This is a genomic window from Chloroflexota bacterium (assembly GCA_023475225.1).
Taxonomy (GTDB): Bacteria; Chloroflexota; UBA6077; order FW602-bin22; family JAMCVK01; genus JAMCVK01.
On sequence record JAMCVK010000038.1, the window covers coordinates 1 to 57671 of the forward strand.

Annotated in this window: 56 protein-coding genes (1 of these 56 running past the window's edge); 25 read left to right on the top strand and 31 right to left on the bottom strand. The window is 56.9% G+C overall.

What is annotated here, in order from left to right:
• Positions 1-202: 202 nt before the first annotated feature.
• The 7 genes from M1136_09750 (at position 203) to M1136_09780 (ending at position 6998) form a co-directional block, all read left to right on the top strand.
• Positions 203-1429, top strand: coding sequence for an acetylornithine transaminase (locus tag M1136_09750; GenBank protein ID MCL5075912.1), 1227 nt, complete (start codon positions 203-205; stop codon positions 1427-1429).
• A complete protein-coding gene (locus tag M1136_09755) occupies positions 1395-1892 on the top strand; it encodes an arginine repressor (protein MCL5075913.1) in 498 nt (165 codons plus the stop codon). Before M1136_09750 ends, M1136_09755 begins: the two co-directional genes overlap by 35 nt.
• Before the next feature lies 1 nt (position 1893).
• Positions 1894-2589, top strand: a complete 696-nt coding sequence (gene nfi, locus M1136_09760) for a deoxyribonuclease V (protein MCL5075914.1) — start codon at positions 1894-1896, stop codon at positions 2587-2589.
• Between the two features lie 39 nt (positions 2590-2628).
• Positions 2629-3126, top strand: coding sequence for a DUF402 domain-containing protein (locus M1136_09765; GenBank protein MCL5075915.1), 498 nt, complete (start codon positions 2629-2631; stop codon positions 3124-3126).
• A complete protein-coding gene (locus tag M1136_09770) occupies positions 3123-4229 on the top strand; it encodes an acetoin utilization protein AcuC (GenBank protein MCL5075916.1) in 1107 nt (368 codons plus the stop codon). The genes M1136_09765 and M1136_09770 overlap by 4 nt, the downstream gene beginning before the upstream one ends.
• A 409-nt stretch (positions 4230-4638) precedes the next feature.
• Positions 4639-5746 (top strand): peptide chain release factor 2 gene (prfB, locus tag M1136_09775; GenBank protein ID MCL5075917.1). Its coding sequence is split into 2 segments (ribosomal slippage): positions 4639-4704 and positions 4706-5746, totalling 1107 coding nucleotides; the frame shifts between segments, so codons are not numbered across the junction.
• A 1-nt stretch (position 5747) separates the two neighbouring features.
• Complete coding sequence (locus tag M1136_09780) at positions 5748-6998, top strand: peptidase MA family metallohydrolase (GenBank protein MCL5075918.1); 1251 nt, start codon at positions 5748-5750, stop codon at positions 6996-6998.
• A gap of 15 nt (positions 6999-7013) precedes the next feature.
• Here the strand turns inward: M1136_09780 and M1136_09785 are convergent, their stop codons facing one another.
• From M1136_09785 to M1136_09890, 22 genes are all read right to left on the bottom strand, one after another.
• The gene (locus tag M1136_09785; protein ID MCL5075919.1) at positions 7014-7580 is read right to left on the bottom strand and encodes a flavin reductase family protein; all 567 of its coding nucleotides are present in this window, start codon (positions 7578-7580) and stop codon (positions 7014-7016) included.
• Positions 7577-9340 carry an ATP-dependent DNA ligase gene (locus tag M1136_09790; protein MCL5075920.1) on the bottom strand — a complete coding sequence of 588 codons (1764 nt, stop codon included), beginning with the start codon at positions 9338-9340 and terminating at the stop codon, positions 7577-7579. The genes M1136_09785 and M1136_09790 overlap by 4 nt, the downstream gene beginning before the upstream one ends.
• Positions 9341-9653: 313 nt before the next feature.
• Positions 9654-11735, bottom strand: coding sequence for an immune inhibitor A (locus tag M1136_09795; protein ID MCL5075921.1), 2082 nt, complete (start codon positions 11733-11735; stop codon positions 9654-9656).
• A 131-nt stretch (positions 11736-11866) separates the two neighbouring features.
• Positions 11867-12592, bottom strand: coding sequence for a GntR family transcriptional regulator (locus tag M1136_09800; protein MCL5075922.1), 726 nt, complete (start codon positions 12590-12592; stop codon positions 11867-11869).
• 249 nt (positions 12593-12841) lie between these two features.
• Positions 12842-13813 carry an aldo/keto reductase gene (locus tag M1136_09805; protein MCL5075923.1) on the bottom strand — a complete coding sequence of 324 codons (972 nt, stop codon included), beginning with the start codon at positions 13811-13813 and terminating at the stop codon, positions 12842-12844.
• A gap of 68 nt (positions 13814-13881) precedes the next feature.
• On the bottom strand, positions 13882-15327 hold the full coding sequence (locus M1136_09810) for a trimethylamine methyltransferase family protein (protein MCL5075924.1): 1446 nt from the start codon (positions 15325-15327) through the stop codon (positions 13882-13884).
• Between the two features lie 9 nt (positions 15328-15336).
• Positions 15337-15981 carry a cobalamin-dependent protein gene (locus M1136_09815; protein MCL5075925.1) on the bottom strand — a complete coding sequence of 215 codons (645 nt, stop codon included), beginning with the start codon at positions 15979-15981 and terminating at the stop codon, positions 15337-15339.
• A 47-nt stretch (positions 15982-16028) separates the two neighbouring features.
• On the bottom strand, positions 16029-16910 hold the full coding sequence (locus M1136_09820) for a hypothetical protein (GenBank protein ID MCL5075926.1): 882 nt from the start codon (positions 16908-16910) through the stop codon (positions 16029-16031).
• A gap of 54 nt (positions 16911-16964) precedes the next feature.
• On the bottom strand, positions 16965-17984 hold the full coding sequence (locus M1136_09825) for an alcohol dehydrogenase catalytic domain-containing protein (GenBank protein ID MCL5075927.1): 1020 nt from the start codon (positions 17982-17984) through the stop codon (positions 16965-16967).
• A gap of 72 nt (positions 17985-18056) precedes the next feature.
• Positions 18057-19517 (bottom strand): amidohydrolase, encoded by a 1461-nt coding sequence (locus M1136_09830; GenBank protein MCL5075928.1) that lies wholly within the window; start codon positions 19515-19517, stop codon positions 18057-18059.
• Positions 19514-20641 (bottom strand): (Fe-S)-binding protein, encoded by a 1128-nt coding sequence (locus M1136_09835; GenBank protein MCL5075929.1) that lies wholly within the window; start codon positions 20639-20641, stop codon positions 19514-19516. The genes M1136_09830 and M1136_09835 overlap by 4 nt, the downstream gene beginning before the upstream one ends.
• A gap of 28 nt (positions 20642-20669) precedes the next feature.
• Positions 20670-22010 carry an FAD-binding oxidoreductase gene (locus M1136_09840; GenBank protein ID MCL5075930.1) on the bottom strand — a complete coding sequence of 447 codons (1341 nt, stop codon included), beginning with the start codon at positions 22008-22010 and terminating at the stop codon, positions 20670-20672.
• Between the two features lie 38 nt (positions 22011-22048).
• Positions 22049-22801 carry a fructose-bisphosphate aldolase gene (locus M1136_09845; protein ID MCL5075931.1) on the bottom strand — a complete coding sequence of 251 codons (753 nt, stop codon included), beginning with the start codon at positions 22799-22801 and terminating at the stop codon, positions 22049-22051.
• A gap of 12 nt (positions 22802-22813) precedes the next feature.
• Positions 22814-24295, bottom strand: a complete 1482-nt coding sequence (locus M1136_09850; protein ID MCL5075932.1) for an FGGY family carbohydrate kinase — start codon at positions 24293-24295, stop codon at positions 22814-22816.
• A gap of 121 nt (positions 24296-24416) precedes the next feature.
• Complete coding sequence (locus M1136_09855) at positions 24417-25805, bottom strand: monomethylamine:corrinoid methyltransferase (GenBank protein MCL5075933.1); 1389 nt, start codon at positions 25803-25805, stop codon at positions 24417-24419.
• A 19-nt stretch (positions 25806-25824) separates the two neighbouring features.
• Positions 25825-26508, bottom strand: a complete 684-nt coding sequence (locus tag M1136_09860; GenBank protein MCL5075934.1) for a cobalamin-dependent protein — start codon at positions 26506-26508, stop codon at positions 25825-25827.
• Positions 26509-26598: 90 nt separating this feature from the next.
• Positions 26599-27507, bottom strand: coding sequence for a dihydropteroate synthase (locus M1136_09865; protein MCL5075935.1), 909 nt, complete (start codon positions 27505-27507; stop codon positions 26599-26601).
• 23 nt (positions 27508-27530) lie between these two features.
• Positions 27531-28616, bottom strand: coding sequence for an ABC transporter ATP-binding protein (locus M1136_09870; protein ID MCL5075936.1), 1086 nt, complete (start codon positions 28614-28616; stop codon positions 27531-27533).
• 19 nt (positions 28617-28635) lie between these two features.
• Positions 28636-29568 carry a carbohydrate ABC transporter permease gene (locus tag M1136_09875; GenBank protein MCL5075937.1) on the bottom strand — a complete coding sequence of 311 codons (933 nt, stop codon included), beginning with the start codon at positions 29566-29568 and terminating at the stop codon, positions 28636-28638.
• Positions 29565-30461 (bottom strand): sugar ABC transporter permease, encoded by an 897-nt coding sequence (locus tag M1136_09880; protein MCL5075938.1) that lies wholly within the window; start codon positions 30459-30461, stop codon positions 29565-29567. The genes M1136_09875 and M1136_09880 overlap by 4 nt, the downstream gene beginning before the upstream one ends.
• 126 nt (positions 30462-30587) lie before the next feature.
• Positions 30588-31976 carry an ABC transporter substrate-binding protein gene (locus M1136_09885; protein MCL5075939.1) on the bottom strand — a complete coding sequence of 463 codons (1389 nt, stop codon included), beginning with the start codon at positions 31974-31976 and terminating at the stop codon, positions 30588-30590.
• Between the two features lie 110 nt (positions 31977-32086).
• Positions 32087-32284, bottom strand: coding sequence for a hypothetical protein (locus M1136_09890; GenBank protein MCL5075940.1), 198 nt, complete (start codon positions 32282-32284; stop codon positions 32087-32089).
• A gap of 206 nt (positions 32285-32490) precedes the next feature.
• On the opposite strand from M1136_09890, the gene M1136_09895 reads away from it, so the two are divergent.
• Positions 32491-33417, top strand: a complete 927-nt coding sequence (locus M1136_09895) for a branched-chain amino acid transaminase (GenBank protein ID MCL5075941.1) — start codon at positions 32491-32493, stop codon at positions 33415-33417.
• A gap of 19 nt (positions 33418-33436) precedes the next feature.
• The gene (locus M1136_09900) at positions 33437-34411 is read left to right on the top strand and encodes a PH domain-containing protein (GenBank protein MCL5075942.1); all 975 of its coding nucleotides are present in this window, start codon (positions 33437-33439) and stop codon (positions 34409-34411) included.
• Between the two features lie 11 nt (positions 34412-34422).
• Here the strand turns inward: M1136_09900 and M1136_09905 are convergent, their stop codons facing one another.
• Positions 34423-34998, bottom strand: a complete 576-nt coding sequence (locus M1136_09905; GenBank protein MCL5075943.1) for a flavodoxin family protein — start codon at positions 34996-34998, stop codon at positions 34423-34425.
• A gap of 258 nt (positions 34999-35256) precedes the next feature.
• Between M1136_09905 and M1136_09910 the strand changes: the two genes are divergently transcribed.
• From M1136_09910 to M1136_09940, 7 genes are all read left to right on the top strand, one after another.
• Complete coding sequence (locus M1136_09910) at positions 35257-35655, top strand: secondary thiamine-phosphate synthase enzyme YjbQ (protein ID MCL5075944.1); 399 nt, start codon at positions 35257-35259, stop codon at positions 35653-35655.
• A 102-nt stretch (positions 35656-35757) separates the two neighbouring features.
• On the top strand, positions 35758-36678 hold the full coding sequence (gene trxB, locus M1136_09915; protein MCL5075945.1) for a thioredoxin-disulfide reductase: 921 nt from the start codon (positions 35758-35760) through the stop codon (positions 36676-36678).
• A gap of 379 nt (positions 36679-37057) precedes the next feature.
• The gene (locus M1136_09920) at positions 37058-37975 is read left to right on the top strand and encodes a transketolase (protein MCL5075946.1); all 918 of its coding nucleotides are present in this window, start codon (positions 37058-37060) and stop codon (positions 37973-37975) included.
• 35 nt (positions 37976-38010) lie between these two features.
• A complete protein-coding gene (locus M1136_09925) occupies positions 38011-39018 on the top strand; it encodes a transketolase (protein MCL5075947.1) in 1008 nt (335 codons plus the stop codon).
• Entirely contained in the window at positions 39018-40160 is a 1143-nt protein-coding gene (locus tag M1136_09930; protein MCL5075948.1) for a RuBisCO large subunit C-terminal-like domain-containing protein, read from the top strand. Before M1136_09925 ends, M1136_09930 begins: the two co-directional genes overlap by 1 nt.
• Before the next feature lie 47 nt (positions 40161-40207).
• Positions 40208-40732 (top strand): type 1 glutamine amidotransferase, encoded by a 525-nt coding sequence (locus M1136_09935; GenBank protein ID MCL5075949.1) that lies wholly within the window; start codon positions 40208-40210, stop codon positions 40730-40732.
• A gap of 342 nt (positions 40733-41074) precedes the next feature.
• Positions 41075-41299, top strand: coding sequence for a hypothetical protein (locus M1136_09940; protein MCL5075950.1), 225 nt, complete (start codon positions 41075-41077; stop codon positions 41297-41299).
• Positions 41300-41388: 89 nt separating this feature from the next.
• Here the strand turns inward: M1136_09940 and M1136_09945 are convergent, their stop codons facing one another.
• The 5 genes from M1136_09945 to M1136_09965 all read right to left on the bottom strand — a co-directional run bounded on the left by M1136_09945 (position 41389) and on the right by M1136_09965 (position 46103).
• The gene (locus M1136_09945; GenBank protein MCL5075951.1) at positions 41389-41841 is read right to left on the bottom strand and encodes an Hsp20/alpha crystallin family protein; all 453 of its coding nucleotides are present in this window, start codon (positions 41839-41841) and stop codon (positions 41389-41391) included.
• 543 nt (positions 41842-42384) lie between these two features.
• A complete protein-coding gene (locus tag M1136_09950) occupies positions 42385-43110 on the bottom strand; it encodes a DUF72 domain-containing protein (protein ID MCL5075952.1) in 726 nt (241 codons plus the stop codon).
• A gap of 141 nt (positions 43111-43251) precedes the next feature.
• Positions 43252-44385, bottom strand: coding sequence for a DNA polymerase III subunit beta (gene dnaN / locus M1136_09955; protein ID MCL5075953.1), 1134 nt, complete (start codon positions 44383-44385; stop codon positions 43252-43254).
• Between the two features lie 51 nt (positions 44386-44436).
• A complete protein-coding gene (locus tag M1136_09960; GenBank protein ID MCL5075954.1) occupies positions 44437-44949 on the bottom strand; it encodes a hypothetical protein in 513 nt (170 codons plus the stop codon).
• Positions 44950-45059: 110 nt separating this feature from the next.
• A complete protein-coding gene (locus M1136_09965) occupies positions 45060-46103 on the bottom strand; it encodes an NAD-dependent epimerase/dehydratase family protein (GenBank protein MCL5075955.1) in 1044 nt (347 codons plus the stop codon).
• Between the two features lie 848 nt (positions 46104-46951).
• Between M1136_09965 and pdxS the strand changes: the two genes are divergently transcribed.
• The 6 genes from pdxS (at position 46952) to M1136_09995 (ending at position 52173) form a co-directional block, all read left to right on the top strand.
• Positions 46952-47833 carry a pyridoxal 5'-phosphate synthase lyase subunit PdxS gene (gene pdxS, locus M1136_09970; GenBank protein ID MCL5075956.1) on the top strand — a complete coding sequence of 294 codons (882 nt, stop codon included), beginning with the start codon at positions 46952-46954 and terminating at the stop codon, positions 47831-47833.
• A gap of 3 nt (positions 47834-47836) precedes the next feature.
• Positions 47837-48541: a pyridoxal 5'-phosphate synthase glutaminase subunit PdxT gene (pdxT, locus tag M1136_09975; GenBank protein MCL5075957.1), complete on the top strand. Its 705-nt coding sequence runs from the start codon at positions 47837-47839 to the stop codon at positions 48539-48541.
• 18 nt (positions 48542-48559) lie between these two features.
• Positions 48560-49498 (top strand): hypothetical protein, encoded by a 939-nt coding sequence (locus M1136_09980; GenBank protein ID MCL5075958.1) that lies wholly within the window; start codon positions 48560-48562, stop codon positions 49496-49498.
• A gap of 98 nt (positions 49499-49596) precedes the next feature.
• The gene (locus M1136_09985; protein MCL5075959.1) at positions 49597-51129 is read left to right on the top strand and encodes an AAA family ATPase; all 1533 of its coding nucleotides are present in this window, start codon (positions 49597-49599) and stop codon (positions 51127-51129) included.
• Between the two features lie 7 nt (positions 51130-51136).
• Complete coding sequence (gene tmk, locus M1136_09990) at positions 51137-51847, top strand: dTMP kinase (GenBank protein ID MCL5075960.1); 711 nt, start codon at positions 51137-51139, stop codon at positions 51845-51847.
• On the top strand, positions 51844-52173 hold the full coding sequence (locus M1136_09995) for a cyclic-di-AMP receptor (GenBank protein ID MCL5075961.1): 330 nt from the start codon (positions 51844-51846) through the stop codon (positions 52171-52173). Before tmk ends, M1136_09995 begins: the two co-directional genes overlap by 4 nt.
• A gap of 2 nt (positions 52174-52175) precedes the next feature.
• Here M1136_09995 and M1136_10000 read toward each other — a convergent pair whose 3' ends face one another.
• The 3 genes from M1136_10000 to cas6 all read right to left on the bottom strand — a co-directional run bounded on the left by M1136_10000 (position 52176) and on the right by cas6 (position 54169).
• Complete coding sequence (locus tag M1136_10000) at positions 52176-52454, bottom strand: hypothetical protein (GenBank protein MCL5075962.1); 279 nt, start codon at positions 52452-52454, stop codon at positions 52176-52178.
• Positions 52455-52530: 76 nt separating this feature from the next.
• Complete coding sequence (locus M1136_10005) at positions 52531-52851, bottom strand: zinc-ribbon domain containing protein (protein ID MCL5075963.1); 321 nt, start codon at positions 52849-52851, stop codon at positions 52531-52533.
• A gap of 319 nt (positions 52852-53170) precedes the next feature.
• Positions 53171-54169 carry a CRISPR system precrRNA processing endoribonuclease RAMP protein Cas6 gene (gene cas6 / locus M1136_10010; protein MCL5075964.1) on the bottom strand — a complete coding sequence of 333 codons (999 nt, stop codon included), beginning with the start codon at positions 54167-54169 and terminating at the stop codon, positions 53171-53173.
• Positions 54170-54295: 126 nt separating this feature from the next.
• On the opposite strand from cas6, the gene M1136_10015 reads away from it, so the two are divergent.
• The 3 genes in view from M1136_10015 to M1136_10025 are tightly spaced (at most 36 nt apart) and all read left to right on the top strand, a layout consistent with a single transcriptional unit that may run on beyond the window.
• The gene (locus tag M1136_10015; protein ID MCL5075965.1) at positions 54296-55294 is read left to right on the top strand and encodes a LacI family transcriptional regulator; all 999 of its coding nucleotides are present in this window, start codon (positions 54296-54298) and stop codon (positions 55292-55294) included.
• Between the two features lie 36 nt (positions 55295-55330).
• A complete protein-coding gene (locus tag M1136_10020) occupies positions 55331-56602 on the top strand; it encodes a glycine/sarcosine/betaine reductase component B subunit (protein ID MCL5075966.1) in 1272 nt (423 codons plus the stop codon).
• 28 nt (positions 56603-56630) lie between these two features.
• Positions 56631-57671, top strand: the 5' portion of a protein-coding gene (locus tag M1136_10025) for a glycine/betaine/sarcosine/D-proline family reductase selenoprotein B (GenBank protein MCL5075967.1). It continues 288 nt past the right edge of the window; only the first 1041 of its 1329 coding nucleotides appear in the window; the start codon lies at positions 56631-56633; its stop codon lies beyond the right edge, outside the window.

A 57671-nucleotide genomic window follows, 5' to 3' on the forward strand; every position in this document is an offset into this window, starting at 1 on the left:
TATTGCCTGCCCTAGTCATCATTTCCCCACTTCTCTCAAGGGGGTAGTCCAGAAGGGGTCAGCCCCCTTCTGGGAGTCCTTCGAAGAAGGATAGGGCTCCGCCTCGAAGAGTCTTTGACCTAGTCCTTATCCCCCCTTCTCCCGTGGGAGAAGGGGGGATAAGGGGGGATGAGGGCTCAGATACCATAATGAGGTGAAAGATATGGCTGATTGGATGGCATTGGAAAAGAAATATTATATGGGCACTTTTGTCCGATTGCCGGTGGTTCTCGTACGGGGACAGGGTACCAGGGTCTGGGATGAACAGGGCAGGCAATATCTGGATATGGTCGCCGGCATCGCCGTGAATCTCCTTGGTCATTGCCACCCAGCCATCGTGGAGGCTGTGCAGAAGCAGGTGCAGCAGCTTATACATACGTCCAATCTATATTACACCATCCCTCAATTAGAGTTGGCCGCCTGCCTGGTGGAACACTCCTGCGGCGATAAGGTGTTCTTCGCCAACAGCGGGGCAGAGGCCAACGAGGGGGCGATTAAGCTGGCCCGCAAGTATGGCAAGTTACATCGGAACGGTGCCTATGAGATCATCAGCGCTACCAACTCCTTTCACGGACGCACTCTGGCTACCATCGCTGCCACCGGGCAGCCTAAATTCCAAACCCCCTTCACTCCGCTGCCCAGCGGTTTCAAGATCGTGCCCTATAACGATCTCGGCGCCCTTCGTGAGGCAACAACGGCGCAGACCTGCGCCATATTGTTGGAGGTCGTGCAGGGGGAGAGTGGTGTCCACCTGGCCGATGGTGACTACCTGCGGGGCGTTCGGGCCTGGTGTGATGAAAATGGCTTGCTATTGATGCTGGACGAAATCCAGACCGGACTGGGCCGCACGGGTAGGTTTCTGGCCTACGAACATTATGGGATTGAGCCGGATGTCTTCACATTGGCCAAGGGACTGGCTGGCGGCGTCCCCATCGGCTCTGTGGTGGCCAAGGAAGCGGCCGCTTGCTTCACCCCATCAGATCACGGTTCTACCTTTGGGGGTAATCCCCTGGCCTGTGCTGCCGGCCTGGCCACAATCAATACCATTCTGAAAGAGGGCTTGACCGCGCGAGCAGTGCCTCTTGGGGATCATCTGCTGTCAGGGTTACAAAGGCTCCAGGAGCGTTTTCCCCGCATCTCGGCTGTGCGCGGACTTGGGTTGATGGCTGCCTTTGACCTCGAGCAGGACCTGGCCGAAAGGGTGGTTAGAGAAGCCCTGGAGAGAGGGCTTATCCTCAACGCTACCGGACCTCGTACTATTCGTTTGGTTCCGCCCCTGATTGTTACGGAGGCTGAAATAAACGAGGCCTTGCAGATTCTGATGGATGTTCTCCACTCTTTGGAGGAACACTCCGATGAGCACCGTAGAAGAGAAGATGTCACGGCCTGAACTGAAGAGACAGAGACAGGCGGCCATTTTGGATATCGTCGGCGGCGATCGCATTCAGACACAGGTAGAGGTGGTGCACCATCTTGCTGAACGAGGTATCAGAGTCACGCAGGCTACGGTCTCACGCGATATGGTCGAGTTGGGATTGCTTAAGGGGCGCGATGGCTGGTACATTCGCCCGAGCACTCTTAATCCCATCCCGTTTCCCGGCGATGAGCGTCGTTTGCAGCGTCTGGCCGCTGACCTGCCCCTTCAGATCGATGAGGCGGCCCAGCTGATTGTGTTACGTACTCTTCCTGGCTATGCCCATAGTCTGGCTGTAGCTCTGGATGCTTGCTGTTGGGAGGAGGTAGTGGGGACAGTGGCCGGTGATGATACCGTCCTGGTGGCCCTGAAAAACACCGAAGCACGGGAGAGATTTCGAGACAAGATCTTAGCCTTACGAATGAGAGTTCAGGACTAAATTGCACATCAGGCAACTACACAGATGGGACGTGACCCCGGCCGAGGCTATCGCCATTCAGCAAGGGCTGAGGGGGAAGGTGCTGTTACAGACCGCCTTCGGCACGGTGCATTACGTGGCTGGTGTGGATATCGGATTCGGAGGGGAGAAGACAAGAGCCGCTGTCGTTGTCCTAAAGTATCCGCTGCTGGAAGTAGCGGACACAAGCCTAGTTGAGGAGGAGGTGCGCTTCCCTTATATCCCTGGCCTCCTCTCCTTTCGTGAGACCCCACCTATCCTGTCTGCCTTCGAGGGTTTGGCCACGGAGCCGGATCTGATCCTTGTCGATGGACAGGGCATTGCTCACCCCCGCCGTTTCGGCATCGCCTCCCACTTGGGGCTTATTCTGGATAAGCCGACGATCGGCTGTGCCAAGTCATTGCTGTGTGGACAGCATGGCCCGTTGGCCGACGAGCCTGGCTCTCTTTCGTTTATTTACGATGAGGACGAGGTCATCGGGGCCGCCGTACGCACTAAGTCCAGCACGAAAGCGGTTTATGTCTCCGTGGGGCACAAGATCGATCTGTCCACCGCCATAGAATATGTTCTATCCTGCACGCGGGAATACCGTCTGCCGGAGCCAACCCGACTGGCCCATCTCCTAGCAGGAGGTTCCCCACTGCGTGTCGATACGGCTTTCCAGCCACCACTTTTATAAGGGAAACGACAGACGAGCGAGATAGATAGGGGTAGGACGGTGACCATCGTCTCCCTCAAATATGATGGGCGTATTAACTACTCCTGGTCGGGAACGGTGTGCTATGTGGGGAGTGACCTCGTAGTTGTGCGGGGGCTTTTCGACCGGAAAGTACGATCTGCCCTTCTCACCTTCGAACCTGGCTCTCTTACCCTTGAATATTACTGGTTTGATAAGTGGTACAATGTGATCAGCGACTTCGGCCAAAAAGGGTATCTTCAGGCTCACTACTGTAACATCGCCCTTCCGGCGCGGTTTGAAGAGGAGCAGATAACCTTCATCGATCTAGATATTGATATCCTTGTTCGACCGGACTTGTCCTATCTTATTCTGGACGAGGAGGAGTTCGAGCGTCACGCCGCGCAGTTCAATTATCCCCTGGAAATACGCCAGGGTGTCCAGATGGCCATCGCTGAGCTGCTGGAGAGGATAGGTCGTAAAGAGAGTCCTTTCCAGGACAGGGAGATTTCAGTGGCAGAAAAAAGGCTTCGCCTATGAGTAAGATGGTTATCATCTATGGGGATAAATTTCTGGATTACCAGCTGGGGGGTAATCATCCTCTCAACCCGCTTCGGCTCAAACTGGCCTGCTCTTTGATGAGGCATCTAGGATTATTGCAGTCGCCGGGCGTGAGCGTCGCTGAGCCGGTTGTGGCCAGCGAGAAAGAGGTTCTTCTTTTTCATAGCCAGAGATACTACGACTACGTTGTCGCTGCCTGCGGACGGGGCTGGGGCTGGTTGGATATTGGAGATACACCAGCCTTCAAGGGTGGGGTTGAGGCCTCACTCCTGGTCGTGGGCGCTTCCCTTCAGGCTGCCTCCATGGTCTGGCAGGGCGGTGTGGATCACGCCTTCAATCTGGGGGGAGGGTTACACCATGCTTATCCAGAGCGAGCCTCCGGCTTCTGTATCTTCAATGACCCGGCCATTGCCATCGCCTGGTTGAAACAGAGGGGGGCTAAACGCATCGTTTATATCGACATCGATGCCCATCACGGCGATGGCGTAATGTACGGCTTCTATGCCGATGCGGGGCTTTTGGATATAGATTTCCATGAGGATGGCCGTTATCTCTTTCCTGGTAGTGGGGATGCGGACGAGCTAGGGGAGGGAGAGGCGAAGGGCTGTAAAGTGAATGTCCCTCTACCACCCTATTGTGGCGATGAGTCCTTCTTGTATGCCTTTCGAGAGCTTGTGCCACCCTTGCTCAAGCGTTACCAACCAGAGATAATCCTGGTGCAGTGCGGCGCCGATGGACATGCTGGTGATCCCCTTACGCATATGCGCTTGACGAACAATAGCTACCGCGAGGCGGCCAGGATCGTCCACCAATTGGCGCACGAGCTCTGCGGGGGCAGGCTCGTACTTTTTGGCGGTGGGGGGTATAATTATGGGAGTGTGGCCGTTTGTTGGACCACGATAGCCAGCGTCGTAGCCGAAACAGCTGTGCCAGAGCAGATACCCCAGGCCTGGCGAAGGGAGTTTGAAAAGACGCTCAGGCAAAGCGCTCCTTCAACCATGGCCGGGGAGCCCGGTGGAGAAGAAGGATTGGCTGGGGTAAGGGAGACCGTTTCCTGGTTCAAGGAACAGATCCTAAAGTAGGAGAGTATCGAACAACGGGGGATTCCAAAGGAGCGCAGCCCCACTGCTGGGATGGACTGGGGGACACAGCCTATATGCAATTCCCCCTTTCTCCCACCGGGGCAAAGGGGGGAGGTCAAGGAGGGGGGCGCAGCCCCACTACTTGGAGTGAATCGGGATACAACCTAGATCCAATCCCCTTCTCTCGATGGGGTAGTCTAGAAGGGGGATCGCCCCCTTCTGGGAGGGTCCTAGGGCTCCGCCCTAGTCCAGATGCCCCCCTTCTCCCGCAAAGCGGGAGAAGGGGGGCAGGGGGGATGAGGGTATCAACCAACAAAAAGCCCGTAGGGCTACCTTGAACCCCCAGCGGGGGTTTGGGGGAGCTGTTCAACACTCTAAAAGTAGATTGATTGACAAAGGAGAGCTCATTATGGAAGAACAACTAGAGCGCTTGCTTGGATTGCAACGACGCCTCCAGCACATAAAGGAGCGTCTTTGACTTAGCGGCTAAGGAGAAGGAGGTTGATCACCTGGAGAAGGAGAGCGCCCAACCCGGCTTTTGGGAAGACCAGGAGCGAGCCCAAACAACTATGCGCCACCTTAGTTCTTTGAAGGAACAGGTAGCCTTGTGGACTGGGCTGGAGGGGCAGGTCGCTGAGCTGCTCGCTCTTTTGGAGATGGCTATGGCCGAGAATGACCAGGCGATGGCCGAAGAGGTCAGCCAGGAGATGACCCGCGTGACGGCGGAACTAGACAGACAGGAATTTCGCCTCCTGCTCGGCGATATGTATGATGATCGTAACGCTATCCTGGCCATCCACGCCGGGGCTGGCGGGACAGAATCGCAGGATTGGGCGGAAATGCTGCTGCGCATGTACCTGCGTTGGGTGGGGCGACGCGGCTATAAAGGGCAAATCCTGGAGAGCACGCCGGGTGAGGAAGCGGGCATCAAGAGCGTTACCATCGAGGTCGAAGGACCCTATATCTATGGCTACCTCAAGGCCGAGCGTGGTGTCCATCGCCTGGTGCGACTCTCGCCCTTCGATGCTGCCCATCGCCGCCATACCTCCTTCGCCCTGGTAGAGGTTATGCCGGAGATCGAAGATGCCGGCGAGATCACCATCGATCCGGATGACCTGCGCATCGATGTCTTTCGTGCCTCCGGCGCTGGGGGTCAAAACGTGCAAAAGACCAGCACGGCCGTGCGCATTACCCATTTGCCTACCGGCATCGTCGTCTCGTGCCAGGACCAACGCTCTCAGCTCCAAAACCGGGAGATGGCGATGAAGATCCTGCGCGCCAGGCTGGCTGAACTGGAGCAGGAACGGCGGGAGCAGGAGCAGGCCCGCCTGAAAGGCGAACACGTCGCCGCCGGCTGGGGGAACCAGATCCGTTCCTATATTCTCCATCCCTATAACCTGGTCAAGGACCACCGCAGCGGTTACGAGACCGGCGATACAGCTTCTGTTCTCGATGGCGACCTAGACCCGTTCATTGAGGCTTATCTCAAAGGAAAGTTGGGAGAGGAGGCAAAATAGGATGGGCCGCGCTGCTTTGGCGCTGGGTCTGTGCCTATTGTTAATAGGCTTGTTGTTCTCGTCTCTGACCCCCTCGGCGGTGGCTGCGGGAAGCATCACTGTCGTCACCAACACCTACCAGAACAACTTTCCCACACGCATCACCTTTAACCTCGAGGCTCGCAGCGACACGGAGATCAACCAGGTGATCCTTTTCTATGGCCTTGGTGATGATCCCGTCATCACCCGTGTCTACCCAGAGTTCACCCCCGGACGGCAGGTGAAGGTGGAACACGTTTGGAACACGCAGAGACAGTACATACCTCCAGAACTGACCGTCCGCTACTATTGGGTCATCGAGAATAGTGGTGGCGACCGTCTCAAGACTGCTCCTCTCGTCTTCGTCAACCGCGATACCCGTTTCCCATGGCAGAGGTTGCATGAGGGGCAGATTGAGCTCCTTTGGTACAAGGGGGAGCAAGGGTTCGCTCAGCAACTGTTAGATGCGGCTACGGCGGCCGCAGCTCGGCTCGAACAAGAGGTGGGGGTGAAGATAGAGAAGCCAATCAAGATTCTGATCTACAAGGATCAGACAGACCTGCTGGGAGTCTTAGAGCCCAAGGCCCATGAGTGGACTGGGGGGCGGGCCTTTCCTGAGCAGGGCATAATCGTCATCGCTGCCTCCCCCTCGGCGGAGGGCTTGGACTACGGCCGGCGAACGGTGGCGCATGAGCTCAGCCATATCGTCATTTATCAGGCTACGGCCAATCCCTATGGTGACATCCCAAACTGGCTCGATGAGGGCCTGGCGATGTACAATGAGGGTGGGGTGGAGCCATCATATAGCCGGACCTTGAGGAAGGGTGTAGAGGAAAACAAGTTAATCTCGGTTAAGTCTCTCTCCGGCGGTTTCCCGGATGCCCCTGAGCAGGCGCTGCTGGCTTATGCGGAGAGCTACAGCTTGGTCAGGTTCATCCTCGAGCGCTATGGCTCAGAAAAGATGGCCAGGCTACTGCACATCTTTCGGGAGGGAGCGACTTACGACGAGGCCCTCCAGAGGGCGCTTGGAGTGGATAGCGTCGGATTGGATGCCCAATGGCGAGAGTCGCTGGGTCTCCCAGCCACCCCGCCGACCCCCGTTCCCCCTGCGGCGGCGCCGTCATCTCCGCTGAGCTCGCTCCCCCTTATGCCGATCATCCTCCTTGTCCTGCTCCTGGGTTTCGTCCTCACTCTTGTACGGGTAATGCGCCGGTCGGCGTCCTCGCGGCATTGAAGCGATGATTGGCTGTTAAGGGGCAACCTCGGGCGGTTCGACCTCGAAGGCACTCTCTAGCACACTGTATGACCTCGCCCCCAGGTAGTGCAAGGGCTTGGTCTCCTTCTCCTGCAATAGCCATACTTCAGCGAAGGTCCCCTTCTCCACCCAGGCCACCAGCACCTCGCCCACGAAGAGGGTATGGTCGCCCAGGGTCATGGCCTCAATAAGCCCACATTCCAGGTGCCCCAGGCATTCCTCTATCAAGGGTGCACTCACCACTTTTGGATTGGCCTGTTTCAGCCCCGTAACGGCAAACTTATCCACGTCGTAACCAGAGACGCTGCCGCAGTGATGCACCTGCCTGGCTATCTCCGCACCGGCGATGTTCAAGACGAATTCCTGGCTCTTGGAGATCAACTCATGTGTCAGTGAGGCTGGAGAGAGGGCTATAGCGACGAGTAGTGGGCGGAAACTGACCGGTGTTGACCAGCAGATGGTGGTCACGTTGATCCGCCCCTTGTAGGCTGCGGTTACCAACAGCGCTGGGCCAGGATTCAACAGACGGCATGCCCGGGTCAGCGGGATCTCCTCTTTCATGCCTCCTCCTGTGCTTCGGTGGGCTGTTCGGCACTGACGGTGCGCCGCCCTTGGGCCCGGTACATCTCCAGGATCTCGTTGAGGGTGGTCGCATCCTCCGCTCGTCTATCCTCCCGAATGAAGCGTACCATCCTGGGGAAGCGGAGGGCATAACCGAGTTCACCCTCGTCTCGGCCGACGGTGTGGGTCGGGCTCCGGGTGATCTCATCAGCCTGAATCTCAATGACCAGTTTCGGTTCCACCCAGACATCAGGGGTGATCAAAGCCTTCACCCTTGGTGGCTTTTCCGGCACAGCCAGACGATCTAGTGCCTCCTTCATTTGGAGCCATTCCTCTTCGGTAAGACCAGTCCCCAGCTTGGCGATGGTATAGAACTTGTCAGTGGCCTCGTCGTATACAGCAGTGAGGAGCGAGCCGATGCCGAATTGAGCGCGCATCCCACGCCCCTGCCAATAGCCGATGATCACGCAGTCGATCGTATCGGCCAGCTGTCCCTGGTAGCTGCGCTTCAGTTTGATCCAGTTGAAGTTGCGCACTCCGGCTTGATAGGTGGCCTCCAGGCGCTTAGCTACGATACCCTCCAGCCCCCGTTGCACCTTGTCAGCGAAGAAGGCGTCCAGTTCGGCCGCTCGGTCTGTGAGGAGAGCCTCGGTAATCATGAGCACATCATCGGCTTCGATAACTTCCTCAAGCATAGCGCGTCGTTTCAAATAAGGCTTATCAGTGTAGTCTTGTCCATCGATGTAAAGCAGGTCGAAGGTGACCATCTTCAGAGGCAATTTCTCTTGCATGGCTGAGACGTCGTACTTACGTTTACGCTGCACCGTGACCTGGAAGGGAAGGAATTCCCCGGTGGCCGTGTCATAGGCGATGGCCTCCCCCTCATAGATAATCTGGCGCGGCCGTACCTGCTCGCGGGTGGCCTGGATGATCTCCGGAAACATATCCGAAAAGTCCTCCAGGTTGCGCGAGAAGACCTTCACGGTTTGGCCATCCTTGTGTACCTGGCAGCGGAAACCATCATACTTCGGTTCGACAGCACAGCGTCCCAGGCGACGGATGATATCCTCGCCACTGGTGGCACGCTCACAAAGAGCCGGTCGTACCGGGGTGCCAATCTGGACTGATATACCAGTCAACCCGGTCTCTCCTTTTCCCCAGAAGGCTTCGGCCACATAGCCGAGGTCAGAGCGGATGTTATAGGCCCGCTCCAGCTGAGGGCGCAGACTCTTATCTCCTATCTTCGCCTGTGAAAGGGCATCCAGGATCGTGGGGTCCCCTATGCCCAGGCGCAGCCGTCCCAAGACGATCCGTAGTAAGTACTTACCCTCCTCACCACTGAGGTCGCCTAAGAGGGCGGCTAGGAGGTCTGTCTTCTGAGCAACTGAACCTCCTCCGGCCGTCGTCGCCACGCCCAGCAGGCGATCGTAGACTTCACTGATAGTCAAGCCTCTCCCCTGGCTGGGGAGCGTCAATGTAGCCACTAGGCCGTAGTCCCCCTTCTGGCGGTAGAGGGCGACAACCTTTGACTTGGGCATATTGGCTGCTTTAGCTAGCGCCTCGGCGGCCAGGCTTTCACCGATCCCAAACTCAAGTTTCTCGTAGGCGGGAACGAGGCGTCCCTGGCAAAGATAGATGATCTTACCCATCTCCTTCGCCTCGGCCTCCTTGAGCAACGCGGCCAAAATGCCCACCATCTTATTACGGCTGGTGGTCTCTTCCAGCTGTCCGAAGTAGTGTACAAGACAGGCGAAGTTCATCAGAGCGCCTCCATATTAGTCTTGTAGCTATAGTATAACACCTTCCGGGGGGCATTGCAGGTGGGGTTATGCTCTTAATCTACGCGACTGGGTTGGAGGGGCGACCGGCTGGTCGCCCCTCCAACCTATAGGGAGAAGGGGGAAAGGGGGATGAGGGAAATCCCCACAAATTAAGGGGGTGTGCAGAGGGGAAACCCCTCTGTTGGGGTTTGGGGTATCCCCAAACCTATATTCCCCCTTCTCCTATAGGAGAAGGGGGAAAGGGGGATGAGGGAAATCCCCCTTCATAAGGCAAGGGCAGCGGCGATGGGTTTCAGGGCGCAGCCGTTACGGCGTATTCATAATGGGCTACCTCTGTGGTGGCCGGAGCAGTGGCAGCGATGACTAAGACAACCCTCTTGGCCTCACCACTTGGGTTCCTCAGGATCAACCACCCTCTTTGCTCCTCATCCAACGAGAGGCGCTCAACTTTAGGCTCCCGCCCGAGGTCGATCACCTGAACGAGCCACGACTGGGGAATAATGTTGCCAGAGCGAAGGAACCCGGCCGCTTGCCAGCTATCATCTGTTTCGGCACCATCGAAGTAACCCAACTCAGGGATGCTGAAGTCGTCAAGACAGAGCCCTGGACCGCTGTAGGCATCATCGGTGACGTATTCGAAGCGCAGTAGCACCTTGTGACCGACATAGGAGGTTAGGTCGATCTCCTCCTTGACCCACTGCGGCTTATCGCCACCGCCACTTTTGCCGGTGTAACCGTGTCCGAAGTTGCTGCCATTGGGGTTGGTATCCGTTGTCCATCGTCCGGGCAGGGTCTGCCAAACGCGCCCACCATCGGTGGAGACCTCTACGTAAGCATAGTCGAAGTCCTTCTCGATGTCATACCAGAGCCAAAATTGAAGCGTGGCCCGTCCTAAGCCAGTGAGATCAAAGGCACGGGTCAAGGTCGTATCGATCACGTCACCACGATTACTCCACCACTCAAATCGTCCGCTGTGAGGAGCGTTATCAACGAGGTTGACCTCCCTTGTCCCGGTAAAGACGATGGACAGGTCAGCGCGGACATCGTTCAATTCGATGTAATCGGTCGCATACTGATGGACAGCGCCTCTGCCCGTCACCGGATAGGGTTGCCGTTCTGCGGCCACACGGATGGACAGGTCATCATAGCCATAACGGCCATTCGCCAACCGGGGGTCATCCAGGTAGTTAGCGATCACCCAATCAGCGAAGGCCTCAGCGAAGTTGGTCTTATAGCCGTGCCTCTCCAGGTAGTTCTGGAACAGTTGTATCCCCCGTCCCTTCTCAGCGATGAGCTCATTCAATCTCTCATAGCCTCCGTAGTGTCGAGCGAAGTAGCTCAGGAAGTAGTAGGCGGCCCCGTAGTGAGGGAGAGCTCGAGAGGGATCGTCGGCCCAGTCGTTCAGCTGGGTATCCGGTTGCGAGCGAAAGGCCGCTGCGGGCAGGCCGACAGCGAAACCGGCCAGGCGCATTGCCAGCTCGGACATCCCCTCATTGATCCAGGTTTCCTGCCCTGGGTGCACGTTCCAGTGAATCACATGCTGAAACTCATGAGCCAGCGTGGCGTTGTAGAGTGGTGAGCCTGGAGGTGCACTCTCGATGTTCATATAGAGCATCTCCCGTTCGTTGCTGTAGGGGTTTATTGCCTTTGGGTATTCGTTGGCTGTGCTGAAATAGCCGCCCACGCCGGGGATGCGGGCGTTCAGGATGGTGATATGGGGGTCGTTATCGATACCTGGGGTCCATTCGCTGCCGAAGTAACGCCGCATGGTGGGGTAAATCAGGTTTTCGAATGTCTCCGCGGCCTGTTTCAGGTTCTCCAGAGAGACCTCCCGACCGTTTTCAACGTACATATAGGCGTGGGGCGTAACATAGCGGATGGTGGCCTTGATTTGGAAATAGATCTTTTTCTCTTGATCAGCCACCCAAAACGTATCCTCATGGCCAACCTGATAGTTAGGTGAGGTGGTATTCACTACGCGCTTGACCGCTCTACCTGATAATTTCAAGCGTTCTGCCAGGTCATATAGATCACGGTCTGGTGGTACGGTCTGTCTGAGTGTATCTAAGGTCTGTTGCGGGGTGAGTGGTATTCTGACCGTTGGAGTGGGTGTAGCCGGGACCACAGTCACTTTTGCGGTCGGAGTGGGTATGGCTGGGGTCGCGGTCACTCTGGCTGTTGCTGTGGGTGAGGGCGAGGGTATGCTTGGGCTGGGCGTGCTTGTTGGATGGGGCAGTGTCGGCGCAGTTACTATTACGGGCGTGGGGGGTGTCGTCGCTATAGCGGTGGGCGTAGTGGGAGAAGGTGGCTCAAAACAGGCTGGCCAGGCCAGAAGGAGAATGATGCCCAGAACGAACAGTTTAAGACCTTTCATCACACAGTTTGATAAGCGGGTGCTTATTAAACCAATCCCAAATCTGTGGGCTTTCCTTAACACCTCTTTCACTTGCTTAGGTTATAAGATTGAAGTTTCAGAACCCGCGGAAGGGTCAGACAAAGGAGCATTCAGCGCACAACATGGAGGTAGTATTTATAGCGATCGGCGCGGCCGATGATCTGGTGAAACTCAATCGGTGTCCCATCCACGCCATAGACCACGCCTTCCACTAGCAGGAGCGGGTCCTTCCTTCCTACCCCTAACAGTTTGGCCGCCCACTCATCGGCCACAATCGCCTCTATGGTCTTGTCCCCCTCGGCCATGGTGATCCCCTTCCGCATCAAAAGGGTCCAAAGAGAGACTTCACTCTCCAATTCTGATTCTGTTAAGGTGACACCCTGTGGAAGTCGCAAATAGGAGAGGTTAAGCGCGACGGGCTCAGCATCGGCCAGACGAAGCCGCTCCACAAACCAAATCAACTCTCCCGCTTCAACCTGCAGTTCGCGCGCCACCCTATCCGTAGCCGGCTCGCGCCGCAGGGCCAGCAGGCGAGACCCAGGCTTCATGCCGCGCGCGAGGATCTCCTCCGAAAAACTTATCAACCGTGCTACATCGCGCTGGATTCTAGGAGAAGCCACAAATGTGCCCCTCCCCTTCTCGCGCCGGATGTACCCTCTTTTCACTAGTTCCTCAACGGCAGTCCGCACGGTCACGCGGCTGACACCATATATCTCAATGAGTTCCCGCTCTGTGGGGATGGTGTTCCCTGGTTTAAGGCTTCCCCCGGTGATCTGATTCAGCAGAATCTCGCTTAGTTGATAGTAGAGCGGTACCGGCGAGTTGCGATCCAGCATAGCGCCCCCTGCCCCCAAGATTTCGGATGGTCCATGTTCTCATTCACCAAACCCGACCAGCGCATTACGAGCAATCTGGACGTGAGGATAGGATGTCATTATGTCATCGTCAGTTATATACCCTAAACTGGGTTTTTCGTCAAGTATGGGACACTTGCTTCTTCTAGGAAAAGAACCACCTTACCACAAGGGACAAAGAGGCAAGAGAAGGATTCAAGGTCAGGCTTATCTGCCTCTTTGCGGTGCCCGCTATTCCCAGAAGTTATGCGGCCAGGCGTGATCCTTGAGCCGGGCCAGATCCGCAGGCGGCAGCGGCCCCTTGTCTGACGCACGGACGTTGGCCAGAATGTGCTCCAGTTTGCGCATGCCGACCACGACCGTTGAAACTGCCTTGTGGCTCAGGCAGAAGCGCAGCGCCGCCTCAGCCAGCGACCCCACGTCGCCGTGAACCAGCCACTGAAGCGCTTGGGCGTGCTCGTACACCTCCCGCTTGCGCTCGCCTCTAAAGTACGATGCCCTCCAGTCGCCTTCGGGAAACTCCGTATCCGGCGTGATCCTGCCGGTCAGCGCACCTTCGTCCAGCGGGCATCGGGTGATGATGCCAATGTTTCTCTCCAGTGCCAGGGGGAACAGGCCCTCTCCAGGAACCTGCTCGTAGATGTTATAGACCACCATGCACGTATCAATCAGCCCTGTCTGGATGGCCAGCGCCCCATAGCCAGGCGCCAACGGGAAGTTCAGCGACAGGCCCACTGCGGCAATCTTCCCCTGCTCTTTCAGCCTCGTGACGGCCTCCTTCCACTCTTCGTTGTCAGCCCACTCGTCCAGCCAGACATGAAACTGTTGCAGATCAATCCGTTCCAGGTTCAGGTTCTTAAGACTATCCTCGGTGCACTTAATAATCCATTCTTCGGGAAAGGCCTCCTTCAGGGGTGTTCCCGGCTTGGCTGGAAAGCCGTAATTCTTGGGTGGCATCTTGGTGGCAACGTAGACCCGCTCCGAGCGGCCCCGCACCACCTGGCTCACCAGATGCTCGCTGTGGCCATCCCCATAGCCCAGGGCTGTATCAATGAAGTTCACGCCGTGATCAAGGGCAAGATTCAGCGCGCAGACCGCTTCCTCATCGGTGGAACCCTTCCACCAGTCGCCAGCGATGCCCCAGGCACCGTAGCCGATTTCCGAAACCTTGAACCCGGTTTTGCCTAGCATGCGGTAGCGCATGTCGTCCCCCCGAAAAAATGTCATGCCGGTCTCAGCGATCGCCCGCTAGATTTTTCACCACCCAGGTACTAGCGGCCTGCCTTGCTATGGAACTCTCTCGCCTCTTTCAGTATCCTTTCCAGGTCTTCCTCCTGGTTTGGTGTTAAAGGACTCGGCTTATGTACAGATAGTATTTTCTCCAACCTCTCCTTTGCGTAATCCAAGGCACCCTTCTTGCCCTTCTGGAGCCATTCGGGGTAAGTCAGCCTGTCGGCAGATTTGGGCACGTACTGTTCCCTCTGCCACCACTTTCGTGTATGAGCCTTGTTCAGATAATGCCCTGGGATCGGGCCCACCTCCTCTATCAGTTCCAGAGCAATGGTCCCCTCATTAACCTCTTCTCCCTCTATGAAACGCCCGATCATTCCCGCCACGTCATCATCCAATATGGCCTGCACAGGATGCGCTGAGATCTCGCTGGACACACCCAGATGAAGCAGTATAAAATGCGCCCCAGACAACGCGGAAAGAATCCCGGCAATACCCTTCTCGTATCCTCCCTGATAATCCAGCGTCTTCGCCTCCGCATAGCCTGGGCTGCCATTTGACAAGGGTACCCCATAATGCCGCCACATCTGGTTGAAGATTGCATTGCTAATGGAGGAATCTATCTGGCCAAATGCAGGGGAGCCCGTGTTCATGTTCACCGGCGCAGAGAAATGCCCTACGGAAATCCTGTGCTCGGGATTCAGGAGTTGGACCAAGACGACCATCGCCATCTGCGCTGCATTACTGACCACGACGGAACCCGCAATCGTTGCCGGACTGGTCCCACCCATCATGCAGCCGTCCACGGTGGTTAAGGGAAAACCGGCCTCAACGATTCTTCGGGCAGCATTCACTGCGTCCCTCCCCCACGTCAATGGCGGGGAAGAGCCAACTATCCCGGTGATTTCCTGTCCAACGGCCTGCGCCATTTGTATAGTGAAAACCTCGTTGTCGTTTGAACATCCCTCCATTTGGTGCTTGGTGGAATACCGTATCTTGAGAGCAACGCCCTCGGGAATGGCCATTGCAGGCGGAATGCCCTCGTAACCGAAATATGGATAGGCGCCCAGGAAATCAACGGTATCCAGCGCGTCCAGCACTTTGACACAATCAGCGTACTCAGCCCTTGTCGGAACTCGGGGCTCGAACGTGCCCAGATCAATGGTTTGCATTCCTGAGGAGTGCGTAAAGTAAACGGTGTTTCCACCCAGTATGATGTCGTTCTCTGGTGTGGGGGCCTTCACCCGAAAACTGCTGGACGCGCGGCGCAGGCATTCCTCCACCAGCCCCTCGGGGAATCTCACCCTCATGGCTTCACGGTCCACCTTACAACCATTCTTTGCCAAGAAATCTAGAGCCCAATCGCTTTCAATCCGAATGCCGGTTTCCCGAAGGACGTCTAATGTGGCCCTGTGTATGGCCTCTACCTGCTCTTCTGTCAGCATCTGGAGAGGTCTGAGTTTCCGGGTAAATCCCTTTCTCGGCACGTGCCCTCCTTACTTTCCAACGAGGCTTCTAGCGAGTTTGACTGCTCCTGGCGCTGTGGGGTCGTATCCGTCTGCTCCAATGCTATTCGCGAATTCCTTCGTTATGCTTCCCCCACCGACCATCACTTTCACTTTGTTCCTTAAATCCTGTTCTTTCAATGCCTCAATCGCTTTCATCTGTTGCGGAGCCGTTGTGGTCAAGAGGGCCGACATGGCCAGGAGGTCTGCGTCAAACCTTCGCACGGCCTCAAGGAATGCCCCGGCCTTGACGTCTACGCCCAGGTCGTGCACTTGAAACCCGGCCGCCCTAAGCAGTGTGGCAACCATGTTTTTCCCTATGTTGTGAATGTCGCCTTGAACCGTCCCGATCACGACGGTGCCCAAACTGTCCCGTTTGGCACCGGTTCTCTGGATTTCATCCTCAATCACTGCAGAAGCAGCCGACATAGCCTCCGATGCTCCGATAAGGTCAGGCAGCCACAGTTCGCCCTGACCAAACTGGTCGCCGATGAGCCGGATAGCCGCCGTCAGGGCATCCAGAGCCAGGATAGGGTCTATCTTTTCCTCCAACGCCTTTCTGGCCCAGTATGCCGCCCTGTCGCTATCGTATTCCCCAACGGCCTTCTTGAGGTTCTCCAAGATTTCGGTCACCATACCACCTCTTCTTGCTCATCGCCAATGCACGGCTGGGTCTCCACGTGTCACTCGCTAGCCTTGAGCAGCTCAAGCAAATAGTACTTGTGCCGGCCGAAGGCACCGCCGAAGTTCATGGCTCCGATTTGCATTACACCAGGAACGTGCACTGCAGCCTCAATGGCGACCTTCATCGCCCGCTTCATCAGGCCCGAGGTGGCCCCAAACATCAGTAGGTTGAGAATGGAGCCGACGCTGTCTGGGACCTTGCTCCCTGTGATCTTGTCCTTGAGCGCAGGGATGTAGTCCAGTTCTCGGAAAACCTGTTCCAGGCCATAGCCCATCGGCGACACGCCGTCCACGCCGCAGATGGCACTCTTCGCCGCCTTGACCGCGGACACCGCCGATGCCGCATTCTCCGCGTAACAGACGATGTGCCCATCTGTGCCCTGCGTGGAGATGGTGAATTCCTTCTCGTAAATGAATTCTCCTGTGATCGTGGGGACCACGCAGATCCTGCGCTCAGCGATCTCCCTCTCAGAATCGTATCCTTGCCATCGCTCGGATGTCAGGCGGTATATGTCCACCTTCTCAGTCGCCGTCGCCTCGGGCACCATGCAATCAAACACGGCGCATGTGGGGATCAGGGTTGCCAACACGGTGCGGAGGGCGAGTTCTTTGACCATGTCCTCGCGTCGATTGGGTGGCATGGTAAGGGAAATGAAGACGCCAGGCCGGCCATCGGGCGTCTCCTGGGGCCTGGCTATCCGCTGAATGCCGCCGTTGATGCGGGAGCCCAGTTCGCTTGATCCGGCTGCGCCCACGAACTGATAGGCCCCGTCCAGGGCCACCTCCTCGGAGATGGCCGTCAGTACCAGCCGTACTACCTCCGAGTCCCATGCCTCCGCAAAGGTGTCCTGGATAACCACGTCGTTGATTTTCATATTCATCAGTGAATCCTTACTCCTCTCCGCCTGCTTTGTAGCGAGACCCTGTGCTCCACGCTATGAGTTGACGACTAGCACTTTCATCCCGCGGCGCTGGCGCGCGACCTCAAACGCCTTCTGGATTTGATCTAACGGGAAGCGATCTGAAATCAGTGGCTCCACTCGGACAACCCCGGCTTTCAGCAGCGCCAAGGCCGCCTCGTACTGGCCGATGGTGCAATCGTGGCTCCCTACCAGGTGTAACTCCTTGTAGTGGATCACATCCAGGCTTAACTCCATACGATCCTGCAAGACTGCCGCGAAATACAGGATTTGCCCCTGCTTGGCTGCCATCGCCAGCGCCTGATCTAGCACGGACACGTCCTGGCCGGCCGCACTCACCACCACGTCAGCTCCGCGGCCATCAGTGAATGCCAACACCTCCTTGACCACGTCCTTCTCGCGGCCATTGATGGTGACCGTGGCTCCTACTTTCTTGGCCACCTCCAGACGGGTTTGCTGTACATCCACGACCACCGTATCCAGTCCCCGGTGCCGCAGAAGTTGCGTATGCATCAGTCCAATCGGCCCCGCCCCGATCACAACTCCTACTCCGCCCAGGGGCACGTCTTTCAGTTTGTTGTTGCCATTAACGCAGCAGGCGAGGGATTCCGTGAAAGCCGCAGCGTCAAGCGGCACGCCATCCGGCACGTTCACCAGATTCCGGTATGGGTACACGCCGTATTCTGCGAATCCACTGGCGATGTACGACTGGTTCATGCACAAGTTGTACATGCCCAGCCGGCAGTAGTGGCAGCGGCCGCAGACCACCCTGCCATCGGGAACGACCCGGTTGCCCCTGCGCAGGTCGGGCACTTCGGAGCCGACGTCCTCAATCACACCCGATAACTCGTGCCCCATCTGGAACGGGAAGATGATCTTCCAGCCTACGGGCTTCTCACCCTCAAACACACCGATGTCGGTGCCGCAGATGCCGCACACGACGACTTTGACCAGCACGTCTGTTGACCCCAACCTGGGACATTCCCGCTCCTCCAGGATAAACTCTCCAGGCTTGTTCAGTAAGGCGACTTTCATATTCCCCTCCTGAGACTAGATCATCCCACGGCAGAGAACGCAGAGACCACAGAGGAATCAAAGGGGGAAACCCTATCCCTCTCTTTGCCCCCTGTGATCTTTGGGGTTGATCTTTACCTTCTGTATCTGATAGTATTCCGGCGTCTTCAGCCCGACGCGGGCGAATCGCTTGAATGCGAACTCCTCCGCCTGGGCGACCGTTTCTTCCTCGTCCAGGGTCAGCAGTTTGTGGTTTTCCACCACCAGCCGCCCATCTACAATCACTGTTTCCACGTCGCTTGCGGCACTAGCAGCGTAGACCAGATTGTTCACGATGTTGTTGATGGGTCTCATGTGCGTTTTGCTAAGGTCCACCAGAATGATGTCCGCTTTCTTTTCCACCTCAAGCGACCCGATCTCGTGCTCCATCCCCAAGGCCCTCGCGCCGCCGATAGTGGCCATATCCAGAACCTGGTCGGCAGACACGACGGCGGGGTTCATCTTCGTGACCTTTTGTAGAAAAGCGGCGACCCGCATGGACTCAAACATGTCCATATTGTCATTGACAGCGCAACTGTCCGTGCCCAGCGAGACGATCACCCCCGCGGCCAGCATGTCGGCGATGGGCGCAACCCCATCCGCGACCTTCATGTTGCACTCCGGGTTGTGTGCCACCGCTGTCCCCGTCTCCTTGAGGATCCGAATGTCGTCGTCCGAGAGCCAGATGCAGTGCGCGCCGACGACGTCCGGGCCCAGCAGTCCAATGTCGTACAGGTACCTCACGGGGGTCTTGCCGAACAGGTTATGGATGTTATCCCACTCAAAGCGCGTTTCCGCAATGTGGACATGGATGCCGACACGGTTGCGGTTTGCCAGCGCGCGCACCTCCTTGAACAAGTCCGTGCTGCACGAGTTCGGGCAGGCCAGGCCGTACTGGAAGGCGACCCGTCCTCCCACTGACTCCTGGCATCGGGCGATCAATTGATCGGCCAGGTCCATCGCCACATCCATAGGCAGAATCATGCCGGGCCGCTTCCACTGATCCACGTCGGTCAGGGTGAGGGCGTGCACGGCACGTATGCCTGCCTCCTCGTACGCCCCAATGACCTTGGGGTGGGTGGCCCACTCCATATTCAGGATGCAAGTGATTCCTGATTTCAGCGCCTCCACGCAGCCGAGCTGCGTGGTGTGGTACTCCAGATCGTACTCGCCAGCCAGGTAATCCTGGACGGCGAGGACGATCCTGGGCGAGGACACGCGGTCAATCCAGTCGGCCAGCGTCAGGTCGTCCCGGCTGCCCTTGAGGAAGTTCTGCAAGAAGTGGTGATGCGTGTCAATGAGGCCGGGCAGCACCGCCTTATGGCGGGCATCAATGATCTTTCTGCCGGTGTACCGCGCCGCCAGTTCCTCCGACGGCCCCACAGCCGCGATGCGTCCGTCCGCGACCGCCACCGCACCATCGTACAGGATGCTCCGGGCGTCGTCCATGGCAATCACGACGCCGTTCCGTATGAGAATGTCAACCTCAGTTGGACATTCGGTTGTATCCCTCATGGGAGCGCCTCATTGATGATTTCTACCAGGTCTTTCACTTGAACATTCAGCTTGTCCCGGCCAATCATCCGCTGGAAATTGACGTAACAAGCCGGGCACGACGTGGCCAGAAGTTCTGCGCCGCACTCAGTCACCTGTCTCAGGCGCTGCGCGGCAACCCGGGCCGCGATCTCGTCAAAGGCCGAAAACACCCCACCACCAGCACCGCAGCAAAGGGCGTTTTCGCGGCTGGAATACATCTCCACCAGTTCTAGGCCAGGAACCGCCCGCAGCAAGTCTCGCGGTGGGTCGTACATCTTGAGATGCCGCCCCAGAACGCACGGGTCATGCCAGGTCACTCGCGCCTCCAGGTCTGTCATCTTTCCAGCCACCAGCGGCGGCAGAAACTGGCTGATGTGCACAACCTCCAAGCTATGCTCCACGCCCATCTCCCGCGGGTAAATCATCTTGAACACCCGGTAACACGATGGGCAGGTGGTCAGGAGGATATCTGGGTCGTGCTCCTTGATGTGCCCCATGGCCCAGGTCGCGGCTTCTCTGGCCGTCTCCACCTGCCCCGTCTCGTAAAGCGGGTAACCACAACATGCGTCGTCTTCCAGCACGGCGAAGTCTAGCCCCAATTTGCCGAGGAGTTCGCCTGTCGCCTGGACCACCTTGCGCGCCTTCCGGATCGTGGTGCAGCCTGGGAAGTAGAGAATGGAGGCTTTCTTGCGCGCTGGGGATGCCTCCCCACCCCAGCGTCCTCCTCTGGGCCCGTACAGGTTGTGGTGCGTCACGACATTCTCGGCAATCCGCCGGTGGATCAGAAGGCTATGTCCAGCTGTCGCCAGATCCACACGCCAGGCGTGGAAGATGTCCGCAAGCGGCACCCCTACCGGGCAGTGGGACTGGCAACTTGCACACAGCGTGCACTGAAAAGCATGCTCCAGCAGCGCGTCCGTGATTTCAATCTCGTTCTCCAGCGTGGCGCGGGCCAAGCGCACCCTCCCACGGGCATATTGGGTTTCCCAACCGGGCGTATAGGGGTAGGTCGGGCAGACGTTCTCAACGCCTTCCCACCCCCACACGCGGCAGAAGCCGCAACGGGAACAATCATAGATTTGATATCTGAGTTTCTCTAGCATGGTAAGGCTCCTCCAACGCCAGCCACATCTACAGCCCGACGACACCGGGATTCATAATGTGGTTTGGATCCAGCGCTTTCTTGATGGCCTGCAACGTCCGCCAGTACCCTGTATTGCTCAGATGTTTCTCCAGGTAGGGGGCCCACTGCTGCCCCTTGGAATAGGGAGACCCGCCCATGGCCAGGGCCTTGTCCATCATCTCGCCTAAAGCCTTCTGGATTTTGGCGTACTCTTCCTTGTCACCGGGATGATGGAACATCAGGCTCACGTGCTCGGAACCCGTCGGCCCCGGGAACATCTGCTGTGCGTACTTCTTGATGCCGTGCCCTTCCATGATCTCGCGCATGACGTAGGTGGCTTCTTCCAGTTTCGCAAACGGGAGAAAGTAGTTAACTGCACCAGCGATGCCATCCTTGAACTCCTCACCCGTGTTGAACCATCGGCGTTCCCAGAACTTCTGAGGACCTTCGGGGCCTGCGAACCGAATGTTGGGGTATTTTCGGACGATAGACCGTATTCTTTCCAGATGGTGATCCACTTCCTCGGCGTCGCCCTCAACGTTCACGTCAAACAAAATCATGTCTGGTTTGATGACGGGGACGGAGATGTAGCACACGAGGTTGCGGAGGGCGATCTCGCGGAAGATGTTGATGGCGTCGTGCAGGTTACTCCCGACGTAGCGTTCCAGGTAGATTTTCTCAGGCCAGGGATACATTCGCAGCGTGGCCTCGGTGATGACTCCAAAAGTGCCCTCTGAGCCGATGAAAAGGCCCGCCAGATCGGGGCCCAGGCAGTAGCGGAAGAAACTGTCCGAGTTCAGGTTGCCTGCGCTCCCCGTGTTCACGACATTGCCCATGGGCAGGACGACCTTCAACCCGATGACCTGATCTCCCTGCGTCACGTACTTGATGTTCCCCCAGCCGACGCCCGGGCGGGCGATGTGCGCGCCTAGCGTGCCTGCTATGGCCCCTGACGGGGCGATGCCGATCTTCCAGCCCTTCTTTTCAAGGGTGTCCATCAACTTCACAAACGTGATGCCGGCCTCCACGGTGACCGTGCCCGTGTCCTCGTCGATGTCTAGGATCTTGTCCATTCGCAGGGTCTCTAGGACAATGCCACTGTCCGACTGGCAGCCCCCCTCCTGCGCTGACCCGCCGCCCCTAGGTGACACGGGGATCTTCAACTCATTGGCCAGTTTGAGAATTTCTGCCACCTGTTCCGTCATGCCGAGATCATGGAAGGGCGCAGGCCACAAAGGGGGTTGGATGCCGAAATCCTGGGTGTATGTCAGCAGGACAAACTTCTCATCCGTGACGTACTCGAGCCCCACGATCTCGGCCAGCCGATTCAGAACGTACTTCTTATCCATGCCATGCCTCTCCTTGACCATTCGGGAATCCTTGCACGCTACGCTAAGAAAAGGATTGCGCTGATTTTCCGCACCAGCGCGTCTGGCATAGCGGATTGCCACACCCGCCGCCCGATGGCGACGCCGGCGGCCCCCGACTCGACCACTTCGCGCACCATCTGAAGCATGTCGTCCTCGCCCTCGCCATTGCTAGGTCCCCCGGCCACCAGAATCGGCGCCGGTACCGCTTTCACCACCTGCTTGAAGGACTCTACATGCCCGCAGTAGTTAGTCTTGACGATATCCGCGCCGACCTCAAATCCAATCCTGGCGGCATGGGCGATGGTCTCCGCATCGTAGGCCTTTTCCGCGGGCGGCATCATCTCCGCCAACACGGGCATTCCGAACCTGTCGCACTGCTCAATCAACTCGCCCAGGTAGCGCATCATGGCCGTCTCCCCGCCTCGCCCAAAGAATACAGACACTGCCACAGCGTCTGCATCCATGCGCAGTGCGGTCTCAACCGTTGCCAGTGGCGTCTCCTGGGTGCTTTCCAGCGCCAGCCCCGGCGCCAGGCTCACCCGCAAGACAATGCCCGTTGAGGGTTTCAGGACAGTCTCCACCGCGCGGGTAAACCCAGGCCCCATCAGCAGCGCGTTCGCGCCGCCGTCCAGCACTTTCTGGACGATAAACGCTGGGCAGTCAATCCCCTTTACAGGGCCGAGCCACGCCGCGTGGTCCAGCGCAATCAGCAGGCAGCGGCGGTCAGTCCCTACCAGCAACCGTTGCAAGCGTCTCTTCTTTCCGATCATCCTCTCTCCTCCTCATTCAACGCGCGCCTGTTTCCACGCAAAAGCCGAAAATGCCCGATAGCGCAGATACGCTCGATCATACACCTCCGCGAGCTCCCGGCGGCAGCGAACCACTTCAGGAGCCTCAAAGGTGCTCAGCAGGCTCTCTTGAAAACTAGCACGGCCCAGGTGCACCTGACAAAGCGCATATAGAACTCGCGTCACTGTTTCCCGCCCGGCGTAGACCAACACTTCACGCTGGCATACGTCCGCGATAATCTGGGCCCATCCGGGCGTGGCTGTGCCGCCTGCCGCCAGGGCCAGTTCGTCAACCGGAGCGCCTATCTCCTCGTAAATATCCAGCAGATGCCGCAGGCTATGGGCCACGCCCTCCATGACAGCGCGTACCAGGTGGCGCCAGTCGTGGGCCAGCTGCACGCCGTAGAAGCCACCCCGTAGCGCATCGCTCCAGTAGGGGCTTCGCTCCCCGGCCAAGTACGGAATGAAGCATACTCCCCCAGCGCCAGGCTCGACCTGCAACGCTGCGCTTACGCACTCTGCAAAGGACTTGCCCTCCTCACGCCCGCCCCACAACTTCTCATAGGCCCACACCAGACACGCCCCGGTCGTTGATGAAACGCCGCCCAGCAGCGGATACGGCCCAAAGGGGTACACATACAATCTGTTGGCCGGGTCAGCCACCCGCTGGCCTTCCCTGAGGGGCGCAAAGATCATGGACGAACTGCCCAGCGAACAGACAGCCCGGCCGGGTTTCGGTGGCGCGCCCCCAAACAGCGCCGCCACGTCCCCCATCCCGATAACCACCTTCAGGCACGGATTCAAGCCCAGCGAGGGGGCCACATCCGGAGAGATGGAACCACCGTCCCCATCGGCTGGGCAGATGGGCGGCAGGACTTCTGCGCTCAGGTTCGCCAGCGCCAGCCGCTCCATCGCCCAGCACCGTTTGTCCCAGTCCAGCAAGCCTGTGCCCCCCGCCTCTGTGAGGTCTGTGCAAATCACGCCGGTCAGCCGAAAGCGCAAGTAGTCCTTGGGCCAGAGGATTCTGCGAACTTTCGCGATGACATTGGGACTGTGCCGACTGAGCCATACCAATTTCGGCAGGGTGTACGTACTGTTCAGCTGATAGGGCGGCAAGCCCAGTTGCCGCTGCAACTCCTCTGCCTCGCGGCCCGCTCGCCTGTCCAGCCACAGAATTGTGGGCTCGATCACCTGCCCATCGCCATCTAGCAGCACGGCAGTGTGCATTTGCCCGCTGAACGAGACAGCCTCCACCGACTCCAGAGCGAACCCGCTGCTCCGCAGGTCGGCCAGGGACACCTGCAGAGCATTCCACCATCCCTCGGGGTGGCCCTCTGCCCAGCTAGGCCGCGCGGAGCGATAGGAGTAGTTGTGCGTGCTGCTGTCTAGCACCCGTCCGTCACGCCCGTACAGCACGGCCTTCAGAGACGACGTCCCTACGTCGATGGTCAGAATGCTTGCTAAGGGATCCGACATAACCGTGTTCCTCTAACCCCCAATCTCAGTTATCGTCTGTCATTCTGAGCGGAGCAAAGAATCTCTTAGCCGGCTGAGCGAGATTCTTCGTCGCTCTGCTCCTCAGGATGAGGTTGTCGAACTAATCTAGCAGGATGCCTGCCCTGATCACTTCGTCCTTAACCTCGTCGTAGATTCGCCGCCACTCATCCGTAGGCTGCAGCGTCTTCACGTCGTAGCACTCCGGGAAACTCTTGCCCTTCGGGGACCTCCCTAAATCGGACTCGTAAAGGGGCAGAAGTTTGAGGGCGATGTCATTGGCCCGGGCGCGGCTCATGCCAGCCGTCTTCTTGAACACTTCGCCCGCGAACTTGGTTTCAAGCGGGGTAATGTAGTTGGTATACTTGCCCCCTGCGCTCCTCGGGCCGGTGCAGGACGACGCCCCCGACACGGTCAGGTTCAGCATGCCCACCGCTGACTCGTACAGCAACATTTTGGTCGCCGGCCCCGCCGTCTGATTCAGAACCGAGTTGGTGCAAATATGGGTGTTGCGGCTTAACGCCTGGAACACCAGGCTCAGCGCCCACTGTGCCCTGCGCCCGCAGTTGCCCATGTACTTCATGTCGTAGGGGAAGGATGCTCCGTTGGAAGCCTGGTAGGCCGTGTACAGCAGGAGCGTGCAGGCGATGCAGGAAAGGGTGGCCCCCTCTGGCCCGCCAGCATACCCTCCGATCATGGACCAGGAGCCGCCATAGGTGATGCCGCCGCAGTTGTAGGTCTGGCACAGTTTGTGCAGCACTTCGTACGAGGTTTTCATTTCCACGGGGGTGAGCAGCAGAACGATGTCTCTTTCGGGCTTGTACCCGCCGGGGATACCATAGCTGCCCAGAACGCCGTAATGCGTGGGGGCCGTGCCCACGGCGTACAACCCCATGCCTTCGCGCCCGGCGCGCCGCAGGGCCTCGTAGGTCAAGTCCGCTTGCAGTTTGCCAGCGAGCAGCTCGTAGGGCGACCCAGCGCGCAGTTGGCTGCCCCAGATGGTTTGGAGAGATGGCCCTTCCAGGCAGTCTACCTCCGGGAGGCGTGCGATGCCCTCCGCGATGGGGACGAACAACTCCTCGGTCACGGCGATGCTCAAGGGAGCGATCCACACCGGAGGGAAGGGGTCCTCAAAAGTTCTATGCCGGAACACAGCCATTTCTTCCCCTTCCCCCAGCCTGAACTCGGACGGAGCGGCATCCAGCGCCTGCTGGATCTCCGCGCGGCTAAACTTGATCACCCGCTGCGTGTCCAGGCACAGTAAGCCCACCTCTACAGCCGTATCCATGGCTGCCTGGAAGAAGCGGTCCGCCAGGTTATCGTCCTGGTTGATGGGGTTGTCAGGTTCGCACGTCTTCTGCAAGTCATATCTCTTGAGGTTCGCCGCGATGGTCTGAGGAATAACCTCGGTATCCCACTGGAACGGCTCACAAAGGGGACCTGAGTGGGCCCTGTCCAAAACCTGCATCAATCTCTCGCGATCCAGCGTCATGCTCATTCTCCTTCCGTGGTCACACAATGACGGTCTTGACCACGGGGGGCTTCTCCCTCGAGGTCATCAGAATCTCGCACAGCCTTGCTGCTGAGGCGGCGTTCTCGGCCCACCCGTCTGCGCCGATCCCTTTGGCGAATTCGGCTGTGACCGGGCCACCGCCTACGATGACATAGAACTTGTCCCGCAGTCCCATTTCCTTCAGCACCTCAATCACTTCCTGCTGGTAAGGAAGTGAGGTTGTCATCAGGCTGGACAGAGCGATAATAGTCGCACCCCCGTCCCTGGCCGCGCTTACGAACGTCAGGGGAGGTACGTTGACGCCGAGGTCGGTGATCTCAAAGCCCCGCACTGCTATCATGTTAGCAACCAAGTTCTTGCCGATGTCGTGAATGTCCCCCGAAACCGTGCCAATAACGATGCGGCCTCTCGATTGACGGCCCTGGCCAGCCTCGATGTGCGGGCGCAGGACGGCCATGCAACGCTCCATCTTCCTACCCGCGATCATCAGTTCTGGGAGATAGATGTCACCCGCTTCAAACCGGTCGCCGACGGCGCGGATAGCCTCGGTGGCCACGTCAATGGCAGCGTTTAGGTCGACTCCCGCGTCCACGATCACCCGGGCGGCGTCCTCCACCTCTTCCACTCTGCTTTCTCCCAGGATCACCGCTCTGAGTCGCGCCAACAATTCCTCTTTCGCCATGTTCTATATCCTCCGAATGAAGGTTCCATTTCCCTCTGCGTGCTCTGCGGCCTCTGCGCTGAAACCCTGTCCGCAAATGACAGCACAACGTCACACCGCATGATGCGCGCGATAGTATGCCAGGTACTCCCTGGCATAGAGGTCTTTCCCCATCAGAAAATCAATCGCCCGGATTTCCTCGGCCAGGAGCGGCGTAAACGGATTCACCATCGCCACATCCAACCCCCACGAAACGGCGGCAACCAAGTACGCCAGGTCGATCAACCCAGGCTCCGGCATCAGAAACCCCGCATTGCTGATGCCCAGCAGAGTGGATATGCCCAACTCGCGGTGAAAGGCGTCCAGCGTTTGCAGCGTCGTACGCATGGAATCAGGCATGGCTGACGATGGCAGGCAGACAGCATCAAGAATCACGTCCTCGCGGGGGATGCCATGGTCCTCCGCAGCCTCCACGATTCGCCGTGCGACGTACAGCCGCTCCTCAACCGTCTTCGGCACTCCCTTCTCGTACACCAGGGACCCGCTCACGGCAGCGCCGTGTTCGACAACGATAGGCAGCATGGCTTCCAGGACGTGGATTTCACCGTTGATAGAATTGCACAGCGCCTTATGCGGATAGGCGGCCAGGCCTCTGTCCACCACTTCCGGGTCGCGGGAGTCCACCGCAATGGCGCAGCCGGTGGCCTCGTATAGGGACTTGGTGACTTTGGGCACCAAATCCAACTCGTTCAGGCTGGGCTCCATCAACTGGATATTAACGACTTGAATCCCGATCGCCTGTCCAGCCCTGACCAATTCAATGAGGCTGTCAAAGCGCCCTTCGTGTAGCTCTGCCAGCACCTCTGGCTTTCCGTAGTAGTACCCCATCTGGTCGTTGACCAGCAGCGTGGGACGCCCTGGCCCGAAGGGGATGACTCCGTAGGCGCACATCAGCGTCCCGGGCGTGTACTTCTCATAGGCTGGCGCTCTTCGTAAACCGGAGGCACACACTGAACCCACCTCACCAAGAAGGGCAGAATCTATCAGATTGTGACTGCCTGTCCAGTCTTCTCATCAAACAAGCGCATCGCTTCCTCCTCGAAACTCAGCCCCACCTCCTCGCCAATCCGAGGGCGCACCTGCGGCGGCGTGATCGCCTTCACCAGGCTTCCTCCAACCTCCAGAGTCAGCAGTGTCTCCTTTCCCATCGGCTCGGATATGTAGACCTTCGCAGGCACTGCCCCCTCCTCAGCGACTTTTCCCACCTTGAGGTCTTCAGGGCGAACTCCCAGGATAAGCCTGTCTATACCTAGCACGTGCAGCGCGTCCGCGAACCGCGCCGAGACCTGGCGCCGGAATGATGGTGCTCCCAGTTCTCCCTTTTCGTCATCGTATCTGCACTTGATAAAGTTCATTGAGGGGCTTCCGATGAAACTCGCCACAAACATGTTTTGGGGCCGCGAATACACTTCCTCTGGCTCACCTTCCTGCTGGATCAGCCCATCCTTCATCACCACCAACTTGTCCGCCATGGTCATCGCCTCTGCCTGGTCGTGGGTCACGTAGATGGTGGTGACGCCCAGGTCTTTCTGCAGACGCTTCAGCTCGCCCCTCATTTCCACGCGCAGCTTGGCGTCTAGGTTGGACAAAGGCTCGTCCATCAGGAACACCTCGGGCTTCCGTACGATAGCCCGGCCCAGCGCCACACGCTGCATCTGCCCGCCGGACAACTGTCGCGGCTTCCGGCGCAACAGGGCAGAAAGGCCCAGCAGCGCCGCCGTCTGCTCCACACGTTGTTTGATCTCGCTTTTGGTAACCTTCCTGGCCTGCAACGGAAAGGCGATGTTTTCAAAAACAGTCATGTGGGGGTAAAGAGCGTAACTCTGGAACACCATGGCGATGTTCCGGTCCCACGGAGACACGTCGTTTATCCTTTCGCCTCCGATGAACACCGATCCTTGAGTAGCCTCCTCCAGGCCGGCAATGATCCGCAAAAGCGTCGTCTTGCCGCACCCTGACGGGCCTACCAGCACCGTCAATCGCCCGTCTTCAAGGGTCAGCGTTATATCGCCCACGGCGGTAACGTTCCCAAACCTCTTGGTCAAGCCTTCTAGGCGAACTTCAGCCATTTGGCCACCTCACATCCTATCAGTACTTGACAGCACCCGCTGTCAAGCCTCTGATCACCCATCTCTGGAACACGAAGGTGATGAACGCTACAAGGACCACGGATAAAATGATGGCCGCCGATATCCAGGTCCACTCGTAGCGGAACTGCACAGAGAAATTCAGCATGGCCGCAGGAACAGTTTGCACTGATGGAATGCCCATTGTGACCGCAGAGGCGAGCATAAACTCACCCCAGGAGCCGAGGAAGGCAAAAACCCCGGCCGAGAACAGTCCTGGCGCCGCCAGGGGCAAGATCACTCGCCAGTAAATCTTGAGGGGCTTGTAGCCATCCATCTTCGCAGCGTCCTCCAGTTCAAAGGGCAGTTCAGCGAAATAGCAGGCGAGCAGCCACGTAGCTATGGGCACGTTGTAGAAGATGTTCGGGATGATCATCGCCAGGAGCGTGCGCAAGAGCCCCAGCGACTGCATGAGCATAAAGGTCGGGGCAATGGTTACCGCGATGGGAATCATCGCCCCTAACTGCAAAAAGAGCAGAGACTGTATCTTGTACTTGAACCGAAGGCGGGCGATGGCATAGGCTGATAGCGAAGAGATCAAAAGGCTAAAGACCGCAACGGAAAACGAGACGATGAGACTATTGCGCAGGGGGGTCAGAAAATTAAGACTCTTGACCACCTTGGCCTGTTCAGCAGGGAGCACCATGCCGCTCAGGCTTGAACTTTCCAGTTCGGCAACGTCAATGACACCCAATACGGCCCGGTAAGCCTGCAATGTGGGTTTAGAAGGCCATAGCTCAAGGGGGAGCATGTACTCTGCCCCCCTCGGCTTAAGGGAGGTGCTGAGACTGTAGTACAGTGGCGTCAGGCAAAAGACGGCGATAAGGACCGTGACCACCACATACATCATACAATTGGATTGCTTTCTGTAACGATAACTTATTCCTCTCTTCATTCCTTGAACCTCAGATTCTGGCGAATCCTAGACAGGTAAAAGAGGGCGAGCCCGATAATGATGGCGAAAACAACGATAGCGTAGGCAGATCCCAGCCCGAACTTCCCGTAAGTGAAGTAGTATTTATAGGCGAAGGAACTGAGCGTTTCTGTTGCAGTTCCAGGCCCCCCACCCGTCAAGCCGTAGACGAGGTCAAAGGTGCGCAGGGCATCTATTCCCCGGAACAGAAGCGCTACCAGTATCGTGGGGAGGAGCAAGGGTAGTGTCACCCTCCAGAACCGAAACCATGCCCGGGCCCCATCCACTTTTGCGGCATCATAGACGTCTTGGGGAATTGCCGCCAGTCCCCCAAGTAGGAAGATGGCCATAATGGAGGCGTTCTTCCATACGTCCGCGAAGATAAGGCTGTGCATCGCCAACAACGGATCTGTTAAGAACAGAGGGGGCTTGCTGACGATGCCCATTCTGGTTAAGACGTAGCCAAACAACCCCACGTCCGGGTGAAACAACCATCTCCATATCATTGCATTGATGATCGGAGGTATGACCCAAGGCATCACGATGATCGCCCGCAAGATGCCTCCGAGCCCACGCGGAACCCAGAAGGTAGCCATGGCCATCGCCAGTCCCACACAGAGTTCAAGGCCCGTGGCCATGATTGTGAAATACAGGGTAAAGTACATGGACTGCCAGAAATAAGTACTGTGGAATACGACCCAGTAGTTGCGCAGCCACACAAAAGGCTGCTGCCTCCAATCCGCTGTGTATTGCAAATTATAGAGACTGTAAATCCCTGTCTGGACGATCTGATAGTAGTAAAAGACGATCACGCCGATGAAGGCTGGGAGGAGGAAAAGGAAGGCAATTTCTGGCTCGCGCAGTCTTATCCTCATCTTTTTCGCACCAGTTCTGCAGAGATCATTTTATGGCCGTATCCACCGCAAACGGAGTGCCGGGCTTTGAGGTTCCTGCGGACTCGCCCCGGATGCCCCAAAGCCCAGCACCTTTAATTGTTCGCGTCACTTGCTTGTGACAAGGTCAATCCTGGAGCAGGCGTCGTTAAGAGCAGCCTTTGGCGCCTTTAGGCCGGTGAGCGCCCCATGGATTTCTTCCATGAGGATATCAGCAATCTCCGGATAGTGAGGGTTGGAGAGCGGAGCCAGTGCCGTCTTCGCCACCGCCTCTATGAGCGGCATGTGCGGGTTGTTCTTGATCACATCCGCATCCTTGTACACATCCATGTGGGCTTGTACCGGCCCTTGGGAGAGGTTAAAGTCCTTCTGAACAGGGAAGTCAAACATGATCTCCAGGACTTTCAGGGCCGCGTCCTTGCTGTCGGAGAATTTGCTGATGCTGAATGCCCAGCCCTCGTATGTGCCTGAGTGCCTTCCACCAGGTTGAGCCGGATTGGGTATGAAGTCCCACTTCCCCCCAATCTTGGACTTCTTCGGGTCGTCGAGCCAGAACAACATATCCTGCCGCCCTGTGTGGAAGATGGCCTGTCCACTGACAAAGCGCACCATGGAATCCTCTTCTTTCCACGATGCGACTTCCGCGGGTGAGATGCCGTCCTTGATGAGGTTGACCATGTACTCCAATGCGGCCAGGGCCTGCGGAGAGTTCATGGCGCATTTGCCCTTGTCATCTAAGTACTTCCCGCCAAAGCCGTAGAGGTATTCAAACCAGCGGTTGACCAGCGCCACGTCCTTCTTACCAGACCATGTCCAGCCGGTCATACCTGGTTCCTTCGGCAAGATGGCCTTACAGATCTTGACGACATCATCATACGTCTCAGGTGGCTTGAATCCATACTTCTCCAGCAAGTCTTTGCGGTAGTACAACCCGCCGATGCCTCCCCACCACGGGCCAAGGCCCAGCAGTTTCCCCTTGTAGGTGTGCGCCTCCAGGTAGGCCGGAATCAACTTGCTCAGAATCTTGGAGTCCACATCCGGCGGAACCCCGTCGTTCAGCGGCTCAAGCCATCCCGCCTCGCCGAACTCCGCAGTCCAGTACCCGCCGACGCCGAGGATGTCCACGGTCGGATCTTTGGCCATAAACCAGGTGACGTACATGTCATGCCAGGTTCTCGCCTCGGTGGACGTGACGAGCAGTTCCACGTTGATGTCGGGGTATTTTGCTGCCACGGCTTTCTTGATGGCGTCTATGGGAGGGGCTGCGGGCCCAAAGGTCATGTTGAAGTAGTTGTTGTAGGCGATGGTGACAGTCCTCTTCGGGACTAACACAGTTACGGGGACCGGGACGGTCTCCTTGACCACTACCGTTTCCTTCTTCTCGATCACCTGCGGTGTAGGTGTGGCAGCAGGGGGAGCAGGAGCGCAAGCGGCCAGCGTGGAAAGCGCCACCAACAGGGTAAGGACTACCAACCATTTTTCTTTTCGGAACATCATCTTCCTCCTTACGAGACACGCTACAAACTGAGACACACTACAAACAGCCAACCATCAACCGATACTCGCTGGTTACAAATTGTCCTGTCTGGTCTCTGCACCACCTCCTTTCAGATTGCGCCACACACCACAGCACCATGCTCATCACGAAGGTGGACGGGTGTTGGTGCGCTCCAACTGGGTCGTCCCTCTGAGACAGCCTGGCTAGCGTGGCTAAGGTGCTGGGTTGCCTGATCATCTGCGCCACCATACGCTGCGGAGAACCAATAATTCGCCAGCCAGGTTAGGAGGATATAACGTCTTCTCATCAGGATGTATTATACACCAAGCCACGATTTTTGTCAATACACTCTCCTCTTGTAAGTTATTTGCTTCTTGCACGAGAGCCTATTGCTTTCTTCCCCCTCTTGCAACTGCGAACTCTTGAACGCATCCATGAGTCATATCGCACCCTTGGTTTTTGTGTGGTGGAGTGCTATAATTTGCGGCAAGCAAATGCTTCGGAGGGATATCAATGACAATCTATGTCTATTTTGAGGGTCGCTTCGTTCCCTTGAGCGAGGCCAAGGTGGGAATCATGACCCATGCCCTTCACTACGGAACAGGTTGCTTTGAGGGGATACGCGCCTACTGGAATGCCGATGAGGAACAGCTCTACCTCTTCCGTATGCGGGAACACTATGAGCGCATGGTTAGGTCGACTAAGGTCCTGAAAATTAAGCTGCCTCTGAGTGTAGAGGAGCTATGTGATATCACTGTGGAACTTGTTCGTCGGAATGGCTACCGGGAGGATGTCTATATTCGCCCCCTGGCTTACAAGAGTACACAGGAGGTAGGCGTCCGTTTGCACGGACTGGACGATGGCTTTGCCATCTATACTACCCCCTTTGGACCCTATCTCGAGCCTGAGGGCATCCGCTGCCGGACCTCCTCTTGGCGACGCGTCAGCGATGCAGCTATCCCGGCGCGGGCAAAGATCACCGGGCTCTACGTCAACTCCGCTTTGGCCAAGAGCGAGGCGGTGGAGGAGGGCTACGACGAGGCCATAATGTTGACCGAGAATGGGCACGTTTCTGAGGGGAGTGCTGAGAATCTTTTTATCGTCTCCAATGGGCGCTTGATCACGCCACCCCTCTCTGACGATATCCTTGAAGGTATTACCCGTGATACGATCATCGAGCTCAGTCGTGAGGAGTACGGTATCGTTACCATTGAGCGCTCCATCGATCGCAGTGAGCTCTACACGGCCAATGAATGCTTCCTTTGTGGAACCGGTGCCGAAATCTCCCCCGTGAGAGAGATCGATCGACGACCGATCGGCAGCGGTCGGGTGGGTTCGCTCACTAGAAAGTTGCAATCGCTTTACTCCGATATCGTCCATGGTCGCCATCCGAAGTATCGTCACTGGTGTAGCCCCGTTTACCAGAAGGTGACGGCCTAGTGGCGTCCCAGGGGCATAGATGGAAGCGAAGGAAGATTTAAGGGCGCCCGTCCTAGAGGGTGCCATCTGGCGCCCTTCCTTGCTTAAAGGAGGGCTGCTTCTCTTCGGGTCGATACTGCTCATCCTGGCCAGTGGTGCTTTCCTGGCCCTCCTTTTGTTGACCAATCCTGTCAGCCTGCTCTCTTTTTTTCTCGGACTAGGAATCATCAGCTTCTTTGCTCTCCTCATCCTGCACGCTTATTGGTTGTATGGCCTCGTGAGCCTGAGGTACACCTTAGGGGAGGATGCCCTGACCATCAGTTGGATGAAACAGCGTGAGGTGATCCCACTTGCCAGCGTCGTAGCAGTGGTCCCTGGAGATTCGCTGCGGTTACTGGCACGCCCCATTCACTGGCCTGGTTACCACGTGGCCCATCTCCCCTTAGATCTGGAGGACAAGCAGCGCGGACTTCTCCCCGAGAACCTTAAGGCTACGGCTTTTTATGCTACTTCTCTTAATCTAAGGGCGATGGTCTTAGTAGCGACCACTAGCCGTTATTATGTCCTCACCCCCCAGGATAGGAATGGCTTTCTGAACAAGATTAGAGCGGCCCTGGTCAGAACCGGTCGAAAGGCGTCTTCTGCCGCAGTCCATCCGCTGACCATTCGGCCGTCCTTTTATGGGCTGCCCTTTTGGACCGATCAGGTGGTCTTAATCATCCTGGGCATAGCGGTCTTGCTGAATGCCTTTCTCTTCGCCTATGTCACCTTCAAGTATCCAACACTCCCCCCACTTCTGCCCCTGCATTACAACTCCCTTGGCGAGGTGGACATCATTGGGAGACGGGTGGAGGTCTTTCGGATGCCAGCCATAGGGGCAGCTGTTCTCCTGGCCGATGCTCTCTTAGGGCTGCTCCTCCATGCCAAGGAGAGATTAGCAGCCTATTTATTGCTTAGCACGGCTGTCCTTGTCCAATTGCTCTTCGCCGTAGCCATCGTAACCATCGTCTATTAAACGGTTATCGGTTAAGGATCGGCGACCAGCCTCTGGCCGGCCAGGAAGGCCTCGTGCAGAGCGGTTGGATGGTGGGTTATATCCCCCTTTTCGTCTATGCCGTTGAACAGGAGCTCGTCAGCATAGACGACATCGATGCTTTTGAACCAGGCCTTGACCGTGCGAATGGCTGGCTCGAAGATATCTGGCCGTTTGAAGCCGGCCGTGCTGATGAATAGCCCCTTGCGCTCATTGGAGTGAGTAGCTACCTTGAGCTTCAGGCGATACTTGAGAACCCACAAAGCCTGGCAACGGTCGATCATCGCCTTAGTTTGAGCAGTCACGCCCAGGAAGAAGATGGGTGAGGCCAGGATTAAACGATCCAGTTCCCGTAGCTGCTGGTGGAGCTTCAGCATATCGTCCTTGACGACGCATTGACCGGAGGACAAGCAGCCATCGCAGTGTTGACAAGGGCGAATTTTCAATCTATTAAGAAAGATCTTCTCGACGGCTGCTCCCTGTTCGGCAGCCCCCGCTAGGGCTTGCTCCAAAAGGAGAGCGGTGTTGCCCCCTACTCTAGGGCTTCCTGCCAGTCCAAGTACTTTCATCCTTCTCTCAAATGGAGATGGGATCGCGGGGCAAAGGCTTTCTTGACCGATAAAGCATTCTGCCTGTAGCTTCTCTCAGGGAAACGACTCTTGGCAGTCAATTGTGGCATAAGACGACTCAAAAGGCAATCATCCGTTTTCACCCATCTTGACGGTAGCCTGGACTGCGGGTTATGATGTGCCCGCCTCAGGCATATGGCAGGTGTTATAGAGGTGCACAATGTGGCCGATTCTAGATTGAGGTAGAGGTATGATATAGTGACGACACGACTGATTGTTGTGACCAGGGAAAAGGTGGCGGTGGAAGATATCACGGCCAGGGTTCAGGAGGTAGTCAAAAGTAGTGGTGTGCAGGATGGGGTCTGTTACGTCTTCGTGCCCCATACTACGGCCGGCATAACCATCAATGATAATTCCGATCCAAACGTTGCCTACGATCTGCTCTCTCAATTGGATGAGGTGGTCCCTTTGCGCGGTATTTATCATCATCCTGAAGGAAACGCCGCTGCACACATCAAGGCCAGTCTGCTTGGTTTCTCGGAGACCCTGTTCATATCTGCTGGTCGTCTTCTTCTGGGCACCTGGCAGGCGCTCTTCCTTTGTGAATTCGATGGCCCCAGGCAACGATCAGTCTACGTGAAGATTGTGCCCGCCTGATTCAGAGGGTTGACGAAGAATTGCTTAACAGTCTCAGAACTTACCCTTTTGAGGGGTTGTAAAGGATAGTTCATTGCTGATGGGATGGGGAGGTGAAAAGAAATGGCAAACTACGACTTAATCATCGTTGGGGGAGGCCCGGCTGGGTTAACGGCTGGGATTTACGCCTGTCGAAGTAGACTTAACACCCTTCTTATCGAGAAGGGGTTGCCTGGGGGTCAAACAGCAACTATCGAGCGTATCGAGAACTACCCGGGCTTTGAGGAGATCAGTGGACTGGAGCTTTCCAATCGCCTGGAATCCCAGGCCAAGCGTTTTGGCTTGGAGATAACCCTTGAGGAGGTGACGAGTTTAGCTGTGCAGGAGGAGCGCCGTCTCGTCTTTGCGGTGGGAGAGCGGTACGAAGCCAAGGCGGTCATCATTGCTAGCGGGGCTCAGCCAACCAAACTCGGTGTGCCAGGGGAGGAGGAGTACCGTGGGAGAGGTGTTTCCTATTGTGCCACGTGTGATGGGGCCTTTTTTGAGGGGGCGAGGGTGGCTGTTGTTGGTGGTGGCGACTCGGCTATCCAGGAGGCTGATTATCTGACGCGGTTCGCCAGCAAGCTAATCGTAATCCACCGTCGTGACGCTCTAAGGGCCACGAAGGTCCTTCAGGAGCGCGCCCTGGCTAATCCTAAAATAGAGTTTCGCTGGAACAGCGTGGTCGAGGAGATTCAAGGTAATGACATGGTGACCAAGTTGATCCTGCGGAATGTAAAGGATGGGACGCGAGGGGAGTTGCCTGTAGATGGTGTCTTCGTCTATGTAGGCATTCGTCCCAATACGGAGTTCCTGCGCGGCACCGTTGACCTGGACCCACAGGGTTACATTGTGACTAATGCGCGAATGGAGACTAATGTGCCTGGCGTCTACGCCGCGGGTGATGTGCGCCAAAAGCACCTACGCCAGATCGTCACTGCCGCGGCCGATGGGGCCATCGCTGCTATGGCCGCCGATCACTATCTCGCCACTCAAAGAAAATAGCGTTAGAGGCCGCTGCCTCGGGAGGTCAAGGGTCCTAGGACTCTGCCCTAACGATTTTCCCCTCTTCTCTTGCGGGACGAGGTGTGTCCGCCCTTGGCGGACGGGAGAGAGGGAGAGGGAGAGGGTGTTCCTTGATATAACAGCCACAGCCTGTTACTATTTAGTAGGATAGCATCATAGATGTACCCTAAAGTTAGTTTTGATCTTACAGCAGAGGTGGGGTTACTAGGATGTGGTGGTTAAAGGCGTGCCCTAAATGTGGGGGCGATTTAATGGAAGAGCACGACCATTATGGCAAATATATAAAATGTTTTCAGGGCGGAAGAACTGCGCAAAGAGCACAAAAGTGCCTGTAACACAGGGCTGAGTCGTGAGTGTGATGGCGATATCTGAAGAGGTTCTAAGCTGGCAAGATAGAGCTCGGCGTGTTGCCTGGGGCATCCGCAAGCGTGTACTAGAGCACACTATCGCCAGCAACGGCGGCTATCTCAGCCAGGCCTGTTCTTCAGCTGAAATCCTGGCTACTCTTTATATCAAAGTTATGAAGCTGGGGCCAAGTCAGGCGCCTATGCTCCCCCCGCCGTTTCCTGGCGTTCCTGGCAAGGATAATCCTCATTACTTCACTGGAGCGGGCTATAATGGACCAAAGGCTCCTGACTTGGATCGTTTCTTCCTTTCCCCTGCGCACTACGCTCTTGCCCTTTATGCCACGCTCATCGAAGTTGGCCGTATGGCTCCTGAAGGCCTGGCCATGTTCAACAAAGATGGTAGCTCGGTGGAGATGATCGGGGCAGAACATTCGCCGGGCATGGAGGTCACCTGCGGCTCTCTCGGCCAGACACTCAGCCAGGCCGCTGGCATCGCCCTAGCGCGCAAGCTGCATGGCGAGACCGGGCGCGTGTGGGTGTTCATGTCCGATGGTGAGTTCCAGTCGGGCCAGACGTGGGAAGCAATGCAGGTCCTCCCCTTCTACAATCTGGACAATGTGGGCGTCTATGTGGACGTGAATGGCCAACAGTGCGACGGCAAGATGGAAGATGTGATGAGGATTGAACCCCTTCGGAGTCGAGCAGAGGCTTTTGGGGCGCGTGTCTTTCAGGTGGATGGGCACGATGTAAATGCATTGGCTGCCCCTGCTGAAATGCCTACGGACGGCAGGCCGCTTGTTATCCTTGCCTATACCAATCCCTGCCAGGGCATCGGCCTGCTAGAGGCACGCCGTCCAAGACTACACTACGTGCGCTTCAAGGACGAAGAAGAACGCGCAAAGTACGCGGCCGTCCTGGCAAAAATGTAGCTGCGGGAAACTCTCAAGACTAGGATCGGTGCTCTATGGAAGTCATGTCACGTGTACACGCTCGCAACCTGGTCGAGTGGGCTAGGGATAAGCCGGAAGTGGTTGTGCTCTCCGCTGACCTGACTGGCTCGACGGAGATCGATCTCTTCCGCGATGCCTACCCCGACCGCTTCTTTTCGATGGGCATGGCTGAGCAGAATATGATGAGCTTCGCTGGCGGGTTGGCCCGCGAGGGATTCTACCCCTTTGTGCACACCTTCGCCGTGTTTATTTACCGACGGGCGTATGACCAAATTGCTGCCTCCATCGCCTACCCCAATCTGCCGGTGCGCATTTTTGGTTTCCTGCCCGGTGTTACTACACCAGGTGGCGCTACTCATCAGGCAATCGAAGATATTGCCGTGATGTGTGCCCTGCCCAACATGACGATTCTAGAGGTTGGTGATGCCACCGATGTAGAAACGATGCTGGATGTGGCGCAGTCGATCAATGGCCCGCTGTATGTGCGCATGCTGCGTGGTGAAATTCCGCGCCTCTTCTCCAAAACTGAGCCATTACGTCTGGGCCAGGCACGTATACTGAGCACCGGCGCCGACATCGTCCTGTTCTCCTCGGGCATCTGTACCGAAGAAGCTATGCGGGCCACTCAGGCGTTGGCCGCCCGAGGCGTTTCGGTTCAGCATATGCATATCTCCACACTCAAACCCTTCAAGGACCCGGCTGTGCTTGAGGCTGCCGCCCAAGCGCGCTATGGTATGATAACGATGGAGAATCACACCATCCTTGGCGGACTGGGCACCTGTGTAGCCGAAATGATGGCCGAAGCTGGCATAGGCAAAAGGCTGGTTAGGGTTGGCATCAGAGATACTTTCCTCCACGGGGCCAGCAGACCGTACTTGATGAAGAAGTACGGCTTGGATGCCATGGCCCTCATCCGCGCAGTCGAAAAACTGCTCGACACGACCTTTGGCATCACAGAAGCGGACCTGGCGGCCATCCGTCTCGAATCTGTGCACAGCGCAGCGAAGGCAGAAGCGCTCTGATGCTATCCGCCATGGCTTTGGCGCTATCTGGGGAGCGCTTCAGAGTAGTCTATCGTCTAACTGGCGACGAAAGCGACGCCCGCGCCAAAGCGGAGGATATCTGTCTAGAGCAGACCGTCGAATTCCCAAGTGACCTTGTCCCGGCAGGCCCCATTCGGGACCACATCGTTGGGCGCATCGAGTCTTTCGAGGCGCTTGGCCCAGGTCATTTTGAGGCGGTAGTCAGCTTTGCTATTGAGACAGTTGGGCTCGAGCTAACCCAGCTCATCAGCGTTATCTTTGGCAACATCAGCCTCAAGCCAGGCATTCGCGTTGAGCGCCTGGAACTGCCCGAACGTTTACTGCAGGTGTTCAAAGGTCCGCGTTTTGGGCGGGAGGGATTGCGAGCTGGGCTGGGCGTGCCTGAACGACCCTTGCTGTGCACTGCGCTCAAACCTATGGGGCTTTCAGCCAAAGAACTGGCCCAGTTAGCCTACCAGTTTGCCCTGGGTGGAATTGACATCATCAAGGACGATCACGGGTTGGCAGATCAACCGTTCGCCCCTTATCGGGAACGCCTACAACGCTGTGTTGAAGCAGTGGAGCGGGCCAATCGGGAGACTGGGCAAAAGTGTATCTATGTGCCAAACATTACCGCGCCTGATGATGAGATTGTAGAAAAGGCTTTGTTTGCCAGGCAGACAGGTGCAGGCGGTCTACTCATCGCGCCTGGCTTGACTGGCTTGGATACCATGCGCCGTTTGGCTGACGACGACCGCATCGCTCTGCCCATCGTGAGTCATCCGGCTTTCCAGGGCAGCTTCGTCACCAGCCCTGATAGTGGTATCTCTCACTACACGCTCTTCGGCCAGATGGCTAGGTTAGCTGGCGCCGACGCCAGTATCTTTCCCAACTATGGCGGTCGGTTCGCATTTAACCGTGAGGAATGCCGAAGCATCGCTGCGGGCACGGCTGTGTCCATGGGACATATCAAGCCTATTTTCCCTACGCCCGGTGGCGGCATGAGCCTATCGCGTGTGCCCGAGATGCTGGGAATCTACGGGCGTGAGGTCATCTTCCTGATCGGTGGGGGACTGCACAAGCATGGCCCCGATCTGGTGGAAAACTGCCGCTATTTCCGTCAGTTGGTCGAAGAGATGTAATCTGCCTTTGGTAGCGCTAAAGACGATATTTCATAAGGAGGGTGTTGATGACACTGCAAGACAAACGAGTCGCCATTTTAGTGGAGGACGAATTCGAGGATAGCGAACTCCTTGAACCCCTGAAGGCGATGCGCGAGAGAGGAGCTCAGGTAACTGTGGTTGGTAGCGGCGCTAAGGACACTTATAAGGGGAAAAGAGGCGCTACTATCAGGGCTGATACCACAGCCGATAAGGTGGAAGCACAGATGTTTGATGCCATCATCGTACCCGGCGGACATGCCCCAGACAAGATGCGCCTCTCCCAGCCGATGATCGACCTGGTGAAGCAAGCCTATGTCCAAGGCAAGGTGATCGCCGCTATCTGTCATGGGCCGCAGCTCTTAATCTCAGCCGATATACTGCGTGGACACACGCTCACCAGCTGGCTCTCCGTGGCCGTGGATATAAAGAATGCTGGAGCCAACTGGGTTGATCAGCCCGTGGTCAAGGATGGCAACCTGATCACCTCGCGCAAACCGGCCGACCTGCCTCAGTTTAACCAGGCCATCATCGAGACCTTAGCCACAGGATAATATTCCGGCGCGGAGATCAAGAAGGGCGCCGCCCTACTGGGATCGTATAGGGATGGAAGCCAATAACCAGATCCCGTTCTCCCACAGGGATGATCGGGTGGTCCAGGGGGAATCCCTCCATGGAGTCCGCCGAAGGCGGATGCCCTAGCCCCTTCTTTTCCCCCTCTCCCGTCCTTCCACGGAAGGACGGGAGAGGGGGTCAGGGGCTATCATTGACATAATAGCTAAAGTCTGTTAATATTGAAATAGAATCATGGCTGTACCCTGATTAGTTTGGGTTCTATAATGGAGGTGGGGTTACTGATGTGGTTAAAGGCGTGCCCCAAGTGTGGGGGCGATTTGATGGAAGAACACGACCATTATGGCAAATATATAAAATGTTTTCAGTGTGGACGGATGCTTACTGAGGCCGAGGAATCTCGCTTGCGCGCCTCGGCCGCTTTTCCTATCCCTACGCCTATTCCAGCAGATATCTCGATGGAGGCTCCAACACGACGGAAGAGGGGACCGAAAAAGCGTCGCCCGGGGGCAATGGGGAAGGAACAAGGGCAGCGTAAAGTAGCTTAACCCTCCATTTCTGTGCCTGTGGTGCGGTCGAGTGCAGATCTTGCCGTGGGGGAAGCGACCCCTATTCCGGCTAAACTTTGAGCTGTTGCTTATTTGGAAGCCGTCTTGATCTTTATCGTCTTGGGCTTGGCTTCCTCGGCCTTGGGTAGATGCAGCCTCAACACGCCATGTTCGAAGGTGGCCTCCGCCTTGTCAGACTGGATGGAGGTGGGTATCGTCAATTCGCGATAGAAGCGGCCATAACGCTGCTCACGGCGAATGTAATCCTCCCGCTTTATCTCCTGCTCGGCTTTGCGTTCGCCTTTGATGCACACTGTGTTGCCCGTGATGCTGATGTCGATATCCTCAGGCTTAACCCCCGGAACAGGCGCTTCAAGGATGATCTCGTTGGGCGTCTCGTACATATCTACAGTCAGCAGCTGCTCACCGGCGAATTCCCTCGGCCAGAAGGGCGGTCTGATGAAGCTCTCCTCGAAGAGGCGATCCATTGCCTCTCGCAGTGACACTAATTCTCGAAACGGTTCCCAGCGTGTTATAGACATTTGCTTTTTACCTCCTTTTCTCAACAAGATGAGGGTGATTTTATTATGGCCGCTTCCCCCGTCTCATTGGTGAAAGGTGCCCTCACCCCCGCTGGCTTTGCAGGAGGCAGCTAGGGGCTACGTGGTGATTACCCCTACTGGAGAACAGCCCAGTCCCCCTGTCTACCACGGGCAGGCCATCAGAAAGGCTTCGCCCCTCTGCGCTCCTGGTCAACCGTGGGAGGGAGTTGAACCTTCCCCCACAATCCATATTATAACAAAGCTCTCGGAGACCTTCAATCTAGCGTGTTCAGAGAGCGTCGAATATCTCCCTTCAAACCCCCCGCAGGGGATTCAAGGTAGCCCTGCAGGCTTTTTGTATTCTGGGGCACCCTCACCCCCTGACCCCCTCTCCCGCAAAGCGGGAGAGGGGGTAAAGAGAGCTAGGGCGGAGCCCTAGGACCCTCCCAGAAGGGATGTCCCCCCTTCTGGACTACCCCCTGCAGGAGGGTGGATCTAGGCTGTATTCCGCTTCACTCCAAGTGTCAGCTGCACCCCCTTGGCTCAACGGCCAGTTAACATAGCCATCAGCTTCCTGGCGTTAGATACAGCGTAGCCCTCGGCATCATTATTAAAATAGACGTAAACCTGAATGTTTTGTCTTACGTATTCCTTGATCCTCTGGGCCCAAATCTCGAGCTCCTCGTCGGAGTAGCCGATGGAATATGCCCCGCCATGCATCCGGATGTAGGTAAAATCGGCGGTGAGCTGCAAGTCCAGAGGCATGGTCGGATGATCAGGGAGACAAAGGGCACAATTGTGTTCACGTAGGGTGGCATAGACATTGAAACTTAGCCAGCTCGGGTGGCGGAATTCGAAGGCGTAACGCCGATTTGGTGGCAGTAGATTCAGGAAGGCTGAGAGACGCTCGATGTTCTTTCCCCAGTGGGGCGGGAACTGGAAGAGAATTACCCCCATCTTTGACCCGAGCCCGGCCGCGTTCTCCAGAAAACGTCCTAGCGGTTCCGCACAGTTAAGTAGCCGCTTGATGTGGGAGAGGTAACGACTGGCCTTGACAGCAAAGACGAAATCCTCGGGCGTTTGTTCCCGCCATGACTCGAAGTTAGCCCGGCTCGGGAGGTGATAGAAGGAATAGTTGATCTCCACGGTGGGGAAATGCGCTGTGTAAAATCTAAGTTGCTGGGCCTGCGGCAGCCCTTCAGGGTAAAAGATACCTTTCCAATGCTCGTAGACCCAACCAGAGGTGCCGATGAGAGGGTTGGTGTCCATCAGGCTCTTCCTTAACCATAGCCAAACCAGGCAATGACTTGGCTATGGCCATTATAAGCCTAGTGTAGGATGTACGTCAATGGATCGGGTGCCTGGGGCTGGCGCCAGGCTGATGGGTTAGAAGGCGCCTGAAGGATGGCCCTATCGTGTAGTATGCATGGGCATAATGATGTGGATATAGTCCTCACTGCTGACCGGTCGTATCACCCCCGGGCTGGAGGGGCTTGTTACCTCCAGGGCGACCTGACCACCCCCCAGGACCCCCAGGACATCGGACAGATACTTGGCGTTAAAGGCAATCTGTAGGCCTTCTCCCTCCACGATGGCGTCTATGCCTCCCACGGTATCGCCGATCTCCGCTGCCGTAGCGGTAACGATAATCTTGCCTGGTGTCAGCTCCTCACCCGGCACTAGTTGCAGCCGAACTATATTGGCCCCATCGCGGGCAAAGAGGGAAGCGATCTTGGCCGCACTGAGGAAATCAGACCGACCTAAGACGGCACGGGTTGTATACCGTTGAGGGATGACCTGTTGGTAGTTCGGGAAATTACCCTCAATCAGGCGGGAAACTAAATCGACGTTGCTCAGGTGGAAAAGCACCTGGGTCTTGTTCGGGGTGACTGTGATCTCGACCGGTTCCTCCTCGCCGCTCAGGATACGCGCTAGCTCCTGCAAGGCGCGGGCTGGTACGATGATAGACAGGGGTTGAGGTACCACTTGATCCAGGTTTACCTTGCGGACAGCCAAACGGAAGCCATCCGCCGCGGCTAGGGTTAAGGCCTCGCCCTCAAAGTTGGCCAGAACGCCGGCCAGGACGGGCCGGCTATCATCAGTGGCGGCAGCGAAAGCTACTTGGTTGATGGCCTCGTGGAGCAGTCCAGGCTCCACAGTTACGGTCGCCTTATCACCGATCTTCGGAATAGGAGGAAACTCCTCGGCATCTATGCCCTTCATGTTGGCTTCGTACCGAGCGCATCTCATGTTGAGGGACCGTGTCTGAGCGTTGAGAGTCATTTCGATCTTGTCGGGAGGCAGAGAGTTGACGAACTCGGTTAGAAGTCGAGCGGGGATGGTGATGGCTCCCTCCTCCTCTACCTTGGCTCCGATCCAACAGGTGATGCCTATCTCCAGGTTAGTGGCAGCCATCTTCAGACGTGACTCCTCGGTGGACAGCAGGATGTTGCTCGTAATGGGGAGTGTACTTCTGGTGGGTACAGCCCGGCCTACGACGGATAGCCCTTTAGCCAGGTTCTCTTGTAAGCAGGAAACTTTCACGGTCTCCAACCTCCTCTATATCCTAACAGGAGATGCCTCTCTCGCATTAGCTTAAGTATACAACGGATGAAATCGAACAGCAAGTTCAATCGGATCAATAACCACTCCTTTAGGCGACCCTCGCTCGAAAAGATCCCGTAGTAGGTAAGGCGAATAGGTGAGGCTAGCAGCACAAACCAAAGCAACGTCAGCTCTCTTGAACAGTGAAAGTCCGAGGCTGAACATACCTGTTGAAGCCGCAAGTAGGGCTAGGGCCACGATAAAGCGCCAGGCCAGTGGGTGTGGAACCCCCAAATCGTGTAGAGCATCCATGAAGAAGTACACCATTGGTGGGTAAAAAGAGAACAGAGGGCCGCCAAGCCCAGCATTAATTGGCTGCACCCAGCGCGGATAAAGCCAACCATCGGCACGGGCAGCTGAAAACACCACACTACGATAGATGTGGCATGTTGCTGCATCATAAGCATGCTCTTCCACAGGATGGACCAATGCCGGATAAACTGCAAAAATGGGCAGAAGAACGGCCAGAATCCAGGAGAATATTGGCCTTTCGTATCGTTTCATTAGTGACTGTCCATCCTCCACTCTGGGTTGGCTGGCCGAAATTTCACTTAACGAGATCGGCATATGCGCAGTGCCCGAAGGGCATTGAACGAAGCGTCGTGTATGCCGTGTTAGCGGCCGTGCTGCTCCAACCTGGCCAAGATAGTGTCTTCCGTTGCGTAGTTAAACCTCTCAGGATCAATTTTAGCGGGTGGATGTGCTCGCTCCCAGGCAATGGTCCGCCTGAGCGCTTCGTCTTGCGGCACAGGCTCGTCGTAACCCAGTTCATTTCGTATTCGGGTGGTGTCAGCGACAAGGTGTTGGTCTGTGTTGATGTCTGCCGCCAGATGGGCAGGCAGGTGGCCTTCAGGGACAACAACGACCTTGCCATTCCATCCTACTGCTTGCCCAATCGTTCTCACCCATTCAGCCATGGTAAGGGCTTCCCTCTCACCGACGTTGTAGACGCGACCTATGGAACGCTCGCCTGTCACGACCAGCGCTATAGCGGCGGCGACGTTTTCAACGTAGCCTCGTGTCCAACACCAGTTAGCCAGGCCTTTGCCCAATAAGATAGCAGGGCGGTTGTCGTCCATACGCTTCAAATATTCGAACAGGCTGTGCTGTTTGTCCCCTGGGCCGTAGACCGTTGGCAGTTGCAAGATCGTGCCGGGCAAGTCCGGATCGCCCATAACAGTTCGTTCGACCAATATCTTGTCATAGTCGTCTAACCATTGCCTTGGGTCTTCCTGATTTCGAGGAGTCTCGCCGCGATAAGGGTAGAGCTTCTGGCGCAGCGGTGCGTCCTCTGTCAGGGGCACGCGCTCTATGGGGCCGGACTCAATGCGGATGAGCGTTCCGTAGGCACGATAGACGTCCTGGCTGCTGATGGCTACCACCCGGCGGGCAAAGCCCTTGAACGTGCTCATGACCGTTCGAGCATCTTGTTCTGAGAAAGGGAACATGTCCAGCACAACCTGGGGAGCAAGGTGCTTTAACTCGCCGGCAAAATCTGCTAGGTGCCGCCGATCGCCCAGAATGTGCTCGACTCCAAGGGGCAAGTCGGCTTTAGTGTGACCACGGTGAAACAGGGTTATTTCATGGCCCATAGCGCACAGACGCATTACTACGTGTGGGCCGATGAAACCCGTTCCACCAATGGCCAGAATGCGCATAGCTCATGCTCCTTTCAGCATAGCAGCTAACGGGTTATATCCGTATTCCGGTTCGTATTAACCCTTCTGTTACGGCTGATACGAACTGTTTTTGGTCATTTCCGTCTTCCAGGAGATGTGTAGCAAAGTAGTGTCTCAGGGTGTGGGCACAATAAGCCAGCATTCAGTAGCGCCCAATATTTGGGTTCATCACTTCGGTAGCCGGGGAGACCTCCAGTACGTCACTATTATGTGTTTGCCATCGTTGGAAGTCAATGTGCCCTCCTGTTTCGCAGCAGACCCTCGCGCTTTGCCTCCAGGAGAGTGAATATCTCTTCCCAAATCCGCCTTTGGCGGATTCAAGGTAGCCCTGCGGGCTTTTTGTTGGTTGATACCCTCATCCCCCTGCCCCCTTCTCCCATGAGGTGGGAGAAGGGGGAACTAGGCTAGGGCGGAGCCCTAGAACCATCCTAGAAGGGGGCGATCCCCCTTCTGGACTACCCCCTTGAGAGAAGGGGATTGGATCTAGGTTGTATCCCGATTCACTCCAAGTAGTGGGGCTGCGCCCCCCTCCTTGACCTCCCCTTGCTCCGGCGGGAGAGGGGGAATAAAGATTTGGGGATACCTCAAACCCCAGCAGAATCTGCCTTCGGCGGACTCTGCACTCCCCATCCAGCGGGAGGAAGGGAGAAATTGGATGTAGGCTGTGTCCCCCAGACCCCTGCCAAAGGGGCTGTGCCCCCTTGGAACTCCCAAAAGATTGCTAAGGGCCCTATCGCTGTGATAAAATTTAATAAATGAATATGTAGCAATCATAAAAGGGTTTTTTCTGAGATGGTTATAATGAGCTAGTTGGGGAGGCGATATAGATGGAAAAAGCAACCTGGACTGTCAAGAAGGGCTTGGCAGAGATGCTCAAGGGTGGGGTTATTATGGATGTAGTCACTCCTGAGCACGCCCGAATCGCTGAAGCCGCCGGCGCCGTAGCTGTAATGGCCCTAGAACGTGTGCCGGCCGACATTCGCGCTGCTGGGGGCGTGGCGCGTATGAGCGATCCCAAGCTGATCGTTGAGATTATGGAGGCAGTCTCCATCCCGGTGATGGCCAAATGTCGCATTGGCCATTTCGTTGAGGCCCAAGTACTTGAGGCCCTTGGGGTTGATTATATCGATGAGTCAGAGGTGCTTACCCCGGCTGATGAAGAGCACCACGTTTACAAGCACGATTTCAAGGTTCCCTTCGTCTGCGGGGCGCGGGATCTGGGGGAGGCTCTGCGTCGCATTGGCGAGGGAGCGGCGATGATCCGAACGAAGGGTGAGGCGGGCACGGGGAACGTGGTCGAAGCGGTGCGCCATATGCGCGCCGTGATGGATGGCATAAGACGCTTACAAGGGTTACCTAGGGAAGAGTTGATGTCCGAGGCGAAGAGGTTGGGAGCGCCCTACGAGCTGGTCGTGGAGGTAGCTCAGACCGGCCGGCTTCCCGTGGTCAACTTCGCCGCTGGTGGCATCGCTACGCCGGCCGACGCGGCCCTGATGATGCAGCTGGGGGCTGATGGTGTCTTCGTCGGTTCTGGCATATTTAAGTCGGAAAACCCAGCCGAACGGGGACGGGCTATCGTTATGGCTACCACCCATTATAATAACCCGGCGATCATCGCTGAGGTCTCTAAAGGTCTTGGCGTGCCAATGCGGGGACTGGAAATCAGTACTATCCCCAAGGAAGAGCTGATGGCCGTAAGAGGGTGGTAGTCAATGACCGTAAGGGACCGTGAACGTCTCGCTGAGCTCGTCACTGCCGGGCAGCGACTGGATACCGCTTCAATCCCTTTTGCTCAGAGTAGGAAGGGGACAACGCCTCTTCAGGTTGGGGTGCTCGCCTTACAGGGCGACTTCGCCGAACATCTGGGCACGTTGCATCGCCTAGGTGTGGAGGGCCGTCCCGTCCGGTTAGTGGAGGAATTGGAAGGTCTCGCTGGCTTGATGATCCCCGGCGGGGAGAGCACCACCATCGGTAGGCTGCTGGTCAGGTTCGACCTCCTGCCGGAGTTAAGACGTTTGGCCCACCGTGGCTTGCCCATTTACGGCACGTGTGCCGGGATGATCCTTTTAGCTAAGGATATCGGCCCGTACGAGCAACCCCTTATGGGGGTGATGGATATCGTGGTCCGGCGCAACGCCTTTGGACGGCAGATAGACAGCTTCGAAGTGGATTTGCTCATACCTGTGCTAGGAGAGGAGCCGTTCCGCGCTGTTTTTATTCGTGCCCCCTATATTGAGAGTGTCGGTGAGGGAGTCCAGATCTTGGCCAGACTTCCAGGCGACGGTCACATCGTGGCTGCTCGACAGGGGAACCTGCTGGTGTCAGCCTTCCATCCCGAATTGACCCAGGACTTACGATTTCATCGCTATTTTCTGAATATGGTCAGCGAGGCCTGGCATGGGCAGGACTGCCCTTAGTAGGTGGAGAATAAGGCGATGATCAGGGCTTCGCGGCCCACCGATTTGATGTCCTATCTGGCCCTGCGCCGCAAGGTGAAGTGCAATGAGGCCCTAACTCGTCCTGAGCCTGAGTCAGGCATCCCCACGATACGTGGTTTTCTGAGTCGCTCGCTCTCCCTCGGACCCCTGCGCGAATGCTGGGTACAGGTGCAGCACGGCCGCATAAGTGGCCTCATCGGCGCTAGGGCACGGATAGGTACGGATGTCTGGGACATTGATCAGCTGCTGGCCGAGCCAACGCCGGAGGCAGACGTCGCCTATGCCCAGCTACTGGAACACTTATGCAAGGCCGCCGCGGAGGATGGGGTGGAAAGGGTCTTCCTCCGCATACGGGCAGATAGTCCGGTGGCACAGGCGGCAAGTGGTGCTGGTTTCACGCTGTATTCCAGTGAATATATCTATTGGCTCCGATCAAATCGCCATTATGCTGTCTCATTGCCAAATCTGCGACGCCGAAACCGCTCTGACTATCAGGCCGTCTTTAGGTTATATTGCGCCACAGTGCCTGCTCAGGTGAGACAATTTGAGGGTATGACGCTATATGAGTGGCGTCGCATTGACAGTTGGGGCACGCGTCCAGCTGGCTGGCCATCATTGCTGCCCTGTGGCCGCACCGACTTCGTCCTGGAACAGGGGGGGACAATAACGGCTTGGCTACAAATTTATCCCCAGTCGCGCTGCTTGATTCTTCTGCTGCAACCCCAAGAAAGGGCGACGATGACTGCCTTGCTCCACTACGGACTAAATCATTTGGGACATGGTGGCCCGGTGGTCTGTCCAGTGCACAGTTATCAGGGCTATTTACGGCTGTTCCTTGAGGAGGAGGGTTTTGAACTGATAGCCGAGCACGCCTTATTTGCCAAGGCCCTCGTGGTGCGCGTGCCAGAGCGTCGCTTGATGCCGGTTCGGGCATAACATTGGACACCAGGCCACAGATTGGTGAGGATGAAATCGTCTCTTGTGGTCTATCCTGATCTGTGGTTTGGTGTCTAAGGTCTGTTTAAGGGGGTATGATGGTAAAACGGGAGATAACTGATGATCTAGAAGCTCTGCTCGCCGCGTTGCCTCCCCGCATCAGTGAACCGCTATGGAATCTCAACGATCGTCACAACCTTTTGGAAGTTGTGCTGGATCTGGGACGGGTACCCGAGGCTCGTTTTCCGGGCAGGGAGGTGGTGCTGAGCCCGGATGAGGTTGCTGAGAAGGACCTTGATTATGTCATCACTCGCATTAGCGAATTCGGTGATGATAATCGAGCGGGCATCGAGCGGACATTGCATCGCATCTCGGCCATCCGTAACCGGAAAGGCCGGATCATCGGCTTAACCTGCCGCATTGGCCGCGCCGTGTTTGGCACGATTGCCATCATTAGAGACATCGTGGAGAGTGGTCGAAATATCCTGTTGCTAGGGCGTCCAGGCGTGGGCAAGACAACCATGTTGCGGGAAGTGGCCCGTGTTTTAGCCGACGATTTTCAAAAACGGGTGGTCATTGTCGATACTTCAAATGAGATAGCCGGCGATGGTGATATCCCACATCCGGCTATCGGACACGCTCGCCGTATGCAGGTTCCTACGCCCACTCTCCAGCACGCCGTGATGATCGAGGCTATTGAGAACCATATGCCGGAAGTGATTATCATCGATGAGATAGGCACGGAACTGGAGGCAGCCGCAGCACGGACGATTGCTGAGCGGGGCGTCCAGCTGGTGGCAACCGCCCACGGCAACACCCTGGAGAATCTCATCCTTAACCCTACCCTCTCTGATCTGATCGGCGGCATTCAAACGGTTACCCTTGGTGATGAGGAGGCGAGGCGGCGTGGCACTCAGAAGTCCATCCTGGAGCGCAAAGCGCCGCCTACCTTTGATGTCATCGTCGAAATTCAGAATTGGGAGAGGGTAGCCGTTCACGAGGATGTGGCTAGAGTGGTCGACTCGATCTTGCGTGGGCAACCGATCTCACCCCAGGTGCGCTCGTTGGATGAAGAGGGACAGATGCGCGTGGAGCAGGCTACATACCCGGTTGGTGCTCCCACACCGCAAGAGGTCACCGCCTTTCGGAGAGGGGGCAAAGCGGCCCTGCGCACGATGCATATCTATCCTTACGGCCTGAACCAGGATAGCTTACAACAGGTCATCAGGGAGATGCATCTCCCGGCGGTCATTACTAAGGATCTCAAGTCGGCCGATGCGATAATGACCCTCAAGAATTACTACCGCAGAAAACCCATGCCCCTTCGCGATGCCGAGGCGAATGGTATACCGGTATACGTCCTGAGAAGTAATACTGTCCTTCAGATGCAGCAATCGCTGGCCAGCATATATGAGATGGAGGCAGTTGCTGACCCTCTTGGGCTGGCCGTGCAGGAGACCGAGGAGGCCATCGAACGCATTCTACGTAGTGCAGAGCCTGTGGAGCTTTCCCCGCAGAATGCCTACATCCGCCGCCTACAGCATCAGCTCGCCGAACGATACAATCTATCCTCACGTAGCCTGGGTAAGGAGCCCTACCGTAGAGTGAAGATCTACAAGGCTGAGGAATAAGGGCGAGATGTTCATCACCTTTGAGGGACCTGAAGGGGCGGGCAAGACTACGCAGGCACGGCTGCTCAAGCGCTATTTGTCGCGGTCGGGTTACACTGTCATCCTCACGCAGGAACCTGGAGGCACGGCGCTGGGCGCCAAAATTCGCCGCATCGTCACTCGGGGCAATCATCTACCTATGTTGCCACGCGCTGAGATGCTCCTTTTTGCTGCCTCACGGGCTCAGCTAGTGGAGGAACAGATTCGTCCTCACCTGGCCCAGGGGCATATAGTCATATGCGATCGCTATGCCGATTCTACCCTGGCCTACCAGTTCTACGGGCGTGGTTTAGGAAGGGATCTGGTGGAGGCTGTCATAGCCTTCGCTACCGGCGGATTGAAGCCTGATGTGACCATTCTACTTGATCTTTCCCCTGAAGAGGGGCTGAAGCGCAAAGGTGCGACCCCAACGAAGGGGATGCCGCCTGATCGGTTTGAACAGGAGGAATTGTTGTTCCATGAGCATGTCCGACATGGCTACCTTGAGCTGGCGAGGAAGGAGCCCCAGCGTTGGTTGGTCATCGACGGTACGTTACCGATTTTCCAGATACAGCAGTTGATCAAAGAGAGGATAGGGCAGGAGATGGTGAAGCATCAGGGCTGGCTTGTGGGGAGAAGCACTGAGGGGTCATCCCTTAAACCTAAAAATACAGGGTCCCTCAAGGAGGTTGGAGAATGAAATTGATCATAGCCATTACCCATAGCGATGATGCCGGCGGGCTGATTGATGCCTTGACTGAGCGGAACTATCGTACGACACGTATCCATACGGCCGGCGGCTTTCTTAGAGAGAGCAATGCCACGGTCCTGGTCGGTGTTGAGGATGAGCGTGTGGATGAGGTTATATCTCTCATCCAGGAGAACTGTCACACCAGGACACAATTAGTTAATCCCCTGCCGCCGGTGATGGAGCCAGGGGAGTTCTATATGCCCTATCCGATCGAGGTTGAAGTGGGGGGCGCCATTGTCTTTGTCTTAGATGTTGAGCGCTATGAAAGGCTATGATCTTATTCTTTTGCCCCGGCCAGAGGCTTATAGACTTTGAGGGTAAGATCGCTGATGAAGGGTGTATACTGGGTGATCAAGCCCTGCAGGCGTGAGGCCAGGGCCGGATCGTCCTGCTCGATCTCCACCTCTAGGCAATAATGGGGATCACCCTCGCTGATCTCATAAAGGACGGCTGATTTCACCCCGGGCACCCCCTTCAAGTAGGAGATAACGTAATCCGCCTGCTGTAAATCTAGCGCATAGTACGGCACATTGAAGGTGGCTACACGTTTGAGCATCCCTATTATCTTAGGCTGCCTAATTTGGCCAAGGAGAGGGGGCCAAGGGATTGGCCCCCTCTCTGGATGTGCTTACTCAGCGGCGGGAGCGAATCTTATCGTAGCAATCGCTGCAATAGACAGGCTTGTCGTTCTTGGGTAAGAACGGAACCGTCGTCTGTGCGCCACATTCGGCGCAAACGGCCGGATACATCTCGCGGGGAGTGCGAGTATACGCTCGGTCACTACCCCAGGATCTATCACCGTAGCGTTGGGAGCGACGGGCTGTCCGGCAACTAGGACAGCGAGTCGGCTCATTGCGCAGGCCGTGGCTGGCATAGAACTCTTGTTCACCAGCTGTGAAAACGAAGCTCGCCCCACATTCGCGACACTGAAGGGTCTTGTCCACCATGCTCATCTCTGACCTCCTTTTCATAATAATAGTTGGTCCGCCTGGTCGTCGAGAGCTGTACGTGAGACGGTTTCTAAAGACCCCGCGTGCCGCAGGTAGCGAGTATGTTTGTCCGAGCGCACAGTCTTGCGCCTAGCGCAGTACCACCGTGACAATTATACCTTATCCGCTGGGGATTGTCAAATTGGCCGTGTGCGGCGTCCCCCCCCCCTGCGGCGGGCAGGCCCGCAGGTGGTTCAGGGCGGCCCTGGGGGTTTAGTCTGGGGGCACCCTTACCGAGCTGCGTCCCCTTTAACCCCTATTGCGGCGCTCCCCCCGGGCGGATTTAGGGCCTGGTCACGATGGTGTACCAGCCATTGCCTTTAGTAGCATCCTTGCCTACATGGGTGAACTGTCCCCAGACCAGATAGGGTAGGAATGGTGTCAGCTGGTTGGTGAAGGTTATCTGGCCGATGCATCCTCCAATGGGCATCGAACGCCCCTGTCGCGTTGAATAGCTCTGCAACTCTACCCAATCTGTCTTATCCTCCACCACCTTTACGGCTTGGGCCTGCTCCAGGAGAGAGGCGAAATTTAGGTCCAGCTTCTCCTGAGCATAGTGGGCTGTTAGGCTGCTCAATCGTTCAAAGAGGCGCTGGATAAAGGGGACGAAACGTAATGGTCTCACTAGCTGTCCACTCTCGATCAAGCGTAAGGGCGTAAGCAATTGGATGGTAATTGTAAGAGAGCCCTCCGTACTCCCTGCTGTCTTGAGGTGATCAGCCACCCAGGACAGCACGTGTTCGTGGCGGACCGGGCAATCAGGTACATGCACCAGTTCGTCCGCACCGCCATACACCAGATGACGCTCGCCTGTCAACGGATTAATGGCCTCTATGCGCTCTAAAACAAAGCAACCACGGCGCCAGCGGCCATCATCTCCAGGGATTTTCTGCCCGATGCCTGTCTGGCGCATTTTATGGAAGGCGATGATCGCATAGGGAAAGAGTTGCAGCGCCTGGCTGAAGATGGTCAGTCCAAAGGCGATCGGCTCCCCCGGCGCGTAGCGAATCTGGGGCTCGAGTGGGGGATCAATAACGAACGGCCGGGGCACATCCACCCCCCGTGGGCTCTCCTCATCTACCGTGGCGACCAAAGCACAAATAGGGCAGCTGGCGTGAAGGGGACAGGGTTGGCAGGAGGGCTGCTCCCGCTTCAGACAAAACCTATCCCGTAGGGTGTGGAAGAAAGCCCCGCGCAGGGCTGACCCTTTGTGCTCGTTTAGAAGGATAGGGCTAGTCACCTTCCCCTGGAAGCGGAGTAGGTGGGCAGTAAAGCTGTTCACGGCCGGCTCCTTTACCAGAGTATAAATCATTTCAGCCGCTTTGTTAATGCCTGGATCTATCCTTGATACAGCATCCCTTTCCTGTTATAATTGAAACGTTTCAAGTAGACTGTTTAAGGGTGAGCTGTGACGACGATCATCGACGTGGCCCGCCGCGCCGGCGTTTCGGTGGGCACCGTCTCAAATGTCATCAATGATACCTTCCCTGTGCGGGAATCGCTCCGCCAGCGGGTTCAGCAAGCCATCGAGGAGCTGCACTATCGCCCCAATGCCGTAGCCCAGAGCTTGCGCTCGCAGCGTACACGGACGATCGGCTTGGTCATCTCGGATATCGGGGATCCCTTTTACATGGCCATCGCCCGGGCCGTGGCCGATCAGTCCGGCCACTATGGCTATAACATCATCATTTGCAATACCGATGAAGGCCTCGCCGAGGAGAAACGATCCCTTGAGACCCTGGCCGCCAGGCGCGTGGATGGTCTTATCGTTGCCCCATCGCGGGGCGCCCACGATTTCCTGAGCACTCTCGGGGCAAAAGGGCTGTCCATAGTGCTCATTAACCGCCGCCTGGAAGGGGTGGCTATCCCCGCCGTCATCGTCAATAACCGCCTGGCGGCCTACCAGGCGGTAGAGCACCTGATTCAGCTTGGGCACGAGCGCATCGCCCTCCTCCCCGGTTTGGAGGGGGTGAGCACAACACAGGATCGCCGTGAGGGCTACCTGATGGCCCATAACGATTATAGGCTCGTTCCAGACGAGGAGCTCTGCCAATACAGTCCTCTCAGCGTCGCCGAGGCGAGGGAAAGGATGAGGCATCTCTTAGAAATGGAGCAGCCACCAACGGCCATCGTCGCCTGTAGCATTCTGATGACCCTGGGCGTGTTACATGCCCTTAATGACCAGAGGCGGTGCTGTCCAACCGATATGGCCCTGATCGGCTTTGGTGAGAGCGAGTGGAGTCGCTTAATCTCTCCTCCCCTGACCTGTGTGGAACAGCCGATTCGGGCCATAGGGATCACAGCCGTGGATTTGCTGTTTGCCTGTATGCGGGGCGACCAGGTGGACGAGGAGAACATTGTCCTGGAAACGACCCTGGTACACCGTCAATCGTGTGGTTGTCGTTAATACGACCATGCTTAGAGATTCGAGAGGAGGTTGGCCATGCGACTGGAGTTGGCTACATTTGAGGTCAAAGACGTCGTCTTCGGTCCCCGTACAGCGTTGCAGGATGGGACGCTAAGCATCGATCGGGAGGAGTTGCAGCGGCTCCTGCTCGAGGACGAAAACCTGAGGAACGTGGAGATAGAGCTGGCCCGTCCTGGGGAGGAGACGCGTATCATCCACGTCCTGGATGCGCTTGAGCCCCGCCTGAAGGTGACGGGGCCAGGTTATACCTTCCCCGGCTTTCTAGGTCCGCCGCGCACCGTTGGGGAAGGACGGACGCATCGGCTTGCTGGCCTGGCCATTTTGGAATCGGCCCAGTTCCCCGTTGATCCGAAAGGGCTGTTGACAGCCAGAGAGGCCATCGTCGATATGTCTGGACCGGCTGCGCCCTACTGTCTGTTTTCAGAGACGTTGAACGTGGTGCTCGTCTTCACACCTGTAGAGGGCCTGCCCAACGATGAATACGATAACGCCATGCGACGCGCTGGACTGAAGGCGGCCGTCTATCTGGCGGAAAGCACCCGTGGCCAGCCAGCGGACTGGGTGGATACCTATGAGCTGGGTGAGGTTGACCCAGCCTTGCCCCGCGTCGCCTATATCAACCAGGTTCAATCGCAAGGGTTGTTCGCCCAGACCTTCATCTACGGCAAAAATGTTAATGACCTGCTGCCCACGATCATCCATCCTAACGAGTTCCTGGATACAGCTGTGGTCAGCGGTGTCTACGTCTATGGTTGTGTTAAGAATCCGACCTACCTGCATTGTAATCACCCGGTGATCAAGGAGCTTTATCGGCGTCACGGGCGAGAGCTCAACTTCGCAGGTGTGGTTGTCTCCAAGGGACACAACTACTCCTATATGTGGAAGGAGAGATCGGCCAACTATGCGGCCAATCTGGCCAAGTTGCTGCGGGCTGATGGTGTCATTCTCACCCAGGAGGGCGGCGGCAACGCCAACATCGACCTAATGCTCACGATCAAGGCCTGTGAACAGCTGGGCATCAAGACGACCTTCATCACCTTCGAGTATGGCGGGGCCGATGGGAGTGATCAACCCCTAGTCAGCTCTGTGCCGGAGGCCGACGCTATCGTGAGCACGGGGGGACAGGACCATTTATTGGAACTGCCACCCATGAAAAAGGTGATCGGCGGTTCGGAGGTCCGTGGCTATGGTGTCAAGGCGAACGAGGGCTTCACCATCGTCCTGGAACAGGTGTACACAGCAGTCAATCAGCTCGGGGCAGGGAAGGTGGTAGCCCGCCCTTACTGAGGTGAGTTTACTGGAAAGGAGAGAAACGATGAACCAGAAGGTGCGTGTGGTGCACTATATCAATCAATTCTTCGGTGGCCTGGGTGGTGAGGGTAAGGCTGACCTTCCGCTGACTTCTAGGGAGGGGGCGGTTGGACCTGGCATCGCCCTTCAGAAGGTGTTGGGTGAGCGGGGCCAGATCGTGGCCACCCTCATCTGTGGCGATAACTACTTTCAGGAGAACCAGGCGAAGGTGATCGCCGAGGCTCTGGAATTGATCTCCCGTTATCAGCCTGGGGTGGTCATTGCCGGTCCTGCCTTCAATGCCGGGCGCTATGGGCTCGCCTGTGGAGCCCTCTGCCAGGCCGTCCAGGAACGCTTGCACTGTCCGGCCGTGACCGCCATGTACCCTGAGAATCCAGCGGTGGAGATGTATCGGAGACAGGTCTATATTGTGCCCACTGCCCCCTCAGCTGTGGGATTGGCTCAGGCTGCTCCGAAGTTGGCTGACCTGGCTTGCAAGCTGGCTCTGGGGGAGAAACCAGGCTCGGCGGCCGCAGAGGGATACCTGCCCCGTGGCTATCGTCTCAATGAGATTGAGACGAAGACTGGGGCGGAGCGTGCCGTGGAGATGCTTCTGGCCAAGCTCAAGGGACAACCGTTTCAGACCGAGCTGGAGGTGGAGCGGTATGAGCCGGTCACCCCGGCCCCACCAGTGAGCGATCTCTCCAGGGCGACAATCGCCCTGGTCACTGAGGGGGGCATTGTTCCCAAGGGAAACCCCGACCGCATCGAGTGGGCGCGGGCCAGCAAATGGGGCAGGTACTCCCTCGCCGGGCTGAATGACCTGACGGGGGAGACCCACGAGGCCATTCACGGCGGTTTTGATAACACCTGGGCCAACCAGGATCCGGATCGTGTCCTGCCGGTCGATGTGTTACGCAGCCTGGAGAGGGAGGGTGTCATCGGTAAGCTATTAGACGTCTATTATGTGACAGTCGGCAACGGCACGGGCATAGATGCCTCCCACAAGTATGGACAGGAGATCGCCAGGGAGCTGTTGGAGGCAGGCGTGAATGCCGTCATCTCT

Coding starts and splice junctions, on each gene's coding strand:
- M1136_09750 (MCL5075912.1), top strand. CDS start 203: ATGGCTGATTGGATGGCATTGGAAAAGAAATATTATATGGGCACTTTT.
- M1136_09755 (MCL5075913.1), top strand. CDS start 1,395: ATGAGCACCGTAGAAGAGAAGATGTCACGGCCTGAACTGAAGAGACAG.
- M1136_09770 (MCL5075916.1), top strand. CDS start 3,123: ATGAGTAAGATGGTTATCATCTATGGGGATAAATTTCTGGATTACCAG.
- M1136_09780 (MCL5075918.1), top strand. CDS start 5,748: ATGGGCCGCGCTGCTTTGGCGCTGGGTCTGTGCCTATTGTTAATAGGC.
- M1136_09785 (MCL5075919.1), bottom strand. CDS start 7,580: ATGAAAGAGGAGATCCCGCTGACCCGGGCATGCCGTCTGTTGAATCCT.
- M1136_09790 (MCL5075920.1), bottom strand. CDS start 9,340: ATGAACTTCGCCTGTCTTGTACACTACTTCGGACAGCTGGAAGAGACC.
- M1136_09795 (MCL5075921.1), bottom strand. CDS start 11,735: ATGAAAGGTCTTAAACTGTTCGTTCTGGGCATCATTCTCCTTCTGGCC.
- M1136_09800 (MCL5075922.1), bottom strand. CDS start 12,592: ATGCTGGATCGCAACTCGCCGGTACCGCTCTACTATCAACTAAGCGAG.
- M1136_09805 (MCL5075923.1), bottom strand. CDS start 13,813: ATGCGCTACCGCATGCTAGGCAAAACCGGGTTCAAGGTTTCGGAAATC.
- M1136_09815 (MCL5075925.1), bottom strand. CDS start 15,981: ATGGTGACCGAAATCTTGGAGAACCTCAAGAAGGCCGTTGGGGAATAC.
- M1136_09820 (MCL5075926.1), bottom strand. CDS start 16,910: ATGAATATGAAAATCAACGACGTGGTTATCCAGGACACCTTTGCGGAG.
- M1136_09825 (MCL5075927.1), bottom strand. CDS start 17,984: ATGAAAGTCGCCTTACTGAACAAGCCTGGAGAGTTTATCCTGGAGGAG.
- M1136_09830 (MCL5075928.1), bottom strand. CDS start 19,517: ATGAGGGATACAACCGAATGTCCAACTGAGGTTGACATTCTCATACGG.
- M1136_09835 (MCL5075929.1), bottom strand. CDS start 20,641: ATGCTAGAGAAACTCAGATATCAAATCTATGATTGTTCCCGTTGCGGC.
- M1136_09840 (MCL5075930.1), bottom strand. CDS start 22,010: ATGGATAAGAAGTACGTTCTGAATCGGCTGGCCGAGATCGTGGGGCTC.
- M1136_09845 (MCL5075931.1), bottom strand. CDS start 22,801: ATGATCGGAAAGAAGAGACGCTTGCAACGGTTGCTGGTAGGGACTGAC.
- M1136_09850 (MCL5075932.1), bottom strand. CDS start 24,295: ATGTCGGATCCCTTAGCAAGCATTCTGACCATCGACGTAGGGACGTCG.
- M1136_09855 (MCL5075933.1), bottom strand. CDS start 25,805: ATGACGCTGGATCGCGAGAGATTGATGCAGGTTTTGGACAGGGCCCAC.
- M1136_09860 (MCL5075934.1), bottom strand. CDS start 26,508: ATGGCGAAAGAGGAATTGTTGGCGCGACTCAGAGCGGTGATCCTGGGA.
- M1136_09870 (MCL5075936.1), bottom strand. CDS start 28,616: ATGGCTGAAGTTCGCCTAGAAGGCTTGACCAAGAGGTTTGGGAACGTT.
- M1136_09875 (MCL5075937.1), bottom strand. CDS start 29,568: ATGAAGAGAGGAATAAGTTATCGTTACAGAAAGCAATCCAATTGTATG.
- M1136_09880 (MCL5075938.1), bottom strand. CDS start 30,461: ATGAGGATAAGACTGCGCGAGCCAGAAATTGCCTTCCTTTTCCTCCTC.
- M1136_09885 (MCL5075939.1), bottom strand. CDS start 31,976: ATGATGTTCCGAAAAGAAAAATGGTTGGTAGTCCTTACCCTGTTGGTG.
- M1136_09890 (MCL5075940.1), bottom strand. CDS start 32,284: ATGAGAAGACGTTATATCCTCCTAACCTGGCTGGCGAATTATTGGTTC.
- M1136_09895 (MCL5075941.1), top strand. CDS start 32,491: ATGACAATCTATGTCTATTTTGAGGGTCGCTTCGTTCCCTTGAGCGAG.
- M1136_09900 (MCL5075942.1), top strand. CDS start 33,437: ATGGAAGCGAAGGAAGATTTAAGGGCGCCCGTCCTAGAGGGTGCCATC.
- M1136_09905 (MCL5075943.1), bottom strand. CDS start 34,998: ATGAAAGTACTTGGACTGGCAGGAAGCCCTAGAGTAGGGGGCAACACC.
- trxB (MCL5075945.1), top strand. CDS start 35,758: ATGGCAAACTACGACTTAATCATCGTTGGGGGAGGCCCGGCTGGGTTA.
- M1136_09920 (MCL5075946.1), top strand. CDS start 37,058: ATGGCGATATCTGAAGAGGTTCTAAGCTGGCAAGATAGAGCTCGGCGT.
- M1136_09925 (MCL5075947.1), top strand. CDS start 38,011: ATGGAAGTCATGTCACGTGTACACGCTCGCAACCTGGTCGAGTGGGCT.
- M1136_09930 (MCL5075948.1), top strand. CDS start 39,018: ATGCTATCCGCCATGGCTTTGGCGCTATCTGGGGAGCGCTTCAGAGTA.
- M1136_09935 (MCL5075949.1), top strand. CDS start 40,208: ATGACACTGCAAGACAAACGAGTCGCCATTTTAGTGGAGGACGAATTC.
- M1136_09940 (MCL5075950.1), top strand. CDS start 41,075: ATGGAAGAACACGACCATTATGGCAAATATATAAAATGTTTTCAGTGT.
- M1136_09945 (MCL5075951.1), bottom strand. CDS start 41,841: ATGTCTATAACACGCTGGGAACCGTTTCGAGAATTAGTGTCACTGCGA.
- M1136_09950 (MCL5075952.1), bottom strand. CDS start 43,110: ATGGACACCAACCCTCTCATCGGCACCTCTGGTTGGGTCTACGAGCAT.
- M1136_09960 (MCL5075954.1), bottom strand. CDS start 44,949: ATGAAACGATACGAAAGGCCAATATTCTCCTGGATTCTGGCCGTTCTT.
- M1136_09965 (MCL5075955.1), bottom strand. CDS start 46,103: ATGCGCATTCTGGCCATTGGTGGAACGGGTTTCATCGGCCCACACGTA.
- pdxS (MCL5075956.1), top strand. CDS start 46,952: ATGGAAAAAGCAACCTGGACTGTCAAGAAGGGCTTGGCAGAGATGCTC.
- pdxT (MCL5075957.1), top strand. CDS start 47,837: ATGACCGTAAGGGACCGTGAACGTCTCGCTGAGCTCGTCACTGCCGGG.
- M1136_09980 (MCL5075958.1), top strand. CDS start 48,560: ATGATCAGGGCTTCGCGGCCCACCGATTTGATGTCCTATCTGGCCCTG.
- M1136_09985 (MCL5075959.1), top strand. CDS start 49,597: ATGGTAAAACGGGAGATAACTGATGATCTAGAAGCTCTGCTCGCCGCG.
- tmk (MCL5075960.1), top strand. CDS start 51,137: ATGTTCATCACCTTTGAGGGACCTGAAGGGGCGGGCAAGACTACGCAG.
- M1136_09995 (MCL5075961.1), top strand. CDS start 51,844: ATGAAATTGATCATAGCCATTACCCATAGCGATGATGCCGGCGGGCTG.
- M1136_10000 (MCL5075962.1), bottom strand. CDS start 52,454: ATGCTCAAACGTGTAGCCACCTTCAATGTGCCGTACTATGCGCTAGAT.
- M1136_10005 (MCL5075963.1), bottom strand. CDS start 52,851: ATGAGCATGGTGGACAAGACCCTTCAGTGTCGCGAATGTGGGGCGAGC.
- M1136_10020 (MCL5075966.1), top strand. CDS start 55,331: ATGCGACTGGAGTTGGCTACATTTGAGGTCAAAGACGTCGTCTTCGGT.